Genomic DNA, 57,233 nt, shown 5'->3' with positions numbered 1-57,233 from the left:
CCGAAGCCTTCGCCAAGGGCGACGCCTCGAGCGTGGCGCCCTTCGAGTACACGGCCCTGGCCTGGGCCGTGGGCCTGGACTGGCTGCTGTGGCAAACCCTGCCGGACGCATGGACCATGGCGGGCGCCGCGATCATCATCGGCAGCGGTATGTATCTGATTCGCCACGAAAAAACCCATGTGGAGTCGGACCATCCCTAGCCGTCAGCGCCGGAAAAAGCGCTGGGCTATAATCGTCGGATGCTGAAACAACGAACCATCAAACAGGTCGTCCGCACCACCGGTGTGGGCGTCCATTCGGGCACCAAGGTCGAACTGACCCTGCGTCCGGCGCCCCCGGGCGCCGGCATTACCTTCCGCCGCGTCGACTACGACCCCATCGTCGCCATCCCGAGCGCCGCCGACGTGGTCGGCGAAACCCGCATGGCCACGGTCCTGATCAAGGACGGCGCGCGCGTCTCCACCGTCGAACACCTGATGTCGGCCTGCTACGGCCTGGGCATCGACAACCTGGTCGTCGACGTGACGGCCGAAGAAATCCCCATCATGGACGGCTCGGCGGCTTCCTTCGTCTTCCTGCTGCAGCAGGCCGGCCTGGAAGAGCAGGACGCGCCCAAGCGCTTCATCCGCGTGCTCAAGGACGTCGAGATCCGCCAGGGCGAGGGCAAGAACGAGAAGTGGGCGCGCCTGTCGCCCTACGACGGCTTCAAGCTCGACTTCTTCATCGAATTCAACCACCCGGCCGTGGACGGCACCATGCAGCGCGCCGCGGTCGACTTCGGCGAAGTCTCCTACGTGCACGACGTGGCGCGCGCCCGTACCTTCGGCTTCATGCAGGACGTCGAAACCCTGCGCGGCCTGGGCCTCGCGCGCGGCGGCTCGCTGGAAAACGCGATCGTGATGGACGAATACCGCATCCTGAATGCGGACGGCCTGCGCTACGAGGACGAGTTCGTGCGCCACAAGATCCTCGATGCGATCGGCGACCTGTACATCGTCGGCCACCCGCTGCTGGCCAGCTATACGGCGCACAAGTCGGGCCACGCGCTCAACAACGAGCTGCTGCGCAAGCTGCTGGCGCAGACCGATGCCTACGAGTGGGTGGAGTTCGATTCGCTGGGCGACGCGCCGCCTTCGTACGTGCGGCAGATGACGCGGGAGTGGGCCGAAGTCTGATTCGTCCCGCCGGGGATGAAGGCGCGCCGTCGAGCGCGCCTTTTTTATTTGCGCTTCTCGGCGAGCCGGCGCAGGGCCGCCACCAGGTCCTTGTTCTGCGAGGTCTCTTCCAGCGATTCCGCCAGGTCCTCGAAGGCCTGCACCGCCGTGGGCGGCAATTCCAGGGTGCGCATCTGCGGTTTTTCGGGCATGGCGCGCCCCACCTGCACCTTCAGGCGGATCGATTCCACCGGCCAGCCCTTGGCGGCCAGGGCCGTCTGCAGCTTCGGGACCATCTGCTTCATGCGCGCGGCCACGGCCGAGCTTGGTACGGCGAGCACCAGCGTGCCTTCGTGGAAGGCGATCACATCGGTATTGCCGGCCAGGACGGGCAGGACGGCCGCACAGTCCGACTGCAGGCGGGCCATGCGCATGGCGGCCGGCAGCAGGCTGGCCATGCGGTCGTTGGCGCGCAGAAAGTCGGTGGCGACGATCGACGTTTGCCGGTTCTTGGTACCGTAGATATGCACTGGAAAGTTTCGGAAGAAGAGGGCGGGACAGGGTGGAACATACCACAGCACAGGACATTTGCAATGGCATGGTGATAACGCAAACCGGGGCGGAGCGGGGCTCACGCTGTGTCAAACTTGCTTCGTCTTAACATTATTCCTACAATTGTCGGAATCGATGGCGCGTCGCTGTCGCCTTCGACCACGTCCCATGCTGTTTTCCTCGATCGTCTTCCTGTTCTTTTTCCTTCCCAGCTTTCTCGCCCTCTACTATCTGCTGCCGTGGAAGAACGCGGTCCTGCTGCTGGGCAGCCTGGCCTTCTACGCCTGGGGCGAGCCGCGCTTCGTGCCCCTGCTGCTGCTGTCGGCCGCGATCAACTACGGCGCCGGCCTGGCGATCGCCCGCGACCGGGCGCGTGGAAAAACCTGGCTGGCGCTGGGCGTGGGCGCCAACCTGCTCATGCTCGCCTGGTTCAAGTACGCCGGTTTCCTGGCGGAGGCTATTAATAACGCGCTCGCGGCCGGCATCCCCGTCCCGCACATCACACTCCCGCTCGGAATCTCCTTCTTCACTTTCCAGGGCATTTCCTACCTGATCGACGTCTACCGGGGCGACGTCGCGGCCCAGCCGAGCTTGTTCAAGTTCGCCACCTACAAGGCCCTGTTCCCGCAACTGATCGCCGGCCCGATCGTGCGCTACCGCCAGATCGCCGGCGAGATGGGCGAGCGGGTGCTGTCCAACGAGCGCCTGCTTGCCGGTTTCCGGATCTTCGCGATCGGCCTGGCGCAGAAGGTGCTGATCGCGAACACCCTGGCGATGCCGGCCGACCGCCTGTTCGGCGCGAACCTCGACGAGCTGTCCGCGCCGACCGCCTGGCTGGGCCTCCTGTGCTACACCCTGCAGATCTACTACGACTTTTGCGGCTACTCGAACATGGCGATCGGCCTGGGCCACATGCTGGGCTTCAGCTTCCCGCCCAACTTCGACCGCCCGTATTCCGCGCGCTCGGTGACCGAGTTCTGGCAGCGCTGGCACATCAGCCTCTCGTCCTGGTTCCGCGACTACCTGTACATCCCGCTCGGGGGCAACCGCCGCGGGCCGCTGCGCACCTACTTCAACCTGGGCCTGGTCTTCCTGCTGTGCGGCCTGTGGCATGGCGCGGCCTGGACCTTTGTCCTGTGGGGCGTCTGGCATGGCGCCTGGCTGATCGTCGAGAGGATGGGCCTGCGTGGCCTGCTCGACCGCCTGCCGCGGCCGCTGGCCCAGTGCTGGACCCTGGCCCTCGTCATGCTGGGCTGGGTCTGGTTCCGGGCAAGCGACCTGGATGCGGCGCTGGGCTATTTCGGCGCGCTGGCGGGCGGGGCGGGCAACCCCGCCGGCCACCCCTGGCAGGCCGAGATCGGCGCGCTGGAAGGGGTGACGCTTGCCATCGGCCTGCTGCTGGCCATCCTGCCGACCGGGCGCGCGCCCGGCGTGCCGGCGCCCCGGGCCCCGGGCCGCTGGGCCGGCCTGCCGCTCGCCCTGGCCTCGGTCGCCCTGTGCGCCTGCAGCCTGGCCAGCGGCACCTACAACCCCTTCCTTTATTACCGGTTCTGATCATGGGTGTCATTCGACAAGCGGCAAGTCTGCTGCGCACGCACGCGGCCAAGCTGGTGCTGACCGCCTTCCTGGCCCTGCCCATGGTGGCCGCCGTGCTGTGGCCGGTCGACGCCACCATCGAGCAGCGCGAACTGGCGCCGGCGCCGAAGAAGCCGCACAGTCTGGAGGAGGTGCTGGCCTGGCCGGCCCAGGCCGAAGCCTGGACCAACGACCACTTCGGCTGGCGCCCGCAGATGGTGACCAGCTTTTCGCGCCTGCGTTTCGAGCTGTTCCATCGCTTCCCGACCCAGCAGGTGATGGCCGGGCGCGAAGGGCGCCTGTTCCTGGTGTCGCACAACGACCGCGGCGAGCGCTATACCCTGCTGGTCGCCTGCGGCTGGCAGTTCGACCGCTTCGAGCGCGTGCTGGCCGACCTGAACCGCTTCGAGCAGACCGTCCGCCAGCAGGGCATTCCGGCCAAGCTGCTGGTGGTGCCGAGCGGCCCCGTCGTCTACAGCGAGGAATTGCAGCCCTGGGCGGCAGAGCGCTGCCGTCCCGAGAACGTGCCCATGGCCCGCCTGCTGGCTTCGCCCCGGCTCAGGCCCGAAGCGCGGGCGCTGATCTACCACCCGCTGGCCGAGATGCGGGCCCAGCGTGAGCGCATCATGTTCTTCCCGAAAAATTACTTTCACTGGGCCGGCGCCGGCGCGGCCGCGGTGGCCGGGATGACCGAGCGCCAATTCTGGGGACGCGACGAGGCCTTTGCGCCGCCGATCCCCATGGTGGCCAAGGAGCAGCCTTCGGAGATCCGCTTCATGTTCCCGGGCATTAACCCGGTCAGCATGGTCCAGGACCAGGACTACGCCGGCACCACGATCACGCCCTGCTATGGCGCGCCGTGCTTCCCGGAGATCCAGCCGGTCATGGAAAAGCTGGGCGTGGTGGGCCGCTACCTGAACTCGGCGCCGAAGCTGGGCCCGCGGCTGGTGGTGCTGACCGATTCCTTCGGCTACAGCGGCGGGCCGGTGTTCTCGCGCTATCACCGCGAAGTGGTGTTCGTGTCGACCAATATGCTGGTGCGCCTGGACGAGAAGGAGCGCGAGCAGTTGCGCAAGCTGCTCTTCGTGCCGGGCAGCGACGACGAAGTCCTGTTCCTTTATCATGACGCGACCGTGCTGGCCAACCGGATCGAGACCGATCTCGGCATGCTGTTTCCAGCGAAGCAATAAATTTATTGCCTGATGGCCAGCCATCGCACCTTGTTATCTATGCACTTGTCCCCAAGTGTGGCCGGATCGCATGATAAAATCAGTAGCTTTTTGCCATAGGCGGTCTTCGGCGGGTCGTATGGACGATCCACCCCAGGCTCTTTTCGCGGCGTTGCAGCACCTTTTATCCAGAAATTAAGCATGTCATTCCTGACCCAGATTTTCGGCAGCCGTAACCAGCGACTGCTCAAGCAATACCAAAAGACCGTGCGTCAGATCAACGCGCTCGAGCCGCAGATGGAAAAGCTGTCGGACGCCGAACTCCAGGCCAAGACACCCGAGTTCAAGGAGCGCCTGGCGGGTGGCCAGACCCTCGATGACATCCTTCCGGAAGCCTTCGCCGTCTGCCGTGAAGCCGCCAAGCGCGTGCTGCGCATGCGCCACTTCGACGTGCAGCTGATCGGCGGTATGGTCCTGCACCAGGGCAAGATTGCGGAAATGGGCACCGGGGAAGGTAAAACCCTGATGGCGACCCTGCCGGTCTACCTGAACGGCCTGTCCGGCAAGGGCGTGCACGTCATTACCGTCAACGATTACCTGGCCCAGCGCGACGCGGACCAGATGGGCCGCCTGTACGCCTGGCTGGGCCTGTCGACCGGCGTGAACCTGTCCCAGCTCGACCACGACAGCAAGCAGACCGCCTACAGCTCGGACATCACCTACGGCACCAACAACGAATTCGGCTTCGACTACCTGCGCGACAATATGGTCTACGACGCGCGCGAGCGCGTGCAGCGCGGCCTGAACTTCGCCGTGGTCGACGAGGTCGACTCGATCCTGATCGACGAAGCGCGTACCCCGCTGATCATCTCCGGCCAGGCCGAGAACCACACCGACCTGTACTACAAGATCAACGAAGTGCCGCCGCAGCTGACCCTGCAGATCGGCGAAGAAACCCCGGACGGCAAGGGCAAGGTCGAAGTCCCGGGCGACTACACCAAGGACGAGAAGGCGCACACCGTGCTGCTGACCGAGGCCGGCCACGAGAAGGCCGAAGCCATCCTGACCAGGATGGGCCTGCTGCCTGAAGGCGCCTCGCTCTACGACGCCGCCAACATCACCCTGATCCACCACCTGTACGCGGCGCTGCGCGCCCACGTCCTGTACCACAAGGACCAGCACTACGTGGTGCAGAACGGTGAAGTGGTGATCGTCGACGAATTCACCGGCCGCCTGATGACGGGCCGCCGCTGGTCCGACGGCCTGCACCAGGCCGTGGAAGCCAAGGAAGGCGTGCGCATCCAGAACGAGAACCAGACCCTGGCCTCGATCACCTTCCAGAACTACTTCCGCATGTACGGCAAGCTGGCCGGCATGACCGGTACGGCGGATACCGAAGCCTACGAATTCCAGGAGATCTATGGCCTGGAGACCGTGGTCGTCCCGCCAAACAAGCCGTCGCAGCGCAAGGACCGCCAGGACCAGGTGTACAAGTCGGCGGAAGAGAAGTACAACGCGATGCTCAACGACATCCGCGACTGCTACGAACGCGGCCAGCCGGTGCTCGTGGGTACGACCTCGATCGAGAACTCGGAGCTTCTGTCGGGCATCCTGAACAAGGCGAACCTGCCGCACAACGTGCTCAACGCCAAGCAGCACGCCCGCGAGGCGGAAATCATCGCCCAGGCAGGCCGTCCGAAGATGATCACCATCGCCACCAATATGGCGGGCCGCGGTACCGACATCGTCCTGGGCGGCAATGTCGAGAAGCAGATCCAGATCATCGAAGCCAATCCCGAGCTGTCGGATGCCGACAAGGCCGCGCAGGCCAAGACCCTGCGCGACGAATGGCAGTCGCTGCACGACCACGTGGTGAGCGTGGGCGGCCTGCACATCATCGGTACCGAGCGCCACGAATCGCGCCGGGTCGACAACCAGCTGCGCGGCCGTTCGGGCCGCCAGGGCGACCCGGGTTCCTCGCGCTTCTACCTGTGCCTGGACGATCCGCTGCTGCGCATCTTCGCGGGCGACCGCGTGCGCGCCATCATGGAACGCCTGAAGATGCCGGAAGGCGAGCCGATCGAAGCGGGCATCGTGACCCGTTCCATCGAGACCGCCCAGCGCAAGGTCGAGGCCCGCAACTTCGATATCCGCAAACAGCTGCTGGAATACGACGACGTTGCCAACGACCAGCGCAAGGTGATCTACACCCAGCGTAACGAGCTGCTCGAGTCGACCGACATGACCGACCTGATCGTCTCGCTGCGCGGCGGCGTGTTCACCGACCTGGTGCGCCAGTACGTGCCGGCCGAATCGGTCGAAGAGCAGTGGGACATCCCGTCGCTGGAATCCGTGCTGGCTGCCGAGTGGAACCTGAACGTTTCGCTGCAGCAGATGCTGAAGGACGATCCGAACCTGAACGACGACGACATCCTGGAAGCCGTGCTGAAGGCCGCCGAGACCTCGTATGACAGCAAGGTGGGCGTGGTCGGCAAGGAATCCTTCGGCGGCTTCGAACGCAACGTCATGCTGCAGAGCGTCGACACCCACTGGCGCGAACACCTGGCGGCCCTCGACCACCTGCGCCAGGGCATCCACCTCCGCGGTTACGCCCAGAAGAACCCGAAGCAGGAATACAAGCGCGAAGCCTTCGAGCTGTTCAGCAGCATGCTGGACATGATCAAGAACGAAGTGATCCGCACCGTCATGACCGTCCGCATCCAGACCCGCGAGGAAGTCGAGGCGGCCGAAGCGGCGATGGCGGCGCAGGCGGCGCACCTGGAAAACATCAACTACCAGCACGCCGACTTCAACCCCTCGGCCGCGCCGGAAGAGCTGCTCAACCCGAACCCGGTGCGCAGCGACTCGGCGCCGGTGGCGGCGGAAGACCACAGCACCTATATGGGCGTGAAGGTCGGCCGCAACGATCCGTGCCCGTGCGGTAGCGGGAAGAAGTTCAAGCAGTGCCATGGCAAGCTGGCGTAAGCTGCTGAAAGCGTAAACGGAAACGGCCGGACGAGATGTCCGGCCGTTTTTTTGTTTGGGCTGTTCGTAGGGTGGACGGCTTCGCCGGCTGCGCGCCCCGGTCCACCCTACAGGTAACGCCTGTGGAACCGTCCACCTAATCGGGTCAGCACCTCATACCCGATCGTCCCCGCCAGCGCCGCCACCTGATCGACCGGCAGCGTCGGCCCCATCAACTCGACCTCCGCCCCCGGCACCACGCGCTCCGCAGGAATCCCGGTCACATCCAGCCCCATCGAATCCATCGACACCCGTCCGACGATCGGCACCACGACGCCATCGATCGCCGCCTGCCCGCGCCCCGACAGCGAACGCGGCCAGCCATCCGCATACCCCACGGACACGGTCGCGATGCGCCGCTCGCCCGCGCACACATGATGTGCGCCATAGCCCACCACGTCGCCATCGCACACGGTGCGCACCTGCACCACACGCGCATGCAGCGAGACCGCCCCCTGCAGGGGATTCGGCTGCCCGGGCTGAGGATTGATACCGTACAGCGCCGCGCCCGGGCGCAGCAGGTCGTAGTGGTACTCGGGGCCAAGGAAGATACCCGAGGAATTCGCCAGGCTGGCCGGCACGCCGGGAAGCAGTTCGCGCAGCGCGTCGAAGCGGCGGCGCTGCGATTCGTTCATCGGGGAATCGGGTTCGTCGGCGCAGGCCAGGTGGCTCATCGCGAGGGCAGGGCGCACGCCCGCCAGCCAGTCCGGCTGCGCGCTGAGCGCGGCGAGGTCTGCTGGCGCGAAGCCCATGCGCGACATGCCGGTGTCGAACTGGATCGCGGCCGGCAGCTCCTGCCCCAGTTTCAGCGCCAGTGCACGCCACTCCTGCAGCTGCCCCGGATCGTTCAGCACCGGCCTCAGGTCGTACTGGAAGAAGTCCCTGGCCGTGCCGGGCGGCGGGCCGTGCAGGACGTAGATGAGGCAATGCTCGGGAACCAGCTGGCGCAGCGCGATCGCCTCCTGCAGGTGCGCGGTGAAGAACACCTTGCAGCCCTCGAGCGCCAGCGCCGGCGCCACCTGTTCCATGCCGAGCCCGTAGGCGTCGGCCTTCATGACGGCCGCGCAGGCGGCGCGCGACATATTGGCCAGCTGGCGGTAGTTGGCGCGGATCGCGCCCAGGTCGACCGTCAACCGCGCCCCGGCGCGGGACGCATCCACAGAATCCACCATCTGCCGCTTACGCCTTGACCAGTTCGGGACGATTGCCCAGCTGTGGGGTGCCGGCATAGCGGAACACCGCGAGGTCGTCGGCGCGGATCGCCGGCTGCTTGCCGCTCACGAGGTCCGCGATGACGGCGGCCGAGCCGCAGGCCATGGTCCAGCCCAGGGTGCCGTGGCCGGTGTTCACGAACAGGTTGCGCAGCGGGGTCGCGCCGACCACCGGGGTGCTGTCCGGGGTCATCGGGCGCAGGCCGGTCCAGAAGGTCGCCTCGCGGGTGTCGCCGGCGCCCGGGAACAGGTCGTTGACGACCATCTCGAGGGTCTCGCGGCGGGCCGGGTTCAGGTATTTGCTGTAGCCCGCGATCTCGGCCATGCCGCCCACGCGGATGCGGTTCTCGAAACGGGTAACGGCGATCTTGTAGCTCTCGTCCAGGATGGTCGACACCGGGGCGCGGCTCGCGTCCGTGATCGGCACGGTAATCGAATAGCCCTTGAGCGGATAGACCGGCAGCGTGAATTGCTCTTTGAGCAGCAGGCGCGAATAGCTGCCCAGCGCCAGCACGTAGCGGTCGGCAGTGAGGGTGCCCTTGGCGGTGCGCACGCCCGTGATCTGGCCGCCGGCCACGTCAAGGGCCTGGATGTCGGTGTCGAACTCGAAGCGCACGCCGAGGTCGCGCGCCATCGCGGTCAGGCGGGTGGTGAACATCTGGCAGTCGCCGGTCTCGTCGTTCGGCAGGCGCAGGCCGCCGACCAGGGTCGCGTGGTTGCCCAGCGCCGGCTCGGCCTTGCCGAGTTCGCGGCCCTGCAGCAGTTCGTAGTCGACGCCGGCATCCCTCAGCACCTCGATGTCCTTGCCGGCGCTCTCGAGCTGCTGCTGGGTGCGGAACAGCTGGATGGTGCCCAGGGTGCGGCCCTCATACGTGATGCCCGTCTCGGCGCGCAGGGCGCGGATGCAGTCGCGGCTGTACTCGGCCAGGCGCACCATGCGCTCCTTGTTGACCGCATAACGGTCGGCCGTGCAGTTGCGGTACATCTGCCACATCCATTGCAACTGGAACAGCGAGCCGTCCGGACGGATGGCCAGCGGCGCGTGCTTCTGGAACAGCCACTTGGCGGCCTTCAGCGGGATGCCCGGGGCCGCCCAGGGCGAGGCGTAGCCCGGCGAGATCTGGCCGGCGTTGGCGAAACTCGTCTCCAGGGCAGGGCCGGGTTGACGGTCGATGACGGTGACGTCGTGGCCAGCCTTGGCCAGGTAGTAGGCGGTGGTCACGCCGATGACGCCGCTGCCCAGTACGAGAACGCGCATGTTCTACAGATCCTTCAGGGAAAAGAAACCGGATTCAGAAAAGATTGCCATGATATCGCGGGTGGTGAAATAATGGATTCTGTTATTACGCAGCTTTTTAGTGAAATTTCATGCGCGTCCAGAAAAATTCGAACCGGGTGCTCGACAGGATCGACCTCCACATCCTGGCCGTGCTGCAGGACGACGCCCGCATCGTCATGAAGGACCTGGCCGAGCAGGTCGGGCTCTCGCTCACGCCCTGCATCGAACGGGTCAGGCGCATGGAGCGCGACGGCGTGATTACAGGCTACCATGCGCGCGTGAATCCGCAAGCCATGGGCCTGCAGATCCTCGTGTTCGTGGAGATCACGCTGCACCAGAAATCCGAGAAGGCCTTCGACCGCTTCCGCCGCGCGATGCTCGGCATTCCCGAGGTGATGGAATGCCACCTGGTGTCCGGCGACTTCGACTACCTGATCAAGGCGCGCATCCCCGAGATGAGCGAATACCGGCGCCTGCTGGGCGAGATCCTGCACGTGGCCGATGCCGGCCAGTCGAAGAGCTATGTGGTGATGGAAGAGCTGAAGGAAACCCTGGCGATTTCCATTCCGCGGTAGGGTGGTCGGCTCCGCCGACCGCGCGTTCAGCCAGCGTGTGAACGGACGATACGTCTGTTCATGACGGAGTCGGACGCGCGCACGGCGTAAAACAGTCCACTGGACTGTTTTACCGTGCACCCTACCTATTGCTGCGCGTGCAGGTTTTCCATCGCACGGCGCAGGAAGTCGATGACCTCTCTTCAGCGTTGGACACATCCGGGGACCTCACGCAGCGTGAGGGTCAAGCACAATATCGGCGGTACCTCGGTCCCGGGCCGCTGGCAGTACAATAATGCATTCGACAATTTTTCCAATGAGATCGCCATGGCCGTCAATTCCCCCCTGCCCGTCGCAGCCGACCTGAAACCCGTCAACGGTGTCGAGATCGGCTTTGCCCAAGCCGGCATCAAGAAGCCCAACCGCAAGGACCTGCTGGTGATGAAACTGGCCGAGGGCGCGACCGTGTCCGGCGTGTTCACCCTGAACCGCTTCTGCGCGGCGCCGGTCCAGCTCAGCAAGGCGAATCTTGCGGCCGTCACGGGCGGCGGCAAGCCGATCCGCGCGCTGGTGGTCAACACCGGCAATGCCAACGCCGGCACCGGCGAGCAGGGCCTGGCCAATGCCCAGGCCACCTGCGCGGAAGTGGCCAAGCTGATGGGAATCGATGCCCAGCAGGTGCTGCCGTTCTCCACCGGCGTGATCCTCGAGCAGCTGCCGATCCAGAAGATCATCGACGGCCTGCCGGCCGCGGTCTCCAATCTGAAGGCGGACAACTGGTTCAACGCCGCCGAGGCGATCATGACCACCGACACCCAGCCGAAGGCAGCGTCGCGCACCGTGATCATCGGCGGCCACGAAGTCACCATGACCGGCATCAGCAAGGGCGCCGGCATGATCAAGCCGAACATGGCCACCATGCTGGGCTATCTCGCGATCGACGCGAAGGTCGCGCAGCCGGTGCTGGACGAACTGGTCAAGCACGCCGCCGACCACTCCTTCAACAGCATCACCATCGATGGCGATACCTCGACCAACGATTCCTTCATCGTGATGGCGACCGGCACCGGCGGTCTCTCGATCGATGGCGCATCGGGCGCCGACTACGAGGCGCTGAAGGAAGCGGTCACCGACATCTCGCGCAACCTGGCGCAGCAGATCATCCGCGACGGCGAAGGCGCGACCAAGTTCATGACCATCACCGTCGAGGGTGGCCGCAATGTGGAAGAGTGCCGCAAGATCGCCTACGCGATCGCCCACTCGCCGCTGGTCAAGACCGCCTTCTTTGCCTCGGACCCGAACCTGGGCCGCATCCTGGCCGCCGTCGGCTATGCCGGCGTGGACGACCTCGACGTGAGCAAGCTCGATCTCTACCTGGACGACGTGTGGGTGGCCAAGCAGGGCGGGCGCAACCCGGACTACAAGGAAGAAGACGGCCAGCGCGTGATGCAGCAGTCCGAGATCACCACCCGCGTGAGCCTGGGCCGCGGCGATGCCACGGCCACCGTCTGGACCTGCGACCTGTCGCACGACTACGTGTCGATCAACGCCGACTATCGTTCTTGAATCGATGACGCCCCTCGAGCAGTTCCTGCACCGCGCCGAAGCCTTATTGGCGCGGGTCGAGGCGGTGCTGCCGCCGGCGGTCCCGCGCGAGCCGGACTGGAAGCGCAGTTTCGCTTTCCGCTGGAGGAAGCGCGTGAATGGGGGAGGGAAGTACCTGGCGCCGGTGCTGCACGCTTCAAACATCCGCCTGGACGACCTGCAGCACGTCGACGCGCAGAAGCGCCAGATCGAGCAGAACACCCGCCAGTTCGTGCTGCGCCGGCCGGCCAACAACGTCCTGCTCACGGGCGCGCGCGGCACCGGCAAGTCCTCGCTCATCAAGGCTTGCCTGAACGGTTTCGCCGACCAGGGCCTGCGCCTGATCGAGGTGGACAAGGCGGATCTCGCCGACCTGCCCGACATCGTCGACCTGGTGGCCGGACGGCCCGAGCGCTTCGTGATCTTCTGCGACGACCTGTCCTTCGAAGAGGGCGAGGCCGGCTACAAGGCGCTCAAGGTGGCGCTGGACGGCAGCATCTCGGCCCAGTCGGACAATGTGCTGATCTACGCGACCTCGAACCGGCGTCACCTGATGCCGGAAAAGATGTCCGATAACGCCGGCTACACGCATGGGGACGACGGCGACCTGCATCCGGGCGAGACGGTCGAGGAAAAGATCTCGCTGTCGGAGCGTTTCGGGGTGTGGCTGTCCTTCTATCCCTTCAGGCAGGACGACTACCTGGGGATCGTGGCGCACTGGCTGGCCAGCTTCGGCTGCGACAAGGAACAGATCGAGGCGGCGCGCCTGGAGGCCCTCCAATGGGCCCTGCAGCGCGGCTCGCGCTCGGGCCGCGTGGCCTGGCAATTTGCGAAGGACTATGCCGGCAGGCTGCCGGACAGTGAAACGAATGAATGACGCAGCGAAGCACTCCTTGAAAAAGCCGGTCGACGTCGCCGTCGGCATCCTGATGCGCGAGAACGGCGACGTGCTGCTGGGCCAGCGTCCGGAAGGCAAGCCCTATGCGGGCTATTGGGAATTCCCGGGCGGGAAAGTGGAGCAGGGCGAGGACATCTTCCACGCGCTGCAGCGCGAATTCATCGAGGAGCTGGGCATCGAGGTGGTGAGTGGCGAAGCCTGGTGCTGCGTGGAGCACGTGTACGAGCACGCGCATGTGCGGCTGTATTTCTACATCTGCCGCGAGTGGAAGGGCGAGCCGCAAAGCCTGGAAGGGCAGGCGTTTGCGTGGCAGGGAGCGTATAGCGTGAGTCCCTTGCTGCCGGCGACGATTCCCTTGTTGGCGTGGCTGGACAAGGTGCGCTTCGCCTAAACGCATCGACTGTTTGAACGCGTGGGCGGAGGACCGCCCACCCTACAAATGGCAATCATCGTAGGGTGGGCAAGTCCCTTGCCCACGCGTTCAAATCACGTGTGAAAACCGATGGGCGACTTCGCTCAATCGTCCGCCAGCTTGTCGTCCTGCTTGTCGCCCGCCGCCGCCCCGGGAATCGTGTACTTTTCTTCGGCCCAGGCGCCCAGGTCGATCTGCTTGCAGCGCTCCGAGCAGAAAGGGCGGAATTTGTTCGCCGGGGTCCATTCGACCTTCTTGCCGCAGGTCGGGCAGGCTACAACAGTCATGTCACTACCAATCAAAAATCAAAAATTGCAGAGGGTCAGGTTGAAGGGCACGTCTTCCTCGAGCGCCTTCGGCTTGCAGTCGCCGCCATGGGTCGTGAAGCGCACCCACAGCATGTATTTGTTCGCCGAGATCTCGGGAATCGCACCCAGGGTCTCGTCGACCGACAGGCGCAGCATCTGGTAGACCTTGCCTTGCAACATCTGCTGGTAGCTGCCGCCAGTGGCGATCATCTTGACCGGGCCGCCGGAGTCGCGCAGCAGGCGCAGGACCAAAGCCAGGGCCTCGAACAGCGGCGCCAGCGGGGCGAACCAGCCCACGATGTCGGCGTGGCGCTGCTCGGCCGGGCGCTTCTGCCAGGCATAGTATGAGGGCAAATCGAATTCGCAGGCGCCACCGGGGATGATGGTGCGGCCGCGGATGCTCATCAGCCATTCATTGTCGCGCACGTTCTGGCCGGTCTTGCCCTGGGCGGCGACGAGGGCGCTGCTCACGGAATCGAGTTCGGCCAGCACGGCGTCGAGGGCTTCGGGGGCGACGTTCGGATTGCTGCGGTAGGACAGCAGGCTCTGCTTCTGACGCTCGAGTTCCTGCAGGAGATCGGACTTCAGGTCGGCGCGGCCGGCCACTTCCAGCATGTCGAAGATCGTGGCCAGGGCCACGTGGTGCTGCATGGGGTGCTCTTGGTGCACAAAGAACTTGAACTTCTCGTACAAATCTTCCAGCCGCAACAACGTGCGAATCCGCTCGTTGAAAGGATATTCGTAGACGATCAAAATGACATTCCTCTGAATGTAGGCTGGCGAGCAACCCCGTGATTCTGAACCATGCTGCGCAAAATTACAAATGCTGCATTGACTTTCTTGTTATTTCCTGGCCTGGGCCAGGTACATGGCGTGCAGTGCTTCGACCTGGGGCCGTAGAGCATCGAGCCCGTCGTCGTTCACAATGATGTCGTCGGCTTGCGCGCGGCGCTGTTCGCGGCTGACCTGGGCGGCCATGATGGCGCGCACCTGTTCCTCGCTGATGCTGCTCCTCGCCATCACCCGCGCCACCTGGATTTCCTCGGAACAGTCGATCGCCAGCACGCGCGTGACGCGCTCGCGCCAGGTGCCGGACTCGATCAGCAGGGGCACGACGAAGATCACGTAGTCGCCGGTGGCAATGGCAGCCGCAGCCGCGGTGGCGTCGCGGATGCGCGGATGCAGGATGGCTTCCAGGCGGCTTCTCGCGCTCGCGTCCGTAAATACGAGGGCGCGCATTTTCGCGCGGTCAAGGGCGCCGTCCTTTGTTGCGAAGTCCTCGCCGAACTCGGCCAGCAGGGCCGGCATGGCGGCGCCATGCGGGGCGGTGAGGGAGTGGGCGATGACGTCGGTATCGATCACCGAAGCGCCCAGCGCCGCGAACATGTCGGCGACGGTCGTCTTGCCGCAGCCGATGCCGCCGGTGAGGCCGACCGAGAATGCGAGACTGGTCTGCTCAGCCATGGCCGTCTCAGGCGCCGGCAACGAAGCCGGCCAGGCGGGCGCTGATGCCGGTGCCGTAGAGCAGGGCGATGAGGCCGGCCGCCGCCAGGTAGGGACCGAAGGGGATCGGCTTGTCGCGGCCGCGCTTGGCGAACACGATCAGGCTGATGCCGACGATCGCGCCCACCACCGAGGACAGCAGGATGATGGTCGGCAGCATGGCCCAGCCGAGCCAGGCGCCCAGGGCCGCGAGCAGCTTGAAGTCGCCGTAGCCCATGCCTTCCTTGCCGGTGACGAGCTTGAACAGCCAGTACACCGACCACAGCACCAGATAGCCGGCCGCGGCGCCGATCACGGCGTCCTGCAGGGGCACGAAGGTGCCGTGGATGTTCACCAGCAGGCCCGCCCACAGCAGCGGATAGGTGAGATCGTCGGGCAGCAGCTGGGTGTCGAGGTCGATGAAGGTCATCGCGATCAGCAGGAACAGGAACAGCAGGGTCGCCAGGCCCGCCAGGCCGCTGCCGAAGGTCCAGACCAGCACGCCCGCCAGCACGCCGGTGAGCAGCTCGACCGCCGGGTAGCGCGCCGAGATCGGCGCCTTGCAGTTGCGGCACTTGCCGCGCAGGGCCAGCCAGCTGATCACCGGGATGTTTTCCAGGGCCGTGATCTGGTGGCCGCAGCAGGGGCAGGCGGAGCGCGGGACCATCAGGTTGTAGCGGTCGGTGTGCGGCGGCTCCTTGCCGCTTTCCTGCGCCACGTAGTTGTCGGACTCGCGCTGCATCATCTTCGGAATGCGGTGGATGACCACGTTCAGGAAGCTGCCTACGAGCAGGCCAAACAGGGCGGCCACGAGGGTGGCGCTGAGGGTGGCCGGCGGGGCGAACAGGAAAGAGTCCAGGGGCATGGCGGCAGGGTCCGATCAGGTGGTAAGTGCGGGCAGTGCGAAAATGATTCTCCAGATCAACCTATTGTAGAGCTTTCGATCCGATTTGGCGAAGCATTCGCCAAGCCCGCGGGTCCATCGCGCACGATTGTCGCGGATCAGGCCACACCCATGGCGCGCGGCTACGCTGGGCTTTTATCGCCGCCAGGTGCCGCCATGCCACGCGCCAGCTTTACCTTCCTCAACCACGCCTGCTTCATTGTGCGCACCGATGGGGCGCTCCTTGTCGCCGACCCCTGGCTCGAGGGCGCCGTCTTCGACAATGCCTGGGCCCTGGTCGACCCGTCCAGCAGCGACGAAGCCCTGATCGACATCCTCAACGGGGCGGGCGTCCCCGTCTATATCTGGTGTTCGCGCGCCACGCCGGACCGGCTGGCCCTGCCTTTCCTGCGGCGCTTCCGGGCGGAATTCCGTGGCATCGCGACCTTTCTCTATCGTCCGGGGCGTGACATGCGCCTGGGCGAAGAGCTGCGGCGCCTGCGCCTGCCGGTGGCCGAATGCCCGGACGGCGCCACCGTGGGCCTGGCCGGCGGCCTGCGCCTGACGGCGCTGAGCAATGGTGACGGTGACACGGCCTGCCTGATCGGCGCGGGCGGGCGCCACATCCTGAGCCTGGGTGAGCGCGCGCTGCCGACCATCGCCGCCTGCCAGGCCCTGCTTCCGCGCATCGGCCAGCTCGCGCCGCGCATCGACCTGCTCCTGACGAGCTTCGGCCAGATGGGCTGGTGCGGCAACCCGGACAGCTTCACGGTGCGCGAGGTGGCGGCCAAGGCGGCGGTCGAGCGGCTGGCGGCGCAGATCGAGCGCCTGCGGCCCAGGCTGGTGGTGCCGGTGGCGTCCTTCGCGCGGTTCGCGCGGGCCGACAATGCCTGGCTCAATGGCGGCAGGCTGGCGCCGCGGGAATTGCTGGAGACGGCGAGGCTGGAAAACGTGCGCGGCCTGGTCCGCTTCATGGCGCCCGGCGACACCATCGATCTCCTGCGCGACACGCCGGCCTCGATGGCCGCGCGGCACGAGGCCGCGCTGGAACATTGGAGCAGCTGCTGGCGCAACCGCCCGCCGCCGCTGCCGCGCCCGCCGCCCGCCTCGCTCGGCGAACTCAAGGCGGCCTTCTCGCGCTACCGCGAACACGTGGCCGAGGGCCTGCACGTGCTGCCCTGGCTGTTCGAAGCCTTCGGCCTGGTGCGGCCCCTGCTGCTGCACCTGCCCGACCTGCGCCAGAACGTGGAACTCTCCTATCGCCATGGCCTGCGCCTGCGGCCCAGGGCGAATGTGGATCATCCTGCGGCCCACATCGCCATGTTTTCCGGCACGGCGCTGCGCCTGATCACGGCTGCCGATGGCTTCGAGACCGCCTACGCGGGCGGCTGCTTCTGGACCCTGCGGCGCAGCGGGCTGTCCACTTTCGGCCGCTTCTTCCTGCCGCAGCGCATGGGCAGGCGCGGCGCCGACCGGCGGCGGCCGCTGGCGATGGGAGGGCTGTTGTGGCGGGCGCTGCTGGGGAGGATGGCGCGGCAGTTGCAGGCCGCGCTCCGTTAGAAGGGAAGAGCAGGCGGCTGCTTGCCGCCTGCCCGGTTCGCAAGAATCAGCTTGCGATCTGCGCTGCGTCCTTGCGGGTCTTCCACAGCGAGTACAGCACGCCCGAGGCGATCAGCAGGCCCGTCACCGCCAGCGACAGGGCTGCCGGCACCTTGCCGCCGAAGACGAAGTCGCCCAGGAAGATCTTCGAGCCGATGAAGACCAGCACCGCGGCCAGCGAGTACTTCAGGTAGTGGAAGCGCGCCACCATCGCCGCCAGCGCGAAGTACAGTGCGCGCAGGCCCAGCACCGCGAAGATGTTCGAGGTGTAGACGATGAAGGGGTCGCTCGTGATCGCGAAGATCGCGGGCACGCTGTCGACTGCGAACACCACGTCCGTGATCTCGACCATGCACAGCGCCAGGAACAGCGGCGTGGCCCACAGGATGGTCTTGCCGGGCACAGCCGGGTCCGGCTGGCGCACCAGGAAGTGGTTGCCGTGCAGCTCGGGCGTGATGCGCAGGTGGCCCCTCAGCCAGGACAGGACCTTGCTCTCGCGGATATCGTCGCTGCTGGTGTCCACGAAGAACATCTTGATGCCGGTGAAGACCAGGAAGGCGCCGAAGATGTACAGGGTCCAGTAGTAACTTTCCACCAGGGCGGTGCCGGCGCCGATCATGATGCCGCGCGTGACGATCACGCCGATGATGCCCCAGAACAGCACGCGGTGCTGGTAGAGCGGCGGGATGGCCAGGGTCGCAAAGATCAGCGAGATAACGAAGATATTGTCGAGCGACAGGCTCTTCTCGATCAGGAAGCCGGTATAGAAGTGCAGGCCCTTTTCGCTGCCGAACTCATGCCAGACCCAGAGACCGAACAGCAGGCCCGCCGTCAGGTAGAGGGCCGACAGCTTGAGGCTTTCCTTGACCCCGATGACGTGGTCTTTCTTGTTGAGTACGCCGAGGTCGAAGGCGAGCAGGACCACGACGATTGTGAGAAACACCAGCCAGGTCCAGGCTGGTGTTCCAAGCCAGAGTGTACTTAGCATGTCCATGATGGGCTCCGATTAACAAGGTACAAGGGACTCAGGTGGTGAGGGCAGCCGTTGTGAAGGAATCCTCGGCACGGTCCTGTCCGAACCAGGCGCGGGCGGCGCGGCGCACCAGCGTCGTCTCGCGGCCGTCGAGGTGGCCGTCGGCCTGGACGATGTCGACCATGGTCTTCCACAGGCAGATCTGCAGCAGCGGGTCGCGGATGTCCAGCAGCAGGCCGTCCAGCAGCTTCGGGTCGATCTCGACCACGCCGGCGCGGCGGTTGGCGGCGGCATCCAGCAGGTCTTCGCACAGCTCGCGCAGGGTCTGGTCGAAGGTTTCGTCGTCGACCTTGACCTGCTTCAGGAAGGAAGCACGGTGCATGGCGTGCACCTCGGACGGGCTGACATGGCCGTCGACGATCATGGCGAGCGCGAGGATGCGGCTGATGGCTTCGGGACTGTTGGCGGGATAAGTGTGCATCGTGGACCTCGTCAAAAAAATGAATGTGAAGTCACTATAGGAGCGCACCATTGCAAAGTAAAATCGATTAATCTTTAGATATCCGTAAGTTTTTATTGAGGTTTCGCGCGATGATCAATTACAAGCACCTGCATTACTTCCATGCGGTCGCGACCTTGGGCACGGTAGCGCGCGCGGCCGAGCAATTGCACGTGACGGCACAGGCGATCAGCATGCAGCTGCAGGTGCTGGAGGATCAGCTGGGCGAGGCGCTGTTCCAGAAGAAGGGCCGGGTGCTGGAGCTGACCGAAGCGGGCAAGACGGTGCTGCGTTACGCCGAGCAGATCTTCGACCTCGGCAACGAGCTGGAGCAGGCGGTGCGGCGCGGCGGCTTCACGGAGCCGGAGACCCTGCGCGTCGGCATTACCGACGTGGTTGCCAAGACCATGGCCTTCCGCATGCTGCAGCCGGCGCGCGAGGCCGGCCTGGCCATGCGCCTGATCTGCAAGGAGGGCCGCTTCGAGGACCTGGTGGTCGAGCTGGCTGCGCACCGGCTCGACCTCGTGATCGCCGACCAGGGCCTGCCGACCGGCGGCGCGGTGCGCGGCCACACCCGCCTGCTCGGCTCCAGCACCCTCACCGTGATGGGCCACCCGACGCTGTGCCAGGCCTGGCCGGGCGATTTCCCGCAGCGCCTGGAAGGCGCGCCGATCCTGCTGCCGGGCCAGGACGCCGCCGTGCACAGCCAGCTGAACAGCTGGTTCGAGACCCACGCGCTGCGCCCCATCATCGTCGGCGAGTTCGACGACGGCGCCCTGCTGAAATCCTTCGCCTGCGCCGGCACCGGCTTCATGGTGACGCCCACCGTGCTGGCCGACATCGTGCGCGAGGAAGACGGCATGGAGGCGATCGGCACCATCGACGCCATCGTCGAGCACTTCTATGCCGTGTCGGTCGAGCGGCGCGAGCATCACCCGGCCGTGCGCCGCATCCTGGAAGGGGCGGGCTCGGTGTTCAGGGACGGCGCAAGCTAGTGTCGGGAGTCGCAAGCGCAAATGAAAAGGGCCGGTCCGAGGACCGGCCCTTCCTGTACCCCCAGGTTGCTGCGCTTACACCACCGAACCGAGCTTGAAGATCGGCATGTACATCGCCACCACCAGGCCGCCGATCAGCACGCCCAGCACGACCATGATGAGCGGCTCCATCAGCGAGGACAGCGCGGCCACGGCTTCGTCGACTTCTTCTTCGAAGAAGTCCGCCACCTTGCCCAGCATGGCGTCGAGCGAGCCGGATTCCTCGCCGATCTGCACCATCTGGATGACCATGTTCGGGAACACGTTCACGTTCTGCATCGAGATCGTCAGGCTGGTGCCGGTGCTGACTTCGGTCTGGATCTTGCGGGTCGCTTCCAGGTAGACGTAGTTGCCGGCGGCGCCGCCGACCGAGTCGAGGGCTTCGACCAGGGGCACGCCGGCCGCGAACATGGTCGACAGGGTGCGGGTCCAGCGCGCGATGGTCGCCTTGCGGATCACCGCGCCGAAGATCGGCAGGCGCAGCAGCAGGCGGTCCATGGCCTGCTGCAGCTTGAGCGAGCGGCGCCAGGACTGGAAGAAGAAGTACAGGCTGCCGAACAGCGAGCCGAAGATCAGCCACCAGTAGGACACGAAGAATTCCGAGATCGCCATCACGACCAGGGTCGGCGTGGGCAGGTCGGCCCCGAAGGTCTTGAACACTTCCTTGAAGGCCGGGACCACCCAGATCATGATCACGGCCGTGACCACGAAGGCGATCGCAAGGATCGAGATCGGGTACATCAGGGCCGACTTGATCTTGCCCTTGATGGCCAGGGTTTTCTCTTTATAGATCGCCAGGCGCGTCAGCAGGTCTTCGAGGATACCGGCCTGTTCGCCGGCGCCCACCAGGTTGCAGAACAGCGGGTCGAAGTAGAGCGGGTACTTGCGGAAGGCGTTGTTCAGGCTGGTGCCGGTCTCGACGTCGTTGCGCAGGTCCATGATCAGCTTGGACATCGAGGGATTGGCGTGGCCCTTGCCGACGATGTCGAAGGCCTGCAGCAGCGGCACGCCGGCCTTCATCATGGTGGCCAGCTGGCGGGTGAACAGGGTCAGGTCCTTGTCGGTGATCTTCTTGCCGCTGCGATAGGCCTTCTTCTTGACCTTGGTGACCAGGATGCCCTGGCGGCGCAGCGTGACGTTGACGATCGCCTCGCCGCCGGCGCGGATCTCGCCGCGCACGGTCTTGCCGGTGCGGTCCTTGCCTTCCCAGGCATAGACCTTTTCCTTGACCTGGGCGCTGCCCTGGCCTTTTGTGAGGAGGCTTGCCATATCGTGTTATTCGCTTCCTATTCGTTGGTGCAGCCGAGGACTTCTTCGAGACTCGTGAGCCCCTGCTTGACTTTCATGAGGCCCGAGCGGCGCAGCGAATTCACGCCATCCTTCTCGGCCTGTTCGGCGATCTGCATCGAGTTGCCGTGCGCGAGGATCAGGGCCTCGATCGCCGGGGTGATCGGCATCAGCTGGTAGATGCCCACGCGGCCCTTGTAGCCGGAGCCCAGGCAGCGGTCGCAGCCCACCGGGCCGTAGGGCTTCCAGTCGCCTTCCAGGTCGCTCTCGCGGTAGCCCGCCGCCACCAGCACCTCGCGCGAGGTCTCGAGCGGCTGCTTGCAGCTGCACAGGCGGCGCGCCAGGCGCTGCGCCGTGATCAGGATGACGGACGAGGCAATGTTGAAGGGCGCCACGCCCATGTTCATCAGGCGCGTCAGGGTCGAGGGCGCATCGTTGGTGTGCAGGGTCGAGAACACCATGTGGCCGGTCTGGGCGGCCTTGATCGCGATGTCGGCGGTTTCCAGGTCGCGGATCTCGCCGACCATGATGATGTCCGGATCCTGGCGGAGAAAAGACTTCAGGGCCACCGGGAAGGTGAGGCCGGCCTTGTCGTTGACGTTGACCTGGTTCACGCCGGGCAGGTTGATCTCGGCCGGGTCTTCCGCGGTCGAGATGTTGATGCCCGGTTTGTTCAGCACGTTCAGGCAGGTGTACAGCGACACCGTCTTGCCGGAGCCGGTCGGGCCGGTCACCAGCACCATGCCGTAGGGACGCGAGATCGCGTCCAGCAGCAGGGCCTTCTGTTCCGGGTCGTAGCCGAGCGCGTCGATGCCCATCTGCGCCTGGGTGGCGTCGAGAATACGCATGACCGTCTTCTCGCCGAACAGGGTCGGCAGCGTCGAGACGCGGAAGTCGACGGTCTTGGTCGGGCCCATCACCAGGCGCATGCGGCCGTCCTGGGGCACGCGCTTTTCCGAGATGTCGAGCTTGGCCAGTACCTTGATGCGCGAGACCAGCTTGTCGCGGATGCCGATCGGCGGATTGGCGTGGTCGCGCAGCACGCCGTCCACGCGCATGCGGATGCGGTAGTACTTTTCGTAGGGCTCGAAATGGATGTCCGAGGCGCCCAGCTGCATGGCGTCCATCAGGATCTTGTTCAGGAAGCGCACGATGGGCGCGTCCTCGACGTCGTTGGCCGCATCCGGCGGCGGGGCGGCCTGCGCCTCTTCCTCGGCGAACTCGATTTCGCCGTCCTCGCCGGCCAGCTCGTTCAGGCTGTCCTCGGCGCTCTTGGCGAATCCGGCCAGGAGTTTCAGCAGGGCGTCGTGGGCCACGATCACCGGCTCGACCGAGGCCTCGCTCTGGAACTTGATCTGGTCCAGGGCCTGGGTATTCGTCGGGTCGGACAGGGCCACCGACATCTTGTTGCCGCGCTTGGCCAGCGCGATGACGCGCTGCGCCTGCATCAGCTTGGCGTCGATGGCGGCGGCGGGGAAGGCGTCAGGCGCGAAGCTCGACAGATCGAGCAGCGGATAGCCGAAGGTCTCGGCGCAGAAGCTGGCCAGCGTGGCGGAATCGATGATGCCGCTGTCGAGCAGGGTGTCGATGAAGGCGGCCTTGTCCTGCGTCGCCTTCTTCTGCAGCGCATCGGCCTGTCCCGCGCTCAGGCGGCCGGCCTGGACCAGCGCGCGCGCCAGGCCCGCCATCGGCGTGCCTTGGGTCGTGTTGGGAAGGACTGCTGCCATATGCGCAAGTAGGGAAAAAGGGGATGCGGCGTGGGTGAGGGATCATTGGATGATGCCTACAGGCATCAAATTTGTAAAGGATTCCGTGCCCGGCTAGATGCGTGCGCGCCACGTAGACAGGATGGCACGCGGCGATTCGATATCAGCACAATAAGGGGTGTGAATCGGGCGACAACGAGTATGGTTCAGGCGACAAGGAAACGCCTTGATTGGGCGGGCCGCAGCAGCTTGACGCGCTTCACGGCCTGGTCCTGCACTTGCAGTACTTCGATGACGCAGCCGCCGATCTTCAGCGCGATCGGCGCCTCCGGGATTTCCTGCAGGGTTTCGAGCAGCAGGCCGTTCAGGGTGCGCGGACCGTCCAGCGGAAGACCCAGCCCCAGCTGCTTGTTGATGTCGCGCAGCGGGGTGCCGCCATCGAGCAGGCAGGCGCCGCCCGCATCCCAGCCGAGGGATTCCTCGGGCGCGCTGCCGGCCTGCTGGGTCGTGAAGCTGCCGATCATCTCCTCGATGATGTCGTCCAGGGTGAGCAGGCCCTGCACCTCGCCGTATTCGTCGACCACCACGCCGAGCCGCTCGCGCGCCTCCTGGAAGTACTGGAGCTGGTCGAGCACGCGGGTGTCCTCGAGGATGAAATAGGGCGCGGCGAGCAGGGCGCGCAGGCTTTCCTTGCTGGCGCCGCCCGGTTCGCGCAGCAGGCTCGCGGCCTTGCGCACGTGCAGGATGCCGATCACGCGGTTGATCTCGCCCTCGTAGACGGGCAGGGTGTTGTGCACGCAGTTCGCCAGGCCCTCGAGGATGGTCTCGAACGGGTCGTCGAGGTCGAGCGCCTCGATCCGGGCACGCGGGCTCATGATGTCGCCGACCTTCACCGATTCCAGGTCGAACAGGTTGAGCAGGATGCTGCGGTGCTTCTGCGGGATGAAGCTGCCGCCTTCCAGCACCACCGAGCGCAGCTCTTCCTGCGACAGGCGCTGGCGCGCGGCGTCGGGTCCCGTGCGGATGCGCAGGATCCACAGGAGGGCGCGCACGAACACGTTCACGAAGGAGATCAGCGGGCGGCCGATGCCCATCAGGCCCTTGAGCGGCAGGCTGGTGGCGGTGGCGACCGGCTCGGGATAGGTCGCGCCGATGATCTTGGGCGAGACTTCGGCGAACACGATCAGCAGGAAGGCCACTGCGGCGGCGGCGCCGGCGATCACGCTTTCCTCGGCGCCGAACAGGCGGATCGCGATCACCGTGACCAGGGCCGCGCACATGGCGTTGAGGAGGATGTTCGAGATCAGCACCAGCGACAGGAAGCGGTCGGTGCGTTCCAGCAGCCACAGGGCGGTGATGGCGCCGCGGTGTCCGCGGCCCGCCAGGTGGCGCAGGCGATACTTGTTGGCGGCCATCAGGGCCGTTTCCGACATCGCGAAGAAGGCGGAAAGAAGAATGAGGAGGGCGAGTGCGAGGATCAGCACCCACAAAGGGACGGTATCCAAGGGTCACCGTGGGAAGCGTGCGGGAGGTCGATTCTAAGGCAAGCCCGGGTGGGGTGCAAGCCGGGGTCGTAGGGTGGGCGGCATCCACGCTGCGGCAGATCTGGCCGTAAGGTGGAGCCACCCACCCTACGGGTATTTCCGGTGCTTAGCGCAAGGCGAGACGCTTCGAGCCACCCACGTTCTGGGCCGCCGTCTCCAGCTTGAACACCGACAGCGCCGTCGTCAGCTGGCTGGTCTGCTCGGTCAGCGATTCCGCCGCCGCCGAAGCTTCCTCGACCAGCGCCGAGTTCTGCTGGGTCATCTCGTCGATGCTGCCGATCGCGCGGCCGATGTCGTCGATGCCGGCGCTCTGGCGGGCGCCGGCGGCGCTGATTTCGGCCATGATGGTCTGCACCTTGCGCACCGATTCCACGATCTGGCCCATGGTCACGCCGGCTTCGTCGACCAGCGCGGTGCCGGCCGAGACCTTGGCCACCGAGTCGCCGATCAGCTCCTTGATTTCCTTGGCGGCGCTGGCGGAGCGCTGGGCCAGGTTGCGCACCTCGCCCGCCACGACCGCGAAGCCGCGGCCCTGTTCGCCGGCGCGCGCGGCTTCCACCGCCGCATTCAACGCCAGGATATTGGTCTGGAAGGCGATGCCGTCGATGACCGAGATGATCTCGACGATCTTGTTGGCCGAGCTGTTGATGTCGCCCATGGTGTTGACCACGCCGCCGACCACCTGGCCGCCGCGGGTCGCGATGCTGGTGGCATTCTCCACCAGCGCGTTGGCCTGGCTGGCGGCGGTGGCGTTCTCGCGCACGGCGCCGGTCAGTTCTTCCATCGAACGGCTGGTGCGGTCCAGGCTTGCGGCCTGCGATTCGGTGCGGCGCGCGAGGTCCGCGTTGCCGCTCGCGATTTCCGAGCTGGCCAGGGCGATGGTGTCGGCGGACTGCTTGATCTCGGCCACCAGGGTCGCCAGGCGGCCGCGCATTTCCTTCAGCGCCACCAGCAGGCTCGACTGGTCGCCGGCCTCGATGCGGATCTCGGTCGACAGGTCGCCGCTGGCCACCGCCTGCGCGATTTCACGCGCGTATTCCGGTTCGCCGCCCAGCTGCTGCCAGATGGTGCGCACCACGAACCAGGACACCAGGGCCAGGCAGGCGATCACGATCAGCGCGGTGATGAGCATCGAGAATACGACCTTGTTGACGCTGTTCTTGCTGTCCTCGATGCCGGCCGCGAACTGGCGCTGCGCCGCTTCATTGACCTTGGCCAGGTCGCCGTTGAGCGTGGCGAGGGTCGACTGCATCTTGCCGACGACCGCCTGCGGGTCGCCTTCTTCCATTTCGAGCATGATGCGCGCGGCCGACTGGGCCGGCGCGAAGTATGCGTCGAATTCCTTCTTGAGGCGCGCGCCGGTTTCCTGCTGCCCCTCGATCTGCTTGAATTTCTCCAGCTTGGCGCGCAGCTTGTTCGCCGCCTCGCCCATCTGGCCTACTTTGTCCTTGTCGCCTTCCGCGACCGCTTCCTGCAGGCCGTCCGTGATGGCGGCCACGTCCAGGATCAGCGCCTTGGAGGCATCGAGCACCGGATAGTCGACGCTCGCGGTGGTCGTGATCGAGTTCAGTGCGCGATTCGCGATCATCGCGCTCGCGCCGGCCCCGAGGCCGAAAATGATGGCGGAAATGACGGGCAGTGCCCAGATCCTGCGCTTGATGCTCATTGATGTCTCCGGAATGCAGAAACCGCCGCAGGTCCGTTGCCTGCGGCGGGTGCTTCGTTGGTACTGCGCGATTGGCCTGGCGACGCTTACTGCGCCGTGTAGACGACCTTCACGCTGCCGTCGACGGCGCTCTTGTCGATGTAGCCGATGGCCTTCGGGTTGGCGGCGACGGCGGCCTTGACGGCGGCGCTGTCTCCGACTTCCTTCGGCATGGTGGCCTTGCCGGTGAAGACCAGCTTCGACCACAGGGCCTTGGCCTGGGCCGCGTCCTTGTCCGCCACTTTCTTGTAGAACTCGGCGCGGATCGGGCTCGAGTCGGCCTGGTCGATCGGGGTCATGCTGGTCGATTTACCCAGGAAGAACTGGGCAACCTGGTCCTTCGTCATCGAGGACTCGGCGGCCTTCGGGTTCACCACGACCACGACTTCGGCCATGGCTGGGGCAGCGGCGGCAAAGGCGGCGGCTGCGATCAGGCTTGCGATGATCTTGTTCATGTGCGCCGCTCCTTAGAACACGAAGTCGAGGGCGAGGGCGCCGACCATCACGGCATCCTTGAAGCCCGGCTGGACGTTGATGAACAGGCCGGTGCCGTTCTTCGGCTTGACGCGGTCGAGTTGCCCCTTCAGTGCGACCGAGCTGGCGAAGTCCCAGCGGAAGCCGAAGGTGTTGGTCGACTGTTCGCCCTGGCCCACGCCGACGTTCGGCAGGCGGCGCACGCCGGCGCCGAGCTGCTGCATGGTCGGGGTGCAGGCCGCCGGGTAGCCGGCCGGGCAGGCTGCCGGCACGGTGTTGACGATGGCGCTGTCGATCTTCAGGTTGCTGTAGCTGACGTAGGGCAGGAACTTGCCCATGCGGTAGCCGCCCATCACGTAGTACGAGGTGGTGTCGTTGATGTAGGTCTTGGTCTTGCGCTTGGCGAATTCGGTCTGGACGACGATGTTGTTCCAGTCCATCGACAGGCCCAGCGAGCTGAAATTGGCGCGCTTGCCGTTCGCTTCGATCTCGTTTGCGAGGGTCGGCAGCTGGGTGAAGCGGTAGCCGGCGCCCGCGGCGCGCAGGCCGGCGACCAGGGTGTTCAGCGAAGTCGAATCGTCGATGGTGATTTCGGCGGTGGCATGGCCGGCGCGGACGGTGAACGGGCCGTGCTCGGCGCTCACGTTGATCGCGGCGATCTTCTTGCCCTTGGCGTGGATGCCGCCCGACACCGGCGACTTGACGTTACCGTAGGCCAGCTGCGAAGTCACGCTGGTGTCGCCGAAGCTGTGCTGCCAGGTGACGTCCGCGCCGTCGATGCTGTTGAACGGCACCTGCGAGTAGATTTCCGCCGGCGGGCGCAGCATGGTGTTGGCGTAGCCGACGTTGCGGTAGTCCGAGATCATGAAGACCGGCAGGCCGACGCGGCCGACGCGCACGCTGACTTCGTCGGAAATGCGGGCCTTGGCGAAGGCCCAGGTCAGTTCGGCGCCCCAGCTTTCTTCGGCGTCGCGGCGCACCAGGCCCTGGGCGGTCAGCGACAGCCAGCTGTTGACCGGCATGTCGGCCTGCAGGCCGAGGTTCGAGTCGATGCCGGTGCGCAGGTCGCGCGAGGAACCGGTGGCCTGGTTCGGACGGGCGAATTCGGCGTGGCCGTTATCGGAGTAGGTGACGGCGCCAGTGCCGAAACCGCTGACTTTCACTGCGGGGAAGCCGGTGCTGTCCTGGGCATGGGCGGTCGAAACTGCCAGCGGAAGCGCCAGCACGGTAGCAATCAAACGTTTGTTCGTCATTTTTGTCACTTTTTCTTGCTTAAGCTGCTTGGGAAGGTGGCGCTGGTGATGCAGCAATCAGATAGCGCCGTGAAAACACTCAAAAATGATTCTAGCGAGCAATCAAATTTCCCAGCAACAAAAAGATGACAATTGGTGACAATTTCACCATTAACGTCTTTACGCCGTTGTTTAGTTGAAACAAACGATTGTTTAGTTGACAAGAGGCTTTGTCAATTCCACCAGTGGCAGGTCGATCCGGCCGCCGGCAGCATGGCTTGCACGGCGCCGTGGATAATGCCGGCCTTGACGGCTTCGTCGGCGTCGAAGATGCGGGCATTGCCGGTGAGGTTGCTGCGGATGTCCGTGGCGCTGCCGGCCGCCGTGGTGGCGTCGAGGAAGATGCGGGCGTAGCGCTCGGCGTCGAAGTCGAGGCAGTCGCGCCACTCGGACACCCGCGCATGGTCGGCCGCGACCAGGCTGCCGAAGCCCCAGTGCAGCGGGTGGATCAGGAAACGGGTGCCGGGACAGGCATAGCGTTTCTGGCCGGCAAGGAAAATCACCACCGCGACCGACTCCACGCTGCCGATATTGTGGGTGGTGAGGGGTACCGGGAGCGACTTCAGGAAGAAATACAGGGCGAAGCCGGCCGTCATATTGCCGCCTTCGCTGGACATGTGCAGTTCGATTTCGGTGGCGCCGTTCTGCAAGGCCTGCAAGCAGTTGTTGCGGATCGCGCCGGCGGAATTGTGGTTGATCGGGCCGATGAAATGAACGATGTGCAGTGCCATGGACTCTCCTTCTCGGTGAGCCCAAGCATAGCAAGTTTCAGGGGGCGGGCGCGTCCTTCATGACCGCGCCTTCGGTCGGGCAGCCGTGTTCGGGCTCGACGTAGGGCCTGATCTGGAAGCGACGGCCGGCCACTTCCAGGTCTTGCCAGACCGGCGGCAGCAAGCGGATTTTTCCGTCGCGCAGGGCCTGTTGCCCTCCGGCGCAGGCCATGTCCGCGGCATAGGTGCCGACGAGCCGCCAGCGTTCGTTTCCGTCCTCGCGGGCGAACGCGGTGCTCCAGCGCATGGCGCCGAACAGCAGCACGTCCTCGCGCGCGTCGCCGTTCAGGTCGAGGACCAGCGCATCGCAGGTCTGGCCGCCGCTCAGCAGGCAATCCGGCAAGAAAGGCATGTGCTGCTGGGCGCGCCAGTCCGTGGCCAGGAAGCTGTCCGGCAGGCGTGCCCCGGCGGGCCAGACGCGCAGGTTGTCGGCCAGCCGCGGGGCCGCGCCCAGCCGGTCCAGCTGGTAGCGGTTCTGCAGCTTGCGCACCGCCACGATGCGCTGGCGCAGCTCGGCGGCGCCTGGCCGGCCGGCGTCCGCCTCCAGCCGGGCCAGGGCCGCGCGGCCATAGCGCGCGCCGTCGAAATGCAGGTAGCCGACGTCGAATTCCGGCGGCGTCACCTGGCCCGCCTCCAGGCGCGCCACCTGGTTGTCGGTCGACAGGCGCGCCGGGTCGGCCAGCGGCGTGAGCAGGGCCAGCAGCACGCCCAGCACCACGAGGGCTGCCGCGATATTCACCCCGGCCAGGCCGCGCAGCCAGCCGCGGCGCAGCGCCGCCGCCGCGTAGCCGCCCGCGTAGCAGGCGGCCACCAGCATGCTTGCGGCGGCATAGACGCGCTCGTGGGTCCAGCCGTAATCGCCGACGCGCAGGGCGAGGGCATAGATGGCCAGCAGGGTGACCGGCACCAGCAGCAGGGCCGCGACGCGGGCCGCAATGGCGACCGGCCTGGCCACCGGCAGGGCGCCGTTCTGCCAGGCCGCGTTGATCAGGACCACGAAGGCGGCGGCCGCGCCCAGCAGCACGCTGGCCGCGCTGCGGGTGGCCCAGAGCGGCTCCAGGCCGGTGAATGGCAGGCTGACGAGAAAGCCGCCGACCAGCAGCGCCAGCACCGGCAGGATCCAGGACAGCAGCACCAGCAGCAGGTTGCGGATGCCCTGCACGATGGCGGGCCGCAGGTCGGTCAGGTGCATCGCGCAGGCGAAGGCGAAGGTGGTCACGGGGATGGCGAACCACGATTCGCGGATGGCCTGCTGCAGGAAATCGAGCTTCACCAGCATGAACAGGGCGGCGCCCAGGTGCAGCACCAGCCAGGTCGCGCCGACGAAGACGGCGCTGAAGGCCAGCTGCACGCCGAGCTTCCAGGCGGTCTCGAAATAGGTGGCGTAGGCGGCGATGCGGCGGCCTTCCTCGACGGCGGCGAGCACGAGGGCATGGGCGATGAAGCAGCCTGCCGCCAGGAAGAAGCACAGCTGCGGCGAGGGCTCCACCGCCACCGGCTTGGGCGTGACCATGCGCGCGCCCTCCATGCGCCAGACGTCGTAGAAGGCCAGGGCCGCGATCACGGCGGCGGCGAGCATCACCCATTGCAGCAGGCGCCGCCGCGGCATCTGCCCGAGGCCGCTGATCGCCAGCACTGGCGTGAAGATCGACACCATCAGGAGCGGCACGAAGAGCAGCGGCATCGTCGCCGGCCACAGCAGCTCCTTGCCGGCCCGGTAGAGCAGGTAGAGAATCAGGCCCTGGACCAGGCCGATGGCAATGCGGGTGCCGGCAAGTGATTTCATCGTGGCGCTCCAGCTTGATAGAACGGCAATCTTAGCGGGGTTAAAGCTGTTGCGCTACCGGCAAGATTGCTAGTCACTCCAAGCGGTGTCAGGTATGACAAACCAAGCGGTGTCAGGTCTGACAAACGGACACGAGCTCTGCCTTAAGGACTGGCAAATGTCGAGGCCGTGTCCGAATGTCAGACCTGACACCAATGAAGTTGGACACCAATGAAGTTGTCAGCTGCCACGGTAGGTGGAGTAGGACCAGGGCGTGAGCACCAGGGGCACGTGGTAGTTCTGGGTGCTGTCATGGATGCCGAAGGCGATCGCGATGCGGTCGAGGAAGCGCGGGGAGGGCAGGGCCACGCCCTGGGCGGCGAAGTAGTCGCCGGCATGGAAGACCAGCTCGTACTGCCCGGTTAGTAAGTGCTCGCCCTCAAGCAGGGGAGCGTCGCAGCGGCCGTCGGCATTCGTGTGCGCAGTCTTGAGCAGCGTGCGGCCGCAGGCGTCGATGGCGTACAGCTCGAGCTTCACGCCGGCGCCGGGACGGCCATGGGCGGTATCGAGTACGTGCGTGGACAGTTTGGCCATGGCTGACATAATCCCCGATTGAGTTGAAGTATGCGGGCAATCATATACCGTTGTGCATCATGCAATATATAGTCAGGCTTATACCCGCTCATTCCCCGACGCCATGGACAGCTACTCGAACTACCCGCGCGACCTGGTCGGCTACGGCCGCACCCCTCCGCATGCGCGCTGGCCCGGCGGGGCCCGGATCGCCCTGCAGTTCGTGCTGAACTATGAAGAGGGCGGCGAAAACTGCGTGCTGCACGGCGATCCCGCTTCCGAGACTTTCCTGTCCGAGATCATCGGCGCGCAGGCCTTCCCGATGCGCCACATGAGCATGGAGTCGCTCTACGAATATGGTTCGCGCGCCGGCCTGTGGCGGGTGCTGCGCCTGTTCGAGGAGCGCGGCCTGCCGCTCACCGTGTTCGGCGTGGCGATGGCGCTCGAGCGCAATCCGGATGCGGTCGCCGCCTTCCGCGAACTCGGACACGAGATCGCCTGCCATGGCCTGCGCTGGATCTCCTACCAGAACGTGGACGAGGCCACCGAGCGCGCCCACATGATCGAGGCGGTCGCGATCATCCGCGAGCTCACGGGCGAAGCGCCGCTCGGCTGGTACACCGGGCGCGATTCGCCGAACACGCGCCGCCTCGTGGTCGAGCACGGTGGCTTCGCCTACGATGCCGACCACTACGGCGACGACCTGCCGTTCTGGCAGCAGGTGGAAACAGGGGAGGGGCGCCGGGTGCCGCACCTGGTCGTGCCCTATACGCTCGATACCAACGACATGCGCTTCGCCGCCATGCAGGGTTTTAACTCGGGCACCCAGTTCTTCGACTACCTGAAGGACGCCTTCGACGTGCTGTATGCGGAAGGCGATCCGGACGGACTGGACCGGCCGAAGATGCTGTCGATCGGCCTGCATTGCCGCCTGGTCGGCCGTCCCGCACGGGCGGCGGCGCTGGCGCGCTTCCTCGATTATGTGCAGGGACACGAGGGGGTCTGGATCACGCGCCGGATCGATATCGCGAATCACTGGAAAACCGTGCATCCTTTCCTGGAATGAAGGGTGTGGGCGCTCCATTTGATATACGAATATATTGATAAGCAATATAAAGATAATCTTATAAGCAGAGGGTTCGGCGGTGTTAGCCTTCCGCCCTTGCCTGAAAGCCAGCCACCATGTCCGAACCGATCCGATTCTTCTACCGAGGCGCCGTCCACGAAGTACGGGATGCGTCGCCCACGCAGACCATCCTGCAGCACCTGCGGGAGGACCTGCATTGCACCGGCACCAAGGAAGGCTGCGCCGAGGGCGACTGCGGCGCCTGCACGGTGGTGATCGGTTCGCTGGAAGACGGCAAGCTCGCGATGAAGGCCGTGAATTCCTGCATCCAGTTCACGCCGACCCTGGACGGCAAGGCCCTGTTCACGGTGGAGGACCTGCAGGCGGCGGATGGTAGCCTGCATCCGGTCCAGCAGGCCCTGGTCGAATGCCACGGTTCGCAATGCGGCTTCTGCACGCCGGGCTTTGCCATGTCGCTGTGGGGCATGTACCTGAAGCAGGAAAGCCACGGGCTTTCCGGGCGCCAGCCGTCGCGCTGCCAGATCGACGACGCGCTGTCGGGCAACCTGTGCCGCTGCACCGGCTACCGCCCCATCATCGATGCGGCCCGCCGCATGGTGGAGCTGCCGCCCGCCGCCTTCGACCGCGCCGCGCTGGCCGAACGCCTGCAGCTGCTCCGGCGCGCACATGGCTTCAGCTACGAGGCGCAAGGCCAGCGCTTCCACGTGCCGCGCTCGCTCGAAGAACTGGTGCGCCTGCGCGCCGAACGTCCCGCCGCGCTGCTGCTGGCCGGCTCGACCGACGTCGGGCTGTGGGTCACCAAGCACATGCGCGAGCTGAACGAGATCATCTACCTGGGCCAGGTCGAGGAACTCGGAAGCATGCGCGAGCTGGACGGCATGCTGGAAGTCGGCGCCGGCGTGAGCCTGAACGATGCCTATGCCGCGGTATGCCGCCACTATCCCGAGGAGCTCGGCGAGATGTGGCAGCGCTTCGCCTCACTCCCGATCCGCAATGCGGGCACCCTGGGCGGCAACGTCGCCAACGGTTCGCCGATCGGCGATTCGATGCCCTGGCTGATCGCGCTGGGCACGCAGATCGTTCTGCGCGGGGCCGCGGGCGAGCGCGTGCTGGCGCTGGAAGATTTCTATCTCGGCTACCAGCAGAAGGACCTGCAGGCGGGCGAGTTCGTGCAGGCGCTGCGCATTCCGCTGCCGCGCGCGGGTGTGCGCTTCCGTACCTATAAACTGGCCAAGCGCTTCGACCAGGACATCTCGGCGGTCTGCGCCGCCTTTGCCCTCACGCTCGACGGCGACGTGGTCGCGGATGCGCGCATCGCCTTCGGCGGCATGGCCGCCACGCCGAAGCGCGCTTCGCAAGCCGAAGCCGTCCTGATCGGCCAGGCCTGGAACGAAGAGACGATGCGCCGCGCCATGGCGGCGCTGCGCGAGGACTACGCACCGCTGAGCGATATGCGCGCCTCCAGCGCTTACCGCATGCAGGCCGCGCAGAACCTGCTGCGCCGCTTCTGGCTGGAGAGCCGTGTCGACGATCCGCTGCCGGCGCTTGCCGTCAATGCCTTTGCGCAGGCCTGAGGAGAAGGACATGAACGACACCGCCAATCCCGTACTTGCCCGTGAGCTCGACAGCAGCTGGACCGAAGTCGGCCGCGCCCGCCCGCACGAATCGGCCCTGCTGCACGTGCTCGGCCAGGCCACCTATACCGACGACATCCGCGAGACCGCGGGCACGCTGCACGCCGCCCTCGGCCTGTCCAGCCGCGCCCATGCGCGCATCCTCGGCATCGATCTCGATCCCGTGCGCGCCAGCCGCGGCGTGGTGGCGGTGCTCACGTCCCGGGATATCCCAGGCCTGAACGACTGCGGACCGATCATCCACGACGACCCGATCCTGGCCGACGGCCTGGTCCAGTACGTGGGCCAGCCGGTCTTCATCGTCGTGGCGGACAGCCACGACAATGCGCGCCGCGCGGCCAAGCTGGCGAAGATCGACTACGAGGACCTGCCGGCCATCCTGACCCCGCAGGCGGCGCGCGCCGCCGAATCGTATGTGCTGCCGCCGATGCGCCTTGCGCGCGGCGACGCCGCACGCGCCTTCGCCGGCGCGCCCTTCCGGGTGAAGGGCGAGCTGCACGTCGGCGGCCAGGAACAGTTCTACCTCGAAGGCCAGATCGCCTACGCCATCCCCGGCGAAGACCGCGGCATGCACGTCTACTGCTCGACCCAGCACCCGAGCGAGATGCAGCACGTGGTCGCCCACGCCCTCGGCCTGCATTCCCACCACGTGACGGTCGAGTGCCGCCGCATGGGCGGCGGTTTCGGTGGCAAGGAATCGCAGTCGGCGCTGTGGGCGGCCGCGGCCGCGATCGCCGCCGTGCGTACCCGCCGTCCCGTGAAGCTGCGCGCCGACCGCGACGACGACATGCTCGTCACGGGAAAACGCCACTGCTTCCACTACGAATACGAAGTCGGCTACGACCGCGAGGGCCGCATCCTGGCCGCGAAAGTCGACATGGTCTCGCGCGCCGGCTACTCGGCGGACCTCTCGGGGCCGGTGGCCACCCGCGCCGTCTGCCACTTCGACAACAGCTATTACCTGGCAGACGTCGATATCCGCGCCGCCTGCGGCAAGACCAACACCCAGTCGAACACCGCCTTCCGCGGCTTCGGCGGGCCGCAGGGCGCGATCGCCATCGAGTACGTGATCGACGAGATCGCGCGCAACCTCGGCCGCGATCCGCTCGACATCCGCCGCCTGAACTTCTACGGCAAGACGGACCGGAATGTCACGCCCTACGGCCAGGAAATCGTCGACAACGTCATCCATGAGCTGGTCGCCGAGCTGGAGCAAACGAGCGACTACCGCGCGCGCCGCGCCGCGATCATTGAATACAACCGCACCAGCCCCGTGCTGAAGAAGGGCCTGGCGCTCACGCCGGTGAAGTTCGGCATCGCCTTCAACGTCACCCACCTGAACCAGGCGGGCGCGCTGGTGCACGTCTACGTCGACGGTTCGATCCTGGTGAACCACGGCGGCACCGAGATGGGGCAGGGCATCAATACCAAGGTGATGCAGGTGGTCGCCCACGAACTGGGCGTCGACCTGGAACGCGTGCGCGCCACCGCCACCAACACGGGCAAGGTCGCCAACACCTCGGCCACCGCCGCCTCGACCGGCGCGGACCTGAACGGCAAGGCCGCCCAGGATGCCGCACGCAAGATCCGCGATCGCCTGGCCGCCTTCGTGGCCTCGCAGTTCGGCGGCGAGGCGTCCGAAGTGCGCTTTGCCGACGACACCGTCTTCGTGGCAGGGCAGGCGCTGCGCTTCGGCGAAGTGGTCGCCAAGGCCTATCTGGCGCGCGTGCAGTTGTGGTCCGACGGCTTCTACGCCACCCCAGGCCTGCACTGGGATCCGAAGACCATGAGCGGCCATCCCTTCTCCTACTACGCCTACGGCGCGGCGGTGTCGGAAGTCGTGGTGGATACCCTTACAGGCGAATGGAAGCTGCTGCGCGCCGACGCCCTGTACGACGCGGGGAACTCGCTGAACCCGGCCATCGACATCGGCCAGGTCGAAGGCGCCTTCATCCAGGGCATGGGCTGGCTCACTACCGAAGAATTGTGGTGGAACCCGGCCGGCAAGCTGATGACGCACGCCCCGTCGACCTACAAGATCCCGGGCATCTCCGACTGCCCGCAGGACTTCCGCGTGCGCCTCTTCAAGAACCGCAACGTCGAGGACAGCATCCACCGCTCCAAGGCCGTGGGCGAGCCGCCGCTGCTGCTGCCGTTCTCGGTGTTCTTCGCGATCCGCGACGCGGTGTCGAGCGTGGGCGGGCACAAGGTCAATCCGCCGCTGAACGCGCCCGCCACCTGCGAGGAGATCCTCAAGGCAGTGGCCGCCGTCGAATCCGCCGCGGGTGCCTGATGAACGACTGGTTGCCACAGGAGCTGCAGTCGCCGGCAGTGCTGGTCACGGTCGCCCGCGTCGAGGGCTCCGTGCCCCGCGAGCCGGGCGCGCGCATGCTGGTCGATGCCGAGGGATTCCGCGGCACGATCGGGGGCGGGCACCTGGAGCACCGGGCGCTGGAGATGGCGCGCGCGATGCTGGAGCAGGGCGCTGTCGAGGCCTGCCTGGAACGCTTCCCGCTCGGGCCCAAGCTGGGGCAGTGCTGCGGCGGCATCGCCTGGCTGGCCTTCGAGCCGGCGGATGCGGCGCAGCTGGCGCTGCTCGACCAACGCCGCAATGAAGACACGTGGCGCGTGGTTTCGGTAGGGTGGACGGCTCCGCCGTCCGCGCGTTCAGCTCCCGTATGTGCAGTGGCGAACGATGCGACAGACCATGCACCTGTTGAACGCGCGGACGGGAAACCCGCCTTTCGTGGCCCGGCCCACCCTACATTAATCGACGCCGCTGGCCGTCTGCTGGCAGGCGAGATCGCACCTGCCTTCGACCCGAGCGCCGGCACCCACGTGATGGAACAGGATGGCCGCCTCTGGCTCATCGACGCCGTCCTCGCACCACGTTCGCACCTGATGCTCTTCGGCGCCGGCCACGTCGGCGCCGCCATCGTGCGGGCGTTGGCCGACCTGCCCTGCCGCGTCACCTGGGTCGACGAACGCGAGGACCTGTTCCCGTCCACGGTCCCGGCCAACGTGACCGTCGAAGCCACCGACACGCCCGAAGCGCTTGTTGAAAACGCACCACAAGGCACCACCTTTCTGGTCATGACGCACAGCCATGCTCTTGACCTGCGCCTGTCGCACGCGATACTGTCCCGCCCCGGCGCCCGGGATTGGTTCGGCCTGATTGGCTCGGACACCAAGCGCCGCCAGTTCGAGCACCGCCTGCGCGAGCGCGGCGTCGCCGACGAGCGCATTGACGCCATGGTCTGCCCCATCGGCTTGCCCGGCATCGAGGGAAAAGCCCCGGCCGTGATCGCAGCCTCCGTGGCGGCGCAGCTGCTCACCGTATGGGAAGCTGCAAGCCGCCCACCAAAAGATTCAACGGAATAAGAAGATGTCCACCGCACCTCAGACCACGCAAGCCTACCGCGCGAGCTTGCTGTACTTTCACGCCGACCCGGCCTTCAGCGAACAGGCCTATGCCTGGCATGAAGACGGCCTGCTGCTCGTCGAAGACGGCAAGGTCAAGGCCGCCGGCGACTACGCCGCGCTCGCACCCACGCTGACGGCAAGCGCTTCCGTGCAGGACCTGCGCGGCCACGTGATCACCCCGGGCTTCATCGACACCCACCTGCACTACCCGCAGACGGACATGATCGCTTCGCCGAGCCCGGGCCTGCTGCCCTGGCTGGAGACCTATACCTTCCCGACCGAGCGCCGCTTCGAGGACCCGGCGCATGCGCGCGCGACCGCCGAGTTCTTCCTCGACGAGCTGCTGCGCTGCGGCACCACGACCGCCGTCGTCTACTGCACCGTGCACCCGCAATCGGTCGACGCCTTCTTCGAGGCCAGCGAAGCGCGCAACCTGCGCATGGTGGCCGGCAAGGTGCTGATGGACCGCCACTGTCCGGACTTCCTGCGCGACCTGGAGGGCGGGGTGGGCGACAGCGCGCTTCTCATCGACAAATGGCACAAGCGCGGCCGCCAGCTCTACGCGATCACGCCGCGCTTCGCCCCGACCTCGACCGACGCCCAGCTGCGCGCGACGGCCGAACTGGCGAAAGCGTATCCCGACACCTTCATCCAGACCCACGTCTCGGAAAACAGGGACGAGTGCAAGTGGGTGGGAGAGCTGCATCCGCAGGCGCGCAGCTACCTGGACGTCTACGAGCGCTTCGGCCTGATGCGCCCGCGCGCCCTGTTCGGCCACTGCATCTGGCTGGACGACGAGGACTTCGCGCGCATGGCGGCCACGGGCTCGGCGGCGGCGGTGTGCCCGACCTCCAACCTGTTCCTGGGCAGCGGCCTGTTCGACTTCGAGAAGGCCGACGGCGCGCGTACGCTGCTCTCGCTCGGCACCGACGTCGGCGCCGGCACCTCCTTCTCGATGCTGCAGACCATGAACGAAGCCTACAAGGTGGCGCGCCTGAAGGGCAGCTACCTGCCGGCCCTGCGCATGTTCTACCTGGCGACCCATGGCGCGGCGCGCGCCATGGGCCTGGAAGGCACGATCGGCAGCCTCGCGCCGGGCGCGGAAGCCGACTTCGTGGTGCTCGACCCGAAAGCGACGCCCCTGATGGCGCGCCGCACGGCGCAGCTGGAATCGCTGGAAGAACTGCTGTTCGCCTTTGCGCTGCTGGGGGACGATCGCTCGATCAAGGCAAGCTACTCGGCCGGCAAGCTGGTACATGCCCGGTAGGGTGGGCGGGGGAATTTAGTCCAGTGGACTAAATTCCCGCCCACGCGTTCAAATCCCGTGTGAGCGGATAGAGCGCGATTCATCACTGGCCAGTTGGACGCGTGGGCGGAGGACCGTCCACCCTACATGCCTTATTGCCAACGCTAACTCAAGCGTATAGAGTTGCGCGGTCACGCGGGCGCCACGCCCGCCTTCAACCGCACCAGAAAGTACCGACCCATGCAGACCAAACTGACCGCCGGCATCCTGCTCGCCCTGGCCCTTACCAGCGCCCAGGCCAAGGGCCCGGCCTCGACCGCCAACGAAACCGCCACCGCCCGCCACTACGCGAGCCTGATCGCCGGCGAGCCGAAGACCTCCGAGCTGACCCTGTTCTTCACCCGCATGCCCAAGGGCGGCGACCTGCACCACCACTATTCAGGTTCGGTCTACGCCGAGTCCTACGTCGACTTCCTCGACATGCAGGGCTACTGCGTCGACAAGCGCACTTACCGCATCGAGACCAACAAGGAAACGGTGGCGGCGGAGCGCGCCAAGCCGGCCAAGGAGCGCAACTGCCTGTCCACCGCCGAAGTCTATGCCGACGACCACACCTACCGCGAGCTGCTGCAGCGCTGGTCGAACAAGGACTTCAGCAACCACGGCGCGATCCAGCCGCCGCCGGACCGCCTGTTCTTCCAGACCTTCGGCTTCTTCGGCCCGGTCTCGAACGCCAACTTCCGCGAAGGCCTGCAGGAGCTCAAGAAGCGCGCCATCCTGGAAAACGTCAGCTACATCGAGACCATGTTCAAGATGTCGCCGTTTGTCGTGAACAAGGAGTTCGACAAGCAGGCCTGGCGCAACGTGGGCGACGACAAGGCGTTTGACGCCCAGATGGGCGCCTGGCTCGCGGTGCTGGAGCAGGATGCCGAATTCCGCAAGCAGACCGAAGACTTCGTCACCAAGATCCACGAAGCCGCCGAAGGCATCGACGACGAGCGCTTCACCATGCGCTACCAGACCTATGTGCTGCGCCTGCTCGACCCGTCCCAGGTGTTTTCGTCGATGGTCTCCGGCTTCAAGGCCGCGAAGATGAGCGACAAGATCGTGGGCGTGAACATCGTCGGCCAGGAGAGCACCATGGTCTCGATGCGCGACTACACCCTGCACATGAAGATGTTCCGCTTCCTGAAGTCGCGCTACCCGGACGTGAAGGTGGCCATGCACGCGGGCGAACTGGCGTTGGGCGACGTGCCGCCGGAAGGCCTGAAGTTCCACATCGACCAGGCCCTGGTGGTGGCCGGCGCCAACCGCATCGGCCACGGCATCGACCTCGCCCACGAGAGCAATGCGCCGGCGATCCTGGCGAAGATGCGCAAGGACGACATCCCGGTCGAGATCAACCTGACCTCGAACGCCTTCATCAGCGGCATCGAAGGCGCCAACCATCCGGTGACGATCTACCGTAAATATGGCGTGCCCTACGTGATCTCGACCGACGACGCCGGGGTCACCCGCCATACCCTGTCCAACGAGTACGTGCTGTTCGCCAGCCGCTACAAGCCGGACTATGCCGAAATGAAGAGGACCTCGTACAACAGCATCAAGTATGCTTTCCTTCCGGCAGCAGAGAAGGCGCGCCTCACCCGCCAGCTCGACGAGCGCTTCGCCAGCTTCGAGGCGGATGTTGCAAAAATGTTGAAACAGGCTGTCGGAAAATAATCCCCAGACCGGCTCGCCAGGGCCGGAAATCCTGTCAATACGGGCCGGCGAGGCAAGCTTGCCGTCCAGTTCGGTCGGCCCATCTTGCGCGACCTCAGATAGTCAGAAAATTAATTTTCATATAATTTTTGTGGTCAACTTGCCACAAAATTTCCTGACCTTTCCGCGCTTTTCCGAAAAAACACCTCTAAATATTTCATAGAAGAATGCCTTCCGTATAATCGCGCCTTGTGATTTTGCCCGGAACCATCGTCCTTCAGCCCCTTCATCCCCGTTTTTCGACCCATTTATAGGCTCTGCCTATAAATTCCCATGGAAAAACGTATTTGTCGGGCTGGTGTGGGCTCCTGCATATTTATTGTTGTTAACAAATATGCTTGAAGTTTTTCCAAGGCCGCCTGTAACAGCGATGAAAGATTTCATGTCTAAAATCGCCCGGTTTCATCTAGGCAGCCGGCGATGCCGCTTCCGGCAACCAGGGTTGCAGTACTTGTGAAGAGGGACGTCTCCCGGCGTCCAATAACTATTAAGTCTATTTTGGGGTTTTAACAATGATCACTCACAAACAGATCCGGCTGACCAAGCTGGCGCTGGCTTTGTCGATTGTGCTGTCGGCCGCTCCGGCTGTGGCACAGAACACCACCTCCGCCATCGGCGGCCGCGTCGCTGGCGCGGATGGCAAGCCGGTCGCGGGCGCGCAAGTCGTCATTCGCCACGCCGAGTCGGGTTCTGTCAGCACGGTCACGACCGATGCCGAAGGCCGTTACGTCGCACGCGGCCTGCGCGTCGGCGGTCCGTTCACGATCACCATGTCGAAGGACGGCACGACCGAGACCATCAACAACGTCTTCACCAATCTGGCGGAAACCGCGGCCGTCGACGGCACCCTGGGCCCGAAAGTGGCGGTCGTGAACGTGACCGGCCAAGCCCGTTCGAACACCTTCAACAGCGCCAGCATGGGTTCGGGCACCAGCCTGAGCCGCGCCGACCTGGCGGCTCACGCATCGATCAACCGTAACTTGGCCGACTACGCGCGTCAGGATCCGCGCCTGTCGCAGACCGACAAGGACCGCGGCGAAATCTCGGTCGGCGGTACCAACTCGCGCTTTAACTCGATCACCATCGACGGTGTGTCGATCAGCGACACCTTCGGCCTGGAATCGAACGGCCTGCCGACCAACAAGCAGCCGATCTCGATCGACTCGATCCAGTCGGTGCAGGTCAACGTCTCGAACTATGACGTGACCCAGAAGGGCTATACCGGCGCCAACATCAATGCGATCACCAAGTCGGGCACCAACGAGTGGCATGGTAGCGTGTACCACGTGTTCCGCAATGACAAGCTGGCCGGCGACCGCTACAACGCGACCGACAAGAGCTACAGCGCTCCGGCCGCGTTCAAGGAAAACACCACCGGCTTCACCCTGGGCGGTCCGCTGATCAAGGACAAGCTGTTCATCTTCGCCAGCGCCGAAAACCTGAAGAGCTCGCGTAACTCGCCGGAATACGGCCCGCTGGGCAGCGGCCTGACCAATGTCGGCATCACCCCGTCGGCCATCGCCAGCTTGCAGAACATCGCCAAGACCCGCTACGGCTTCGACGCCGGTTCGGGTGAAGTGCCGAGCGGCTTCGAACTGGACGTCGAAGACCGCCTGGTCAAGCTGGACTGGAACATCAACGACAATCACCGCGCCAGCCTGCGCTACCAGAAGACCAAGCAGTCCGAGCCGCAATTCTCGGGCTATTCGGCGACCGGTATCGCCCTGGATTCGTACCTGTGGACCGAAGGCAAGAACATCGAGTCGACCGTCGCACAGGTGTTCAGCGACTGGACCCAGGACTTCTCGACCGAGTTCAAAATCTCCAAGCGCGAATCCGGTAAGAGCAATGCCAACAACGCCGTGCTGCCGTCGATGGCGCTGAGCTTCCCTGGCCCGCTGCCGGCAGGCACCCCGAGTTCGGTACGCACCGGCACCCGCTTCATCAATTTCGGTACCGAAGCGAGCCGCCAGTTCAACACCCTCGACACCACGACCTGGGACGCCTACGCGGGCGCCACCTGGCTGCAGGGCGACCACGAGATCAAGTTCGGTGCGGACTACGTGCGCAACGAGATCTTCAATGCCTTCCTGCAGAACGTGAACGGCACCTACACCTTCGGTTGCGTGAATTCGAGCGCGACTTATACCTACACCTTCGGCGCCGTCAACTGCTCGACCTCGTCGGCTGACGTGATCGAGCGCGCTACGCTGGAAAACTTCTCGCGCGGCCGTCCGACCCAGTACATCGCGCAGATCGCTCGCCAGGGCTTCACCCTGAACGACGCGGCCGCCAATTGGACCCTGGCCAATACCGGCCTGTTCCTGCAGGATAACTGGAAGGTCAACGACCAACTGACCCTGACCTACGGCGTGCGCTATGACAAAGCCACCACCGGCGACCGTCCGCTGCGCAACAACGCAGTCGCCGCGCCGCGTGTGGCCGGTACCTACAGCGCCAACAACGCTGCGCTGGTCCGTGAAACCGGCGGCTTCGGCATGGACAACACCGTCACCATCGACGGCGACGACCTGATCCAGCCTCGCTTCGGCTTCAACTACCGCCTCGACACCAAGCGTCCGACCCAGATCCGCGGCGGCGTCGGCCTGTTCGGCGGCGCGGCACTGAACGTCTGGCTGGGCAACCCGTTCGCCAACGCCGGCATCGCGACCTACTCGGTCGGTTGCGGCCGCGACAGCTTCGCATCGTGCGGCGCCACCGACGGTATCTTCAGCCCTAACCCGGCCGCCCAGAACGCCATCGCGGGCGCAGTACCTGCGGTCGCGGTCGACATCCTGGCCCCTGGCATCAGCCAGCCGTCGGTGTGGAAGGGCAACCTGGCGATCGAGCATGAACTGCCATGGTACGGCCTGGTCCTGAGCCTGGAATACCTGCGCACCAGCGTCAACAAGGGCATCTACTTCGAGCACCTGAACCTGGGCGCCCCGACCCGTATCGGCCCGGATGGCCGCCAGATGTTCTGGACCGAGCAGGGCTACACCGCCTCGTGCGCCAACGGAACCGGCGGCTTCAACAGCACCGGCGCCTGTGCAGGCTTCCGCTCGCGCGCTCTGTCGAATGCGGCGTACACCAACGTGATCGCCGTGCGCGAAACCAAGAAGGGTGGCGGCAACCTGGCGACGGTCTCGCTGAGCAATGGCCGTTCGCGCGGCCTGCGCTGGACCGCGGCGTACACCTACACCGATGCGACCGAAGTCAGCAACCTGAGCTCGTCGACCTCGAACTCGAACTGGAGTGGCCGCGCCATCTTCAACCCGAACGAGGAAGTCGCCGGCAAGTCGGCTTACCTGATCAAGGACCGCGTGACCCTGTCGCTGGCTTGGGACAAGGCTTTCTTCGGTACCTACAAGACCAGCTTTGGTCTGTTCTATGAAGGCCGCAGCGGCAAGCCATACAGCTGGACCTTCAACAACGACATGAACGGCGATGGCGTCAGCTCGAACGACCTGATGTACATCCCGAAAGCCTTCGGTTCGGGCGAGGTCATCTTCCGTGGCGACACCGCGACCAGCAAGGTGAACGAGCAGAAGTTCTGGGACATCGTCAACAAGGACGAAATGCTCAAGGGCTCGGCAGGCGGCGTGATCGGCCGCGCCGGTTCGCGCGCACCGTGGACCAACAGCTTCGACATGCGCCTGAGCCAGGAAGTCCCGGGCCTGTTCGCAGGTCATAAAGGCGCCCTGGTGTTCGACTTCATGAACGTCGGTAACATGATCAACAAGCGCTGGGGCCGTATCAACGAAGTCAGCTTTGCAAGCGCCGGCGGTAACTCGCGCAGCTTCGTGGACTACGCGGGTATGCAAGACGGCAAGTATGTGTACCAGGTGCGTGATCAGGTCGAAGACTATGTGACCAAGCAGGCAAAGGGTGAATCGCAGTGGGCTATCCAGGTAACCGCTCGCTACGAGTTCTAAGCTTGTCCCGTCAAGGCGCCTGAAACGCTGAGACACAAGACGGCCGGTGGCGACACCGGCCGTTTTTTTTATTGGGTGGAGGCCCTGGAACCGGCCCGCCGTAAAGATGGCGGGCGCCCGGGGCAGATGCCATAATGCGGACGGGCTGAACACGCCTCCCGTCCAGAAAACCGAGAACATTCCATGAACGTTTCCCTGCGCGCCCCGGCACGCCTTTCCTGCATCGCGCTGGCGCTCGTCCTCGCCGGCTGCGCGACTGCGCCGTCAAGCCCGGTGACCATCAACATCGTCGCCATCAACGACTTCCACGGCAACCTCGAACCGAGCCGCTATGTCCCGGTCAATGCCGAGGGCGGCAAGGAGAAGGCGATCCGCGCCGGCGGCATCGAAGCTGTCGCGGCCGCGCTGCAGGCCTGGCGCAAGGAAGACAAGGACCTGATCTTCGTCTCCGCCGGCGACCTGGTCGGCGCCAGCCCGGCGATGTCCTCGCTATGGGCCGACGAGCCGACCATCGAGGCCATGAACATGCTCGACCTGCGCGTCTCCGCGGTCGGCAACCACGAATTCGACGCCGGCCGCAAGGAACTGCTGCGCCAGCAGCACGGCGGCTGCGATTCGCCGCGCCCGGCCAAGGCCTGCCAGATGGCCAAGGATTATCGCGGCGCGAAGTTCACCTACCTGGCCGGCAACGTGATCGACAGCGCCACCGGCAAGCCTTTCATCCCCGCCTACCGCATCGAGACGGTCAAGGGCATCAAGGTCGGCCTGGTCGGCGTGGTGCTGCAGGACACCCGCTCGGTGGTCATGGCCTCCGGCATCGCGGGCCTGAGCTTCGAGGATGAAGCGCAGGCGATCAACCGCGCCATTCCCCAGATGCGCAAGGACGGCGCCGACGTGATCGTGGCCCTGGTGCACCAGGGCGGCACCACCAGGGATCACCCGCTGCAGGCCGGCTGCAGCAATCTGGAGGGCCCGATCGTCGACGTCGTGAAGAAGCTCGACCCGGCCGTTCGCCTCGTCATCTCGGGCCACACCCACCAGGGCTACCTGTGCACGGTCGACGGCCGCACCGTGACCCAGGGCGCCTCCTATGGCCACCTCGCCACCCGCGTGGCCATGACGGTGCAGAAGGGCGCCGGCGTGCCCGCCGGGATCAAGGTCGAGAACGTCCTCATGCAGGCCGGCGACTATCCGGCGGACGAGAAGATGGTGGCCTTCGTTTCGAAGGTGAAGGAAAGCAGCCGCGCGGCCTTGATGCGCCCCGTGGCGCGCCTGGCTGCCGCGCCGGTGCTGCGCAAGCAGAACGAGGCCGGCGAAGCGCCGCTCGGCAACCTGATCGCGGACGCCGTGCTGGCCGCCACCCGCAACGTCGGCGCGCGCATCGGTTTCATGAACGAAGGCGGCATCCGCAAGGACCTCGAAGCGGGCGAGAACAATGTGGCGGCCTTCGGCCAGGCCCAGGCCGTGCTGCCCTTCGGGAATACCCTGGTGGTGATGGATCTCACCGGCGCGCAGATCCGCCGCATCCTGGAAAACCAGTGGAAAGAGGGATCGTCGGGTGGCTCGATGCTGCAGGTCTCGAAGGGCTTCAGCTACCGCTGGAATGAAACGAAGCCGGTCGGCAGCCGCGTGTTGGGCATGGCCCTGGATGGCCAGCCGATCGAGGACGCCAAGACTTACCGCGTCGTCGCGAACAACTTCCTGGCCGAGGGCGGCGACAACTTCCCCGACTTCGCCAAGGGGACCAATCGCCTCGAGACGGGCCTCCTCGACCTCGACGCCTTCACCGACTACCTGCGCGCCAGCGAAGGGCAGGGCGCGTCCCTGGCCCCGGAAGCGGCGCGCATCATCAAGGTTCAATAAACGTTGTTCACATCAGGAAATCACATGAAAAAACTGGCATGCGTGCTCGCGCTGACGAGCGCCTTCGCATCGTTCGACGCCGCGGCCTGGGGCCGTGACGGTCACAAGGCGGTCGGCGCCATCGCCGACAAGCTGCTCAAGGGCAGCAATGCGCAGAAGCAGATCCAGGCCTTGCTGCTGCCGGGAGAAACGCTCGAATCGATCGCCAACTGGGCCGACTGCGTCAAGGGCAGCTACTGCGGCCCGCAGACCCAGGAGATGGTCGACTACGTCAGCGGCAACCCGAAGCACAGCGAATACCACTACACCGACGTGCCGTTTCAGCTAGAAAAGTATCACGACCATGGCGTCGGCACGGCGGACGTGGACATCGTCCAGACGCTGAGGCAGTGCATCGCCGTCCTGCAAGGGAAAACCGACCCGGCGCTGAACCCGCACAAGTTCACCAAGCGCCAGGCGCTGATCCTCCTGACCCACTTCGCCGGCGACATCCACCAGCCCCTGCACGTGGGCGCGGCCTTCGTGTCGAAGGACGGCAAGTTCGTGGTGCCGAAGACCCATGCGGAAGTCGACGAGACCGCGATCTTCGACTCGCGCGGCGGCAACAACCTGCTGCTGGACGACGCCAAGGTGTCCGCGCTGGCCGACGGCCTGATCGGCCCGGGCGAACCGGTTCCGGTGCGCGAAGGCACGCCGAAGGCGCTCACGAAACCCTTCCATTCCTACTGGGACAGCACCACGGTGGATTACGCCTTCCGCCGCATCCAGACCAGGACCCCGGCGCAGTTCGCGGAAGTCGCCATCGCCGGCAACCCGCAGGTGAGCAAGGCATCGGGCGATCCGATCACCTGGCCATACCAGTGGGCGGACGACGCCCTGATCGCGGCCAAGCTGGCCTACGCCGACGTGGTGCCGGGCAAGCTGACCCAGCAGACCAGCAAGAAGGGCGACACCTACTACACCTTCTCGCTGGAAGTGCCGCAGAACTATCCTGTGCCGAGCTCGGCAGTCGCCAAGACCCAGCTGATCAAGGGCGGCTACAACCTGGCGGCCATCCTGCAGGCGATCTTCCCGGACAAGGCCTGAGTCGCCCGGCCTCGATGACGTCATCCCCGCTTCGGCGGGGTTTTCATTTGCGCGTCGCCGCTGCGGTCTTGGCATAGAATCGCGTTCACCTGAACCGATCAAGAAAAGCCCATGACCACGCTCATCAAGGCCGCCTGCGCCGCCTGCCTCCTCGCATCCACCTTCGCCCACGCGCAAAGCAATCCCGAAGCCAATCTCCCGCTATGGGAATTCGGCCTCGGCGCCGCCGGACTCTCGACACCGTCCTACCCCGGCGCGGACGAACGCGAGAACCGTGTGCTGGTCTTCCCGAACATCGTCTACCGCGGCAAGATCCTGCGCGCCGACCGTTCCGGCATCAATGCCCGCCTGTTCAGCTCCGACCGGGCGGAATTCGACATCGGCTTCGCCGGGGCCTTGCCCTCGGATTCGGATGACGTCGACGAGCGCGCCGGCATGCCGGACCTGGGACCGCTACTGGAATTCGGCCCGCGCCTGAAGCTGCGCCTGGCGGACCTGGGCAACAACCGCCGCATCCGCGCCGAGCTGCCGCTGCGCGCCGTGATCGAAGCGAAGAGCGGCCTGCATGCGCGCGGCACTACCTTCGAGCCGCGCCTGGCCTACGAAATGGCGGGAGAGCGCGGCGTGTGGACGCTGGAAACGAACCTGTCGGTGGTGCTGGGCGACCGCCGCATCAACCGCCATTTCTACGAAGTGGCGCCGCGGTATGCGACCGCGACCCGCGCGGCCTATACGGCGGAGTCGGGCCTGATCGCGACGCGCCTGGGCCTGTTCGGCTCGCGCCGCATCAACGAGGACGTGCGGCTGTTCGGCTACGTGCGGTACGAGAGTTTCAAGGGAGCGGCGAACCGCGACAGCCCGCTGCATGTGAAGGACAGCGCGGTATCGGGTGGGGTGGGTGTGATGTGGACCTTCAAGCGTTCCGCACGCCGGGCCAACGGAGGGGAAACCGTCGACCCGGCGCTGATGTAAGCCGGGGGTTACCCGGCAGGACGGTGCATTTGCAGCTTACTTGCCGCTTACTTGCCACTTACTTGCCGCTGTCCTTGCTGTCCTTGTGCGTCGACTTCTTGTCCTTCTTGGCCGGCTTGGTGTCGGTCTTGTCGACGGCGCTGGCCGGGGTTGCCGGGGTGGCCGGGGTTGCTGCGGTTGCCGGGGACGCCGCGGTTGCCGACGTGGCGCCGGTGCCGCCGCTGGTGGCCGAGGTGTCGGGGGCTGGCGCCGTGGTGTCGGTTACAGGCGGCACCGGGCTGGTCGGGGTTGCCGAAGTGGCCGGGGTTGCTGGCGTTGCCGGCGTAGCAGGCGTTGCCGGGGTGGTGGTCTGAGCGAATGCCGAAGCGGCGGACAGGGCGAGGATCAGGGTAGCAATCTGCTTCATGGGATGAATCCTTTCTGGTCAGTTTCTGGCGTACGTTATCGTGTCACCTGACTCTTCAACGAGGGGGCGTCGATGCCTGTTGACCGTCATTACAAACGCTTACGGTCGTCACATTTGCTCACAAATTGTGCAATAGTAGGTGGCTTGGAGCAAAAAAAATGGCCTGCAGAAATGCAGGCCGTTTGATTTCCACTTGGGAATGATCAGCGCGACTTTACGAAGGGCTTGCCCAGCGCTTTCGGCGCCACCGACTTGGCCATCAGACCCGCCAGCACGACCACGGTCACCACATACGGAATCATCTGGATCAGCGAGCCCGGGATGCGGCCCACGACCGGCAGGTCCACGCCTTCGATCTGGATCTGCACCGCCTGGAAGAAGGCGAACATCAGGCAGCCCAGCACGGTGTGCACCGGACGCCAGTTGCCGAAGACCAGGGCGGTCAGCGCGAGGTAGCCGGCGCCGGCCGACATATCGCGCAGGAAGAAGCCGCTCTGGACGACCGACAGGTAGGCGCCCGAGAAGGAGCACAGCACGCCGGCGATCAGCATGGCGGCGTAGCGGGTGCGCTGCACCGACACGCCGGCCGCGTCGGCCGCATGCGGGTTCTCGCCGCAGGCGCGCAGGCGCAGGCCGAAGCGGCTGTGGAACAGGACCCAGTGCACGACCGGCAGCAGCAGGAAGGCGAGGTAGACCAGCACCGAGTGGCCGCCGATCAGGTGGCCGTAGAGCCAGCCGATGAAGGGGATGTCCGCGACCGCCGCGGTGCCCGGCAGGACCACATCCAGCAGGCGCGCTTCGCCCAGGTCCGGCGTGCGGCCGCCCTGCTGGAAGAAGTACTGCGCCACCACGAAGGTCAGGCCGCTCATGGCGATGTTGATCGCGATGCCCGCGACCAGCTGGTTGCCCTTCTGGGTGATCGACACGAAGGCCTGCACCAGGGCCAGGGCCACGGACACGAGGATGCCGGCGGCGATGCCGATCCACGGGTCCTGATAGGTGTAGGCGACGCCGGCCGACACGAAGGCCGAGGCAAGGATCTTGCCCTCGAGGCCGATGTCGACCACGCCGCTGCGTTCCGCGAACAGGCCGGCCATGGCCGCGAAGATCAGCACAGGGGCATTGCGGATGGTGGAGACGATGATGCTGGCGAACTGGAAGTCTTCCATGGCTTAGCCCTTACGAGTTGCGTTGATCAGTTTGAGGACTGCCGGCGCATACATGTTTTCCATGGCGCCGCAGAACAGGATGATCAGGCCCTGGATGAAAATGAAGGTCTCCTGCGGGATGTTCGGTTTTTCCAGCGACAGGTCGAAGCCGCCCTGGATCAGCGCGCCGAACAGCACCGCGGACAGGAAGATGCCCACCGGGTTCTGGCGGCCCATCAGCGCGATCGCGATGCCGATGAAGCCGGCGCCGGCCGGGAAGTTCAGGCTCAGGTAGTGGGTCGAACCCATGATCGAGTTGACGGCGGCCAGGCCCGCGAGCGCGCCCGAGATCAGCATGGCGACGACGATCATGCGGCTGATGCGCACGCCGGCGTAGTGGGCCGCGTGCTGGTTCAGGCCGGTGGCCTGCAGCTTGTAGCCCCAGGAGGAGCGCGACATCACGACCCCGTAGACCACCAGCGCGACAATCGCGAACAGGAAGGAGATGTTGAGCGGGGTGTCGCCCAGGGCGGGGAACCAGTCCACCAGGCGCGGCATCGCGGCCGCTTCGCTGAAGGTACGGCTGGCCGGATTCTGGTCGCCTTCGGGAATCAGGAAGCCGACGATCAGCCAGTTCATCAGGTTCGCGGCGATGAAGTTGAACATGATGGTCGTGACCACCACGTGGCTGCCGCGCTTGGCCTGCAGGTAGCCGGGCAGGAAGGCCCAGCCGGCGCCGAAGACGGCGCTGGCCACCATCGCGAGCGGAATCAGGAGCCAGGGCGAGAGCGTCGCATCGAATGACAGCATGGCCAGGGTCAGGCCCAGGCCGCCGAGGTACATCTGGCCTTCGGCGCCGATGTTGAACAGGCCCGCCTTCATGGCCACCGAGACCGCAAGGCCGGTGAAGATGAAGGTCGAGGCGTAGAATAGCGTGTAGCTCAGGCCTTCCGGATTGATGACGGCGCTGTTGATCAGGATCTGCAGCGATTCCACCGGGCTTTCGCCCAGCAGGTGGATGACGAGCGCCGCGACCAGCAGCGCGGACAGCAGGTTCAGGATCGGCAGGACGAAGCCCGAGGCCCAGCGTGGGAGTTCAGTCGTTTTCATATCAGTGCTTGTGCATTCCGCCCATCAGCAGGCCGATGCGGGTGGTGTCGAATTCGTCGATGTTCAGTTCACCGGTGACGCGGCCGCTCGAGACGACCACGATGCGGTCGGCCAGGGCGCGCACTTCTTCCAGCTCGGTCGACACCAGCAGGATGGCCACGCCTTCGTCGCGCAGGCGCAGCAGCTGGGTGTGGATGCTCTCGATGGTGCCGATGTCGACGCCGCGGGTCGGCTGGCCGACCAGCATGAGTTTCGGTGCGGCCGACACTTCGCGCGCGATCACGACCTTCTGCTGGTTGCCGCCCGAGAGCAGCCCGATGCGCAGGTCCGGATTCTTGGGGCGCACGTCGAAGGCCTCGAGCAGGTGGGCGCAGCGGTCGGCGATGGCCTTGAAGTCGAACAGGCCGGCCTTGTTCTTCACCCTGTCCTGGTAGCCGAACACGGTGTTCTGCATCACCGAGAAATCCTTGATGACGCCGTCGCGCAGGCGGTCTTCCGGCACGTGGCCGATGCCGAGCTCGCGGAATTCGGCGGGCAGGCCGTCGGCATTCGAGCGGCGTGCATAGGGGAGTTCCTTGCCGAGGAATTCGACACGGCCGGAAGAGGGCAGGCGCATGCCCGACAGGATTTCCATCAGCTCGCTCTGGCCATTGCCCGACACGCCCGCAATGGCGACGATCTCGCCGGCACGCACCGTGAGGTCGATGTCGGACAGGAGCTTGACGCCCTGCTTGTCCTGCAGCTGCAGGCCGGAGACACTCAGGACCGGCGCGCCCGGATTGAAGGGCTTGCGCGGCAGGTTGCCTTCGATCGGGCGGCCGACCATCATGTTCGCCAGCTGCTCTTTCGAGGTGTCTTTGGTGGCAACGGCGCCGGCCACGCGGCCCGCGCGCATCACGGTCACCTGGTCGGTGATCTCCATGATCTCGCCCAGCTTGTGGGTGATCAGGATGATGGTCTTGCCCTGTTCCTTGAACAGCCGCAGGATCTCGAACAGCGAGGCGGTTTCCTGGGCGGTGAGGACGGCGGTCGGCTCGTCCAGGATCAGGATCTCGGCGCTGCGGTAGATCTGCTTGAGGATCTCGACGCGCTGCTGGGCGCCCACCGACAGGTCGTGGATGGTGGCCAGCGGGTCGACGTCGAGGCGGTATTTGGCGCAGATCTCGCGCAGCCTGCTTTCCGTTTCCTTGCGCTTGGCAGCCAGCTTGAATCCGCCTTCGGTGCCGAGCATGACGTTGTCGAGCACGGTCATGTTCTCGACCAGCATGAAGTGCTGGTGCACCATGCCGATGCCCATGGAAATCGCCTCGAGCGAGGTGCGGATCTGGCGCTCCTCCCCATTGATCAGGAGCTGGCCGCTGTCGGCATTGTAGTAGCCGTAGAGGATGCTCATGAGGGTGGACTTGCCCGCGCCATTCTCGCCGATCACACCGTGGATCGAGCCTTTGGCGATCGAGAAGCTGACGTCAGCGTTCGCCTGCACGGCCCCGAAGGCCTTGCTAATGTTGCGAAATTCTACGGCTGGCTGCATTGCGATCAGTATTAGTAGGTGGGTCACGCGCATCATCGATGCGCAGTAAAAATGCTATCGGCTGTATTCAAAAGCGCGCCGGACCGGAATGAACCGGCGCGGCGCGCTTCGGAATGGGGATAGGTGAATCAGACCGGGCAGCTGCTCGCGGCGCGGTAGTCGATGACCTTGATCTTGCCGTTGATGATGTCGGTGCGCACGGAATTCACGCGCTTCTCGATCTCCGGCGTGACGACCTTGCGGTTGTCCTTGTCCAGGACCCAGTCCACGCCGCCTTCCTTCAGGCCCTTATAGGTGACGCCACCCTTCCAGGTGCCGTTCTTCATGGCCATGAAGGAATCGTAGACGGCGACGTCCACGCGCTTGACCATCGAGGTCAGCATGGTGCCCGGGTGCAGGTAGTTCTGGTTCGAGTCGACGCCGATCGCCAGCTTGCCCTTTTCCTTGGCCATCTGCAGCGTGCCCATGCCGCTGCCGCCGGCCACGGCGAAGACCACGTCGACGCCGCGGTCGAACTGCGCGCGCGCCAGCTCACCGCCCTTGGCCGGGTCGTTCCAGGCCGCGGCGGTGGTGCCGACCATGTTCTGGATGATTTCCGACTTCGGATACTGGGCCTTGGCGCCTTGGGCGTAGCCGCAGGCGAAGGCGCGGATCAGGGGGATGTCCATGCCGCCGACGAAGCCGAGCTTCTTCGACTTGGAGGCCATGGCGGCGGCGACGCCGACCAGGTAGGAGCCTTCCTGTTCCTTGAACATCACCGAGTTGATGTTGTTACCCTGCGCGATGCTGTCGATCAGCACGAAGCGCACGTTCGGGAATTCCTTCGCGACCTTCTGAACTGCCTGGGTCTGCGAGAAACCGATGGCGGCGATCAGGTCCAGCTTCTTGCGGGCGAGGCCGCGCATGACCTGTTCGGCCTGGGTGTCGCTGCTGGCTTGCGCTTCGAAGACCTTGATGCCGGTCTCTTTCGAGAAGCGCTGCAGGCCCTCGAAGGCCGACTGGTTGAACGATTTGTCGAACTTGCCGCCCGCATCGTAGACCATGCCGAGCTTGGGCGCGGCAGGGGCCGCAGCGGCGCTGCCGGCGACGACGAGCGCCGCGATGGTCATGCTGAGTTGCTTAAGTTTCATGAATGAGGCTCCTGGAATTTCGATATTGTACCCGCCGCAAGCCTGAGCCTGGAACGGGCAGCGCAAGCTGCATCGTCCACGCACGAGGGAGCTGGACAATGCTTGGCGCATTGTGTCAGCCGCACGCCGTGCGTGGGGTGTCGATTTGTAACGCGGTGTTGATTCTCTCGGACAGCGCACGATGCATGTCGCTCGCCAACAACATCGGCGGCGGGCGAATCAGGCCGCGTTACTGCGCAAAGAGACGTTCCGGACCTGCGCAGCGCAACCTGTCAAATATGCATCAAGCGACATATTGATGACAAATACGATTTTACTTGGCAATTTATTCCAAGGAAATATAACTGCTGACAATTTTCAGCAATTATTTTGCAATAGCGGCCATTGTGTCGGCTGCGGCGGGCGCCGCGGCCGTCTTGACACCCGCATCATGCGCGGGGGCGGGGCCGACTTCCGGGCCGACTTCCGCCTGCAGGGCCGGCGCGTCGACCAGCGGCAGTTGCGGAGTCGCCGCCGGCTTCTTGAACTGCTTGGTGAGGAAGCTGGCGATCAGCGCCTGGGTCGCTTCCAGGTAGGGGATGTTCATGTGGTCCGAGCCCGGCACCGTGTCGTCGCCGACCAGGGTGGCGAGCTTGCCCACCAGTTGGTCGGTGTGCGAATGCGGCACCACGTCGTCCTCGAGCGCGCGCAGCACATAGGTCGGTGCCTTGAGCGAAGGCGCGTACTTGATCGACTCGAAGCGGTGGCGCAGCATGTACTCGATCGGCATCACGCGGAAGCGCCGCTTGGCGATCGCCAGGATGGAATCGTAGGGCGTGATCAGCACCACCGAGTGTACCGGACGTTCCTTGGCCACCTGCACGGCGACGCCGGAACCGAGGCTGCGGCCGACCACGGCGATGCGCGCGGCATCGACCTGGCCGAGGGCGGCGAGCCAGTCGAACAGGTGGCAGCCGTCGTCGATCATGTGGATCTCGGCCGGCACGCCGTGCGACTGGCCGTAGCCGCGGTAGTTCATGGCCAGCACCGTCATGCCGGGGAAGAGCTTGCCGGCGTCGCGCGCGACCCAGGACACTTCCTCGGAGCGGCCGCCGAAATACATGACGGCGGGACGGGGACCGGGCACCAGGGGCGTGAGCAGCCAGCCGGAGAGGCGGGTGCCATCCTTGGCGCGCAGGACGATGGGGCGGGTGCGGTGCCCGCTGCTGCGCGGGCTTTCGACTTCGGGCTTGATGCAGGGGTTGAACACGAGGCGGCGCTGGTTGGCCGCGACGGCGGCCGTCAGGGTGAGCCACAAGAAGCTTGCGAAACCCGTGATCCCCGCCGCCATTTTTTTGGATGTGTCCATGATGCCAGTCTACCCCTGGCGCTCAGCTTTGTTCTGTGCGGCACTTCGCTAAGTGGACAGGAAGACGAAAACATGGTGATTCAGTTGCTTTGTCGCAACAGTTGAGGCTGTTGTAGGGTGGGCAGATTCTGCCCACGCGTTCAAACCACGTCGCCCGGCCCGCTCCGTGGCGTCAAACCGTTCGTTGAACGGCGTGGGCGGAGGACCGCCCACCCAGCCAAATCATTCACTGCGGCGGGTGCAGGGTCGTCGCCGGCCCGGCCGCCACGTACTGCTCGACGTCCAGCGCCGTGTGGTCGATGCGCACGTCCTGCTGCGCGTTCTCCGCGCCCATTCCGGCCTGGGCGTGCTGGCCATCGCTCATGCGCATGCCGAACCAGCTCGAGGCCAGGGTGCCGGCGGCGGCGATGGCCGACAGGGCGAGCGAGCCGCCGCTGTCGTGGCGGCCTTCGCGGCGCAGGATCAGGTTGGCCGCGCCGGCCAGCATGGCGGCGCCGGTGAGGGCGGCGTGCAGCTGGCCGTCGTGCTTCGTGTCGCCCTGCGGCTTCCCGGCGGCGTAGTCGACGGCGCCGGCCACGCTGGCCACCAGGCCGCCGGCGATGCCGCCGGCCATGCTCAGGTAGGACGCCTTGGCATAGTCGTCGTCGCCGGTGGCGCTGTGCAGGGCGTCGAGGATGAAGCCGAAGGGAATGAGGACGGCGGGTGCGGCCATCAGGATCGCGTGCAGCGAATGGCCGGCGACGGTGGTCTTTTGCATGGCAATTCTCCTGGCAAGGGTGAGCTGGTCGGCACGAGTGTGACATAGGGCCGAAGAGGGAAACGCACGCTTGCGCGCCATCGGTTACCATCGACGTTCGCGCCATCCGACCGGAGACCTTCGTGCACTACCTGCTCATGTATGACCTCGCCCCCGACTACCTGGAGCGCCGCGGCGAATTCCGCGACGAACACCTGAAACTGGCCTGGGAGGCGCAGGAGCGCGGAGAGCTGGTGATCGCCGGCGCCCTGGTGGAGCCGAGCGACCACGCGGTCCTGATGTTCAGCTGCGACACGCCCGAACCGGTGCAGCTGTTCGCCGCCAAAGACCCCTACGTCACCCACGGCTTGGTGCGCGCCTTCCACGTGCGCCAGTGGAACACGGTGGTGGGCGAGGGCGCCTTCAATCCGGTGCGTCCGGGCTGAGCCGTACGTGATGAACTTGAAGTAGACTGCTCCGGCTTCCAATCCGAGCCGGAGAGTTCATGCAATCTGCCGTCAATCTGTGGCCGCTGCTGGGTGTGGCGGTCGTCGTCCTTGGTTTCCTCCTGCGTGTCAATCCGGTGCTGGTGGTGGTCGCGGCCTGCGGCGTCACCGGCCTGGCCGCCGCCATGCCCGTGGTCGCGATCCTCGAGTCGCTCGGCACGGCGTTTGTCAAGACCCGCAACCTGCCGCTGATCCTGCTGCTGCCCCTGGCCGCCATCGGCCTGCTGGAGCGCTTCGGCCTGCGCGAGCGCGCGCAGACGGCGATCGCGAAAGTACGCTCGGCGACCGCGGGACGCCTCCTGATCGTCTACCTGTTCGCCCGCGAGACCTCGGCCGCCGCGGGCCTGACCAGCCTGGGCGGCCAGGCCTCGATGGTGCGCCCGCTGGTCGCGCCGATGGCCGAAGCCGCGGCCGAGGCCCAGCACGGCAGCCTGCCCGAGAAGCTGCGCCACCGCATCCGCGCCATGTCCGCGGCCACCGACAACGTCGGCCTGTTCTTCGGCGAAGACATCTTTGTCGCTTTCGGGGCCATCGTGCTGATGCAGACCATCCTGCAGGCCGAGGGCATCGCCGTGAATCCGCTGCACATGGCGCTGTGGGGTATCCCGACGGCGGTCTGCGCCTTCATCATCCATGCGTGGAACCTGCGGCGTCTCGACGCGCACATCCTGCGCGAGGTGAACAAGGCATGATCACCCTCGACCATTTCTACCTGCTGGTCGGCCTGCTGTTCGCTTTCGTGGCCGTGATGAACCTGCTTGATGCGAGCAATCCACGCCGTTTCACGTCCGCGCTGTTCTGGGGCCTGTATGCGCTGCTTTACCTGGCGGGCGAACGGATGCCGCCGGCCTTCGCGGGCGCGCTGATGATCGGGATGGCGCTGGTGGCCGGCTTCAAGGGCGTCGCCGCCGGCAAGCCGCGCGTGCCGCCGGAAGCGGAGCGCCGCGCCGCTAGCGAGCGCCTCGGCAACCGTCTCTTCCTCCCCGCGCTGCTGCTGCCGCTCGT

49 protein-coding genes (2 of these 49 cut by a window edge) are annotated in these 57,233 nt (G+C 65.6%); 24 read left to right on the top strand and 25 right to left on the bottom strand.

Annotation, left to right across the window (positions count from 1 at the left end; genetic code table 11):
- On the top strand, positions 1-200 hold the 3' end of the coding sequence (locus ACQ7JA_RS04290; protein WP_430895399.1) for a DMT family transporter. The gene continues 643 nt to the left of window position 1, outside the view; 200 of the gene's 843 nt are visible here — the last part of the coding sequence; its start codon lies off the left edge, out of view; it ends in the stop codon at positions 198-200.
- A 39-nt stretch (positions 201-239) separates the two neighbouring features.
- On the top strand, positions 240-1,175 hold the full coding sequence (gene lpxC, locus ACQ7JA_RS04285) for a UDP-3-O-acyl-N-acetylglucosamine deacetylase (protein WP_430894858.1): 936 nt from the start codon (positions 240-242) through the stop codon (positions 1,173-1,175).
- Positions 1,176-1,219: 44 nt separating this feature from the next.
- Here the strand turns inward: lpxC and ACQ7JA_RS04280 are convergent, their stop codons facing one another.
- Positions 1,220-1,684, bottom strand: coding sequence for a DciA family protein (locus ACQ7JA_RS04280; protein ID WP_430894856.1), 465 nt, complete (start codon positions 1,682-1,684; stop codon positions 1,220-1,222).
- A gap of 190 nt (positions 1,685-1,874) precedes the next feature.
- On the opposite strand from ACQ7JA_RS04280, the gene ACQ7JA_RS04275 reads away from it, so the two are divergent.
- The 3 genes from ACQ7JA_RS04275 to secA all read left to right on the top strand — a co-directional run bounded on the left by ACQ7JA_RS04275 (position 1,875) and on the right by secA (position 7,435).
- Positions 1,875-3,260 carry an MBOAT family O-acyltransferase gene (locus ACQ7JA_RS04275; RefSeq protein ID WP_430894854.1) on the top strand — a complete coding sequence of 462 codons (1,386 nt, stop codon included), beginning with the start codon at positions 1,875-1,877 and terminating at the stop codon, positions 3,258-3,260.
- 2 nt (positions 3,261-3,262) lie between these two features.
- Positions 3,263-4,471 (top strand): hypothetical protein, encoded by a 1,209-nt coding sequence (locus tag ACQ7JA_RS04270; protein WP_430894852.1) that lies wholly within the window; start codon positions 3,263-3,265, stop codon positions 4,469-4,471.
- Between the two features lie 180 nt (positions 4,472-4,651).
- A complete protein-coding gene (secA, locus tag ACQ7JA_RS04265; protein ID WP_430894850.1) occupies positions 4,652-7,435 on the top strand; it encodes a preprotein translocase subunit SecA in 2,784 nt (927 codons plus the stop codon).
- A gap of 107 nt (positions 7,436-7,542) precedes the next feature.
- Here the strand turns inward: secA and alr are convergent, their stop codons facing one another.
- Positions 7,543-8,646, bottom strand: coding sequence for an alanine racemase (gene alr, locus ACQ7JA_RS04260; RefSeq protein ID WP_430894848.1), 1,104 nt, complete (start codon positions 8,644-8,646; stop codon positions 7,543-7,545).
- A gap of 7 nt (positions 8,647-8,653) precedes the next feature.
- Positions 8,654-9,943 (bottom strand): D-amino acid dehydrogenase, encoded by a 1,290-nt coding sequence (locus ACQ7JA_RS04255; protein WP_430894846.1) that lies wholly within the window; start codon positions 9,941-9,943, stop codon positions 8,654-8,656.
- A gap of 110 nt (positions 9,944-10,053) precedes the next feature.
- On the opposite strand from ACQ7JA_RS04255, the gene ACQ7JA_RS04250 reads away from it, so the two are divergent.
- The 4 genes from ACQ7JA_RS04250 to mutT all read left to right on the top strand — a co-directional run bounded on the left by ACQ7JA_RS04250 (position 10,054) and on the right by mutT (position 13,391).
- Entirely contained in the window at positions 10,054-10,539 is a 486-nt protein-coding gene (locus tag ACQ7JA_RS04250; RefSeq protein WP_430894844.1) for an Lrp/AsnC ligand binding domain-containing protein, read from the top strand.
- Between the two features lie 306 nt (positions 10,540-10,845).
- Positions 10,846-12,084: a bifunctional glutamate N-acetyltransferase/amino-acid acetyltransferase ArgJ gene (argJ, locus tag ACQ7JA_RS04245; RefSeq protein WP_430894842.1), complete on the top strand. Its 1,239-nt coding sequence runs from the start codon at positions 10,846-10,848 to the stop codon at positions 12,082-12,084.
- 4 nt (positions 12,085-12,088) lie between these two features.
- Positions 12,089-12,979 (top strand): ATP-binding protein, encoded by an 891-nt coding sequence (locus ACQ7JA_RS04240; RefSeq protein ID WP_430894840.1) that lies wholly within the window; start codon positions 12,089-12,091, stop codon positions 12,977-12,979.
- Positions 12,972-13,391 (top strand): 8-oxo-dGTP diphosphatase MutT, encoded by a 420-nt coding sequence (gene mutT, locus ACQ7JA_RS04235; RefSeq protein ID WP_430894838.1) that lies wholly within the window; start codon positions 12,972-12,974, stop codon positions 13,389-13,391. The genes ACQ7JA_RS04240 and mutT overlap by 8 nt, the downstream gene beginning before the upstream one ends.
- 125 nt (positions 13,392-13,516) lie before the next feature.
- On the opposite strand, the gene yacG is transcribed toward mutT, so the two are convergent.
- From yacG to ACQ7JA_RS04215, 4 genes are all read right to left on the bottom strand, one after another.
- Complete coding sequence (yacG, locus tag ACQ7JA_RS04230; protein WP_430894836.1) at positions 13,517-13,699, bottom strand: DNA gyrase inhibitor YacG; 183 nt, start codon at positions 13,697-13,699, stop codon at positions 13,517-13,519.
- A gap of 18 nt (positions 13,700-13,717) precedes the next feature.
- A complete protein-coding gene (gene zapD / locus ACQ7JA_RS04225; protein WP_430894834.1) occupies positions 13,718-14,473 on the bottom strand; it encodes a cell division protein ZapD in 756 nt (251 codons plus the stop codon).
- Between the two features lie 90 nt (positions 14,474-14,563).
- The gene (gene coaE / locus ACQ7JA_RS04220) at positions 14,564-15,184 is read right to left on the bottom strand and encodes a dephospho-CoA kinase (protein ID WP_430894832.1); all 621 of its coding nucleotides are present in this window, start codon (positions 15,182-15,184) and stop codon (positions 14,564-14,566) included.
- 7 nt (positions 15,185-15,191) lie between these two features.
- Complete coding sequence (locus tag ACQ7JA_RS04215; RefSeq protein WP_430894830.1) at positions 15,192-16,067, bottom strand: prepilin peptidase; 876 nt, start codon at positions 16,065-16,067, stop codon at positions 15,192-15,194.
- A gap of 195 nt (positions 16,068-16,262) precedes the next feature.
- On the opposite strand from ACQ7JA_RS04215, the gene ACQ7JA_RS04210 reads away from it, so the two are divergent.
- Positions 16,263-17,645: a hypothetical protein gene (locus tag ACQ7JA_RS04210; protein WP_430894828.1), complete on the top strand. Its 1,383-nt coding sequence runs from the start codon at positions 16,263-16,265 to the stop codon at positions 17,643-17,645.
- A 46-nt stretch (positions 17,646-17,691) separates the two neighbouring features.
- Here ACQ7JA_RS04210 and ACQ7JA_RS04205 read toward each other — a convergent pair whose 3' ends face one another.
- Together ACQ7JA_RS04205 and ACQ7JA_RS04200 are read right to left on the bottom strand one after the other, a co-directional pair.
- Positions 17,692-18,678: a TerC family protein gene (locus tag ACQ7JA_RS04205; protein WP_430894826.1), complete on the bottom strand. Its 987-nt coding sequence runs from the start codon at positions 18,676-18,678 to the stop codon at positions 17,692-17,694.
- 31 nt (positions 18,679-18,709) lie between these two features.
- Positions 18,710-19,138: a TerB family tellurite resistance protein gene (locus ACQ7JA_RS04200; protein WP_430894824.1), complete on the bottom strand. Its 429-nt coding sequence runs from the start codon at positions 19,136-19,138 to the stop codon at positions 18,710-18,712.
- A 110-nt stretch (positions 19,139-19,248) separates the two neighbouring features.
- Between ACQ7JA_RS04200 and ACQ7JA_RS04195 the strand changes: the two genes are divergently transcribed.
- On the top strand, positions 19,249-20,151 hold the full coding sequence (locus ACQ7JA_RS04195) for a LysR family transcriptional regulator (RefSeq protein WP_430894822.1): 903 nt from the start codon (positions 19,249-19,251) through the stop codon (positions 20,149-20,151).
- Between the two features lie 75 nt (positions 20,152-20,226).
- On the opposite strand, the gene ACQ7JA_RS04190 is transcribed toward ACQ7JA_RS04195, so the two are convergent.
- The 9 genes from ACQ7JA_RS04190 to uraH form a co-directional block, all read right to left on the bottom strand.
- Positions 20,227-21,459: a type II secretion system F family protein gene (locus ACQ7JA_RS04190; RefSeq protein WP_430894820.1), complete on the bottom strand. Its 1,233-nt coding sequence runs from the start codon at positions 21,457-21,459 to the stop codon at positions 20,227-20,229.
- Between the two features lie 17 nt (positions 21,460-21,476).
- Complete coding sequence (gene pilB, locus ACQ7JA_RS04185; RefSeq protein ID WP_430894818.1) at positions 21,477-23,204, bottom strand: type IV-A pilus assembly ATPase PilB; 1,728 nt, start codon at positions 23,202-23,204, stop codon at positions 21,477-21,479.
- 185 nt (positions 23,205-23,389) lie between these two features.
- Entirely contained in the window at positions 23,390-24,688 is a 1,299-nt protein-coding gene (locus ACQ7JA_RS04180) for an HlyC/CorC family transporter (RefSeq protein ID WP_430894816.1), read from the bottom strand.
- A gap of 145 nt (positions 24,689-24,833) precedes the next feature.
- Positions 24,834-26,393: a methyl-accepting chemotaxis protein gene (locus ACQ7JA_RS04175; protein WP_430894814.1), complete on the bottom strand. Its 1,560-nt coding sequence runs from the start codon at positions 26,391-26,393 to the stop codon at positions 24,834-24,836.
- An 86-nt stretch (positions 26,394-26,479) separates the two neighbouring features.
- On the bottom strand, positions 26,480-26,887 hold the full coding sequence (locus ACQ7JA_RS04170; protein WP_430894812.1) for a hypothetical protein: 408 nt from the start codon (positions 26,885-26,887) through the stop codon (positions 26,480-26,482).
- 12 nt (positions 26,888-26,899) lie between these two features.
- Positions 26,900-28,159, bottom strand: coding sequence for a hypothetical protein (locus ACQ7JA_RS04165; RefSeq protein ID WP_430894810.1), 1,260 nt, complete (start codon positions 28,157-28,159; stop codon positions 26,900-26,902).
- Positions 28,160-28,371: 212 nt separating this feature from the next.
- Positions 28,372-28,929, bottom strand: a complete 558-nt coding sequence (locus ACQ7JA_RS04160) for a ClpP family protease (protein WP_430894808.1) — start codon at positions 28,927-28,929, stop codon at positions 28,372-28,374.
- Positions 28,930-28,966: 37 nt separating this feature from the next.
- A complete protein-coding gene (locus ACQ7JA_RS04155; RefSeq protein WP_430894806.1) occupies positions 28,967-30,754 on the bottom strand; it encodes a DUF4153 domain-containing protein in 1,788 nt (595 codons plus the stop codon).
- Between the two features lie 219 nt (positions 30,755-30,973).
- Positions 30,974-31,327, bottom strand: coding sequence for a hydroxyisourate hydrolase (gene uraH / locus ACQ7JA_RS04150; protein ID WP_430894804.1), 354 nt, complete (start codon positions 31,325-31,327; stop codon positions 30,974-30,976).
- A gap of 103 nt (positions 31,328-31,430) precedes the next feature.
- On the opposite strand from uraH, the gene puuE reads away from it, so the two are divergent.
- From puuE to ACQ7JA_RS04100, 10 genes are all read left to right on the top strand, one after another.
- Positions 31,431-32,372: an allantoinase PuuE gene (puuE, locus tag ACQ7JA_RS04145; RefSeq protein WP_430894802.1), complete on the top strand. Its 942-nt coding sequence runs from the start codon at positions 31,431-31,433 to the stop codon at positions 32,370-32,372.
- 116 nt (positions 32,373-32,488) lie between these two features.
- On the top strand, positions 32,489-33,967 hold the full coding sequence (gene xdhA, locus ACQ7JA_RS04140) for a xanthine dehydrogenase small subunit (protein WP_430894800.1): 1,479 nt from the start codon (positions 32,489-32,491) through the stop codon (positions 33,965-33,967).
- Between the two features lie 10 nt (positions 33,968-33,977).
- A complete protein-coding gene (gene xdhB, locus ACQ7JA_RS04135; protein WP_430894798.1) occupies positions 33,978-36,320 on the top strand; it encodes a xanthine dehydrogenase molybdopterin binding subunit in 2,343 nt (780 codons plus the stop codon).
- Positions 36,320-37,408 (top strand): xanthine dehydrogenase accessory protein XdhC, encoded by a 1,089-nt coding sequence (gene xdhC, locus ACQ7JA_RS04130; RefSeq protein ID WP_430894796.1) that lies wholly within the window; start codon positions 36,320-36,322, stop codon positions 37,406-37,408. Before xdhB ends, xdhC begins: the two co-directional genes overlap by 1 nt.
- Before the next feature lie 4 nt (positions 37,409-37,412).
- Positions 37,413-38,717, top strand: a complete 1,305-nt coding sequence (gene guaD, locus ACQ7JA_RS04125; protein WP_430894794.1) for a guanine deaminase — start codon at positions 37,413-37,415, stop codon at positions 38,715-38,717.
- A gap of 219 nt (positions 38,718-38,936) precedes the next feature.
- Positions 38,937-40,418: an adenosine deaminase gene (locus tag ACQ7JA_RS04120; protein WP_430894792.1), complete on the top strand. Its 1,482-nt coding sequence runs from the start codon at positions 38,937-38,939 to the stop codon at positions 40,416-40,418.
- Between the two features lie 551 nt (positions 40,419-40,969).
- Positions 40,970-44,392 carry a TonB-dependent receptor gene (locus ACQ7JA_RS04115; RefSeq protein WP_430894790.1) on the top strand — a complete coding sequence of 1,141 codons (3,423 nt, stop codon included), beginning with the start codon at positions 40,970-40,972 and terminating at the stop codon, positions 44,390-44,392.
- A gap of 183 nt (positions 44,393-44,575) precedes the next feature.
- Positions 44,576-46,255 carry a bifunctional metallophosphatase/5'-nucleotidase gene (locus tag ACQ7JA_RS04110; RefSeq protein WP_430894788.1) on the top strand — a complete coding sequence of 560 codons (1,680 nt, stop codon included), beginning with the start codon at positions 44,576-44,578 and terminating at the stop codon, positions 46,253-46,255.
- 24 nt (positions 46,256-46,279) lie between these two features.
- The gene (locus tag ACQ7JA_RS04105) at positions 46,280-47,341 is read left to right on the top strand and encodes a S1/P1 nuclease (RefSeq protein WP_430894786.1); all 1,062 of its coding nucleotides are present in this window, start codon (positions 46,280-46,282) and stop codon (positions 47,339-47,341) included.
- Positions 47,342-47,452: 111 nt separating this feature from the next.
- Positions 47,453-48,313 carry a MipA/OmpV family protein gene (locus tag ACQ7JA_RS04100; RefSeq protein WP_430894784.1) on the top strand — a complete coding sequence of 287 codons (861 nt, stop codon included), beginning with the start codon at positions 47,453-47,455 and terminating at the stop codon, positions 48,311-48,313.
- 58 nt (positions 48,314-48,371) lie between these two features.
- On the opposite strand, the gene ACQ7JA_RS04095 is transcribed toward ACQ7JA_RS04100, so the two are convergent.
- The 7 genes from ACQ7JA_RS04095 to ACQ7JA_RS04065 all read right to left on the bottom strand — a co-directional run bounded on the left by ACQ7JA_RS04095 (position 48,372) and on the right by ACQ7JA_RS04065 (position 55,743).
- A complete protein-coding gene (locus ACQ7JA_RS04095) occupies positions 48,372-48,719 on the bottom strand; it encodes a hypothetical protein (protein WP_430894782.1) in 348 nt (115 codons plus the stop codon).
- Positions 48,720-48,922: 203 nt separating this feature from the next.
- Positions 48,923-49,888, bottom strand: coding sequence for an ABC transporter permease (locus ACQ7JA_RS04090; RefSeq protein ID WP_430894780.1), 966 nt, complete (start codon positions 49,886-49,888; stop codon positions 48,923-48,925).
- A 3-nt stretch (positions 49,889-49,891) separates the two neighbouring features.
- The gene (locus ACQ7JA_RS04085; protein WP_430894778.1) at positions 49,892-50,977 is read right to left on the bottom strand and encodes an ABC transporter permease; all 1,086 of its coding nucleotides are present in this window, start codon (positions 50,975-50,977) and stop codon (positions 49,892-49,894) included.
- Position 50,978: 1 nt separating this feature from the next.
- Positions 50,979-52,508 (bottom strand): ABC transporter ATP-binding protein, encoded by a 1,530-nt coding sequence (locus ACQ7JA_RS04080; RefSeq protein ID WP_430894776.1) that lies wholly within the window; start codon positions 52,506-52,508, stop codon positions 50,979-50,981.
- A 128-nt stretch (positions 52,509-52,636) separates the two neighbouring features.
- Entirely contained in the window at positions 52,637-53,638 is a 1,002-nt protein-coding gene (locus tag ACQ7JA_RS04075; RefSeq protein ID WP_430894774.1) for a BMP family lipoprotein, read from the bottom strand.
- 364 nt (positions 53,639-54,002) lie between these two features.
- Positions 54,003-54,986 (bottom strand): alpha/beta hydrolase, encoded by a 984-nt coding sequence (locus ACQ7JA_RS04070; protein WP_430894772.1) that lies wholly within the window; start codon positions 54,984-54,986, stop codon positions 54,003-54,005.
- A 226-nt stretch (positions 54,987-55,212) separates the two neighbouring features.
- On the bottom strand, positions 55,213-55,743 hold the full coding sequence (locus tag ACQ7JA_RS04065; RefSeq protein WP_430894770.1) for a DUF2231 domain-containing protein: 531 nt from the start codon (positions 55,741-55,743) through the stop codon (positions 55,213-55,215).
- A 122-nt stretch (positions 55,744-55,865) separates the two neighbouring features.
- On the opposite strand from ACQ7JA_RS04065, the gene ACQ7JA_RS04060 reads away from it, so the two are divergent.
- The 3 genes in view from ACQ7JA_RS04060 to ACQ7JA_RS04050 are tightly spaced (at most 59 nt apart) and all read left to right on the top strand, a layout consistent with a single transcriptional unit that may run on beyond the window.
- A complete protein-coding gene (locus ACQ7JA_RS04060) occupies positions 55,866-56,168 on the top strand; it encodes a YciI-like protein (RefSeq protein WP_430894768.1) in 303 nt (100 codons plus the stop codon).
- A 59-nt stretch (positions 56,169-56,227) separates the two neighbouring features.
- Complete coding sequence (locus ACQ7JA_RS04055) at positions 56,228-56,920, top strand: DUF969 domain-containing protein (RefSeq protein WP_430894766.1); 693 nt, start codon at positions 56,228-56,230, stop codon at positions 56,918-56,920.
- Positions 56,917-57,233, top strand: the 5' portion of a protein-coding gene (locus tag ACQ7JA_RS04050; protein WP_430894764.1) for a DUF979 domain-containing protein. It continues 631 nt past the right edge of the window; 317 of the gene's 948 nt are visible here — the first part of the coding sequence; its start codon is at positions 56,917-56,919; its stop codon lies off the right edge, out of view. Before ACQ7JA_RS04055 ends, ACQ7JA_RS04050 begins: the two co-directional genes overlap by 4 nt.

Origin of the sequence: Massilia sp. BKSP1R2A-1 (assembly GCF_050586525.1) — a bacterium.
Lineage (GTDB): Bacteria > Pseudomonadota > Gammaproteobacteria > Burkholderiales > Burkholderiaceae_D > Telluria.
Note: the sequence above shows the minus strand (reverse complement) of the source record. Positions and strands in the feature narration are given on the sequence as shown.

Excerpts from the sequence above, each read along its gene's own strand:
- ACQ7JA_RS04105 (WP_430894786.1), top strand. The coding sequence starts at position 46,280 with ATGAAAAAACTGGCATGCGTGCTCGCGCTGACGAGCGCCTTCGCATCG.
- ACQ7JA_RS04100 (WP_430894784.1), top strand. The coding sequence starts at position 47,453 with ATGACCACGCTCATCAAGGCCGCCTGCGCCGCCTGCCTCCTCGCATCC.
- ACQ7JA_RS04070 (WP_430894772.1), bottom strand. The coding sequence starts at position 54,986 with ATGGACACATCCAAAAAAATGGCGGCGGGGATCACGGGTTTCGCAAGC.
- argJ (WP_430894842.1), top strand. The coding sequence starts at position 10,846 with ATGGCCGTCAATTCCCCCCTGCCCGTCGCAGCCGACCTGAAACCCGTC.
- guaD (WP_430894794.1), top strand. The coding sequence starts at position 37,413 with ATGTCCACCGCACCTCAGACCACGCAAGCCTACCGCGCGAGCTTGCTG.
- ACQ7JA_RS04210 (WP_430894828.1), top strand. The coding sequence starts at position 16,263 with ATGCCACGCGCCAGCTTTACCTTCCTCAACCACGCCTGCTTCATTGTG.
- ACQ7JA_RS04215 (WP_430894830.1), bottom strand. The coding sequence starts at position 16,067 with ATGCCCCTGGACTCTTTCCTGTTCGCCCCGCCGGCCACCCTCAGCGCC.
- uraH (WP_430894804.1), bottom strand. The coding sequence starts at position 31,327 with ATGGCCAAACTGTCCACGCACGTACTCGATACCGCCCATGGCCGTCCC.
- xdhC (WP_430894796.1), top strand. The coding sequence starts at position 36,320 with ATGAACGACTGGTTGCCACAGGAGCTGCAGTCGCCGGCAGTGCTGGTC.
- ACQ7JA_RS04240 (WP_430894840.1), top strand. The coding sequence starts at position 12,089 with ATGACGCCCCTCGAGCAGTTCCTGCACCGCGCCGAAGCCTTATTGGCG.
- ACQ7JA_RS04270 (WP_430894852.1), top strand. The coding sequence starts at position 3,263 with ATGGGTGTCATTCGACAAGCGGCAAGTCTGCTGCGCACGCACGCGGCC.
- ACQ7JA_RS04080 (WP_430894776.1), bottom strand. The coding sequence starts at position 52,508 with ATGCAGCCAGCCGTAGAATTTCGCAACATTAGCAAGGCCTTCGGGGCC.
- ACQ7JA_RS04250 (WP_430894844.1), top strand. The coding sequence starts at position 10,054 with ATGCGCGTCCAGAAAAATTCGAACCGGGTGCTCGACAGGATCGACCTC.
- ACQ7JA_RS04155 (WP_430894806.1), bottom strand. The coding sequence starts at position 30,754 with ATGAAATCACTTGCCGGCACCCGCATTGCCATCGGCCTGGTCCAGGGC.
- ACQ7JA_RS04110 (WP_430894788.1), top strand. The coding sequence starts at position 44,576 with ATGAACGTTTCCCTGCGCGCCCCGGCACGCCTTTCCTGCATCGCGCTG.
- lpxC (WP_430894858.1), top strand. The coding sequence starts at position 240 with ATGCTGAAACAACGAACCATCAAACAGGTCGTCCGCACCACCGGTGTG.
- secA (WP_430894850.1), top strand. The coding sequence starts at position 4,652 with ATGTCATTCCTGACCCAGATTTTCGGCAGCCGTAACCAGCGACTGCTC.
- pilB (WP_430894818.1), bottom strand. The coding sequence starts at position 23,204 with ATGGCAGCAGTCCTTCCCAACACGACCCAAGGCACGCCGATGGCGGGC.
- ACQ7JA_RS04195 (WP_430894822.1), top strand. The coding sequence starts at position 19,249 with ATGATCAATTACAAGCACCTGCATTACTTCCATGCGGTCGCGACCTTG.
- ACQ7JA_RS04205 (WP_430894826.1), bottom strand. The coding sequence starts at position 18,678 with ATGGACATGCTAAGTACACTCTGGCTTGGAACACCAGCCTGGACCTGG.
- mutT (WP_430894838.1), top strand. The coding sequence starts at position 12,972 with ATGAATGACGCAGCGAAGCACTCCTTGAAAAAGCCGGTCGACGTCGCC.
- yacG (WP_430894836.1), bottom strand. The coding sequence starts at position 13,699 with ATGACTGTTGTAGCCTGCCCGACCTGCGGCAAGAAGGTCGAATGGACC.
- puuE (WP_430894802.1), top strand. The coding sequence starts at position 31,431 with ATGGACAGCTACTCGAACTACCCGCGCGACCTGGTCGGCTACGGCCGC.
- ACQ7JA_RS04200 (WP_430894824.1), bottom strand. The coding sequence starts at position 19,138 with ATGCACACTTATCCCGCCAACAGTCCCGAAGCCATCAGCCGCATCCTC.
- alr (WP_430894848.1), bottom strand. The coding sequence starts at position 8,646 with ATGGTGGATTCTGTGGATGCGTCCCGCGCCGGGGCGCGGTTGACGGTC.
- ACQ7JA_RS04255 (WP_430894846.1), bottom strand. The coding sequence starts at position 9,943 with ATGCGCGTTCTCGTACTGGGCAGCGGCGTCATCGGCGTGACCACCGCC.
- ACQ7JA_RS04175 (WP_430894814.1), bottom strand. The coding sequence starts at position 26,393 with ATGAGCATCAAGCGCAGGATCTGGGCACTGCCCGTCATTTCCGCCATC.
- ACQ7JA_RS04275 (WP_430894854.1), top strand. The coding sequence starts at position 1,875 with ATGCTGTTTTCCTCGATCGTCTTCCTGTTCTTTTTCCTTCCCAGCTTT.
- ACQ7JA_RS04085 (WP_430894778.1), bottom strand. The coding sequence starts at position 50,977 with ATGAAAACGACTGAACTCCCACGCTGGGCCTCGGGCTTCGTCCTGCCG.
- ACQ7JA_RS04075 (WP_430894774.1), bottom strand. The coding sequence starts at position 53,638 with ATGAAACTTAAGCAACTCAGCATGACCATCGCGGCGCTCGTCGTCGCC.
- ACQ7JA_RS04065 (WP_430894770.1), bottom strand. The coding sequence starts at position 55,743 with ATGCAAAAGACCACCGTCGCCGGCCATTCGCTGCACGCGATCCTGATG.
- ACQ7JA_RS04115 (WP_430894790.1), top strand. The coding sequence starts at position 40,970 with ATGATCACTCACAAACAGATCCGGCTGACCAAGCTGGCGCTGGCTTTG.
- ACQ7JA_RS04160 (WP_430894808.1), bottom strand. The coding sequence starts at position 28,929 with ATGGCACTGCACATCGTTCATTTCATCGGCCCGATCAACCACAATTCC.
- xdhB (WP_430894798.1), top strand. The coding sequence starts at position 33,978 with ATGAACGACACCGCCAATCCCGTACTTGCCCGTGAGCTCGACAGCAGC.
- ACQ7JA_RS04170 (WP_430894812.1), bottom strand. The coding sequence starts at position 26,887 with ATGAACAAGATCATCGCAAGCCTGATCGCAGCCGCCGCCTTTGCCGCC.
- ACQ7JA_RS04090 (WP_430894780.1), bottom strand. The coding sequence starts at position 49,888 with ATGGAAGACTTCCAGTTCGCCAGCATCATCGTCTCCACCATCCGCAAT.
- ACQ7JA_RS04055 (WP_430894766.1), top strand. The coding sequence starts at position 56,228 with ATGCAATCTGCCGTCAATCTGTGGCCGCTGCTGGGTGTGGCGGTCGTC.
- ACQ7JA_RS04190 (WP_430894820.1), bottom strand. The coding sequence starts at position 21,459 with ATGGCAAGCCTCCTCACAAAAGGCCAGGGCAGCGCCCAGGTCAAGGAA.
- ACQ7JA_RS04095 (WP_430894782.1), bottom strand. The coding sequence starts at position 48,719 with ATGAAGCAGATTGCTACCCTGATCCTCGCCCTGTCCGCCGCTTCGGCA.
- coaE (WP_430894832.1), bottom strand. The coding sequence starts at position 15,184 with ATGGCTGAGCAGACCAGTCTCGCATTCTCGGTCGGCCTCACCGGCGGC.
- ACQ7JA_RS04165 (WP_430894810.1), bottom strand. The coding sequence starts at position 28,159 with ATGACGAACAAACGTTTGATTGCTACCGTGCTGGCGCTTCCGCTGGCA.
- xdhA (WP_430894800.1), top strand. The coding sequence starts at position 32,489 with ATGTCCGAACCGATCCGATTCTTCTACCGAGGCGCCGTCCACGAAGTA.
- ACQ7JA_RS04120 (WP_430894792.1), top strand. The coding sequence starts at position 38,937 with ATGCAGACCAAACTGACCGCCGGCATCCTGCTCGCCCTGGCCCTTACC.